Origin of the sequence: Glutamicibacter protophormiae, assembly GCF_014647495.1 — a bacterium.
GTDB classification, from domain to species: domain Bacteria; phylum Actinomycetota; class Actinomycetes; order Actinomycetales; family Micrococcaceae; genus Glutamicibacter; species Glutamicibacter protophormiae.
The window spans coordinates 55,377-113,047 of record NZ_BMPH01000007.1; the positions used below are offsets into that span (position 1 = coordinate 55,377).

Genomic DNA, 57,671 nt, shown 5'->3' on the forward strand with positions numbered 1-57,671 from the left:
CACCTTGCCCGGGGTGGCGACCCCGGCGCAGTTGACCAGCACGCGCAGCTGGCCCAGTTCGCGTACGCGTTCCATCACGTCGGCCACGTCGTCGGGGCTGGTGACGTCCGCCGGGGCGTAGCGCACGTTCGCCCCGATCGCGGCGGCTGTTTCATCCCCGTCCTCGCGCGGCAGGTCCAGCACCACCACGTGCTTGGCCTGCGCGGCCAGTTTCAAGGCCGTGGCCCGTCCCAATCCGGACAGTCCGCCGGTCACCAGTGCGACCGAATCCTGCAGCTGCATGCAAACCCCTTTTATAGTCGTGAATCTCCGGTCAGCCTATCGCCCGAGCGAACAAAGGTGAAGATCCGGATCCCGGTCCCCGGGAGCCTGCAGGCACGCAAAAGCCCGGCACCACAGGGGTGCCGGGCCGCGCGGCGAAGCCGGAAGAAATCCGGTCGGGCTAGCGGGTTGCCACCGGAGCCTGATCGGAAGGCTGCTGGGCCTGCTGCTTCTTGCCGCCCAGCAGGATCCCGATGACCAGGATGCCGATGCTGCACGCGGCGCCCACCAGGAAGCCGGGCTTGAAGCCCTCCACCGTCGCGGTGGCGACATCGCTTCCGGCGGCGATCTTGGAGGCGGTGGTCGCGGCCACCACACCGACGATCAGCGCGGTGCCCATGGCACCGGCCAGCTGCTGCAGGGTGGAGAGCAGCGCGGAACCGTGGGAGTGCAGGTGGTGCGGCAGCGGGTTCAGCGCGGTGGTGAACGCCGGGGTGAAGATGAACGCCAGGCCCAGGCTCATGACCAGGTGCATGAGCACCAGCAGCCAGATCGGGGTGGCGGCGTCCAGGATCAGCGCATAGCTGAACAGCGATACCAGCAGGATGATCGAGCCCGGAACGATCAGCGGGCGGGCGCCGACCTTGTCGTAGAGCTTGCCGACCAGCGGGGCCAGCAGGCCCATCAGCAGGCCTCCGGGCAGCATGATCAAGCCGGTGGTCAGCGTCTCGATGCCCAGCACCGTGGTGAAGAACAGCGGCAGCAGGATGATCACGCCGAACAGGGAAATCATGGCGCACATCATCAGCGCCAGCGACAGCGTGAAGTCGCGGTAGGTCAGCGAGCGCAGGTCCAGCAGGGCCTTGTCCCCCTGCTGCAGCTTGAGCTGCAGCAGCACGAAGGCGGTCAGGCACAGCACCGACACCACGAGGATTCCGATGCCCAGCGGCGTGATGCCGGCCGACAAGCCGCTCAGGCCGTAGACCAGGCCGCCGAAGCCCGGCACGGCCAGGATCAGCGATGGGATGGACAGCGGAGCGGAATTGTCGCCCGGTTCGTTGGACAGGCGCGGGGTGCCGATCAGCAGCGCCGCCACGGCGATCGGGATGATCACGATGAACATGAACCGCCAGGACAGGTACTGCAGGATGATGCCGGACAGGGTCGGGCCGATGGCCGGGGCCACCGAGATCACGATCGACACGTTGCCCATCAGCACGCCGCGTCGAGCCGGCGGCACCAGGTCGAGGATCGTGGTCATCAGCAGCGGCATCATGATCGCGGTGCCGCTGGCCTGGATGACGCGGGCGACCAGCAGCACGGAGAAGCCGGGCGACACCGCGGCCAGCACGGTGCCCAGGGTGAACAGGCCGATGGCCAGCACGAAGACCTTGCGGGTGCTCAGGCGCTGCAGCAGGAAGCCGGTGGTCGGGATGACCACGGCCATGGTCAGCATGAAGATCGTGGCGAGCCACTGGATGGCATCGGCGGTGACGTTGAATTCCTCCATCAGCACGGGCAGTGCCACGTTCATGATGGTTTCGTTCAGGATGACAACGAAGCTGGAGACGATCAGCACGGCGATCGTCGTGAAGTTCTGTTTGCTCAAACGGTCCGGAGCGTGTGACACAGCAGGTCTGCTTCCAAGAGAAGTGTGGGAAAGGGCGGCCGGTTCCCAGGCTCAGGATCATTCTGGTTGGGATAGCCCAATCAATTTTACAGAGCACCCCCGCCAGGCGCTAGGGTGCGCCCGCAACAGATTGGTGAGTTGCGCAACACGGATAGAGATTCATGGCATGAGAGGTGTTTGTGTACCAAGATGGAACCATGAACGTGCGTACGCCTGATCCCTACCCTGGATGGCTCTCTGACGAAGATCTCTACGAGGCCCGCCAGCGCCTCCCCATGCTGTACGTCGAGGCCATTCCGGTGCGCCTGGACCCGCTGGGATACGTCAACGAGGTCGGCCTGCTGCTGACCGCTGACAACGACGGGCGCATGCTACGCACCTTCGTCTCCGGGCGCGTCATGTACCGCGAGACGATCCGCGCCGCATTGATCCGGCACATCGAGAAGGACCTGGGCACCATGGTGCTGCCGCAGCTTCCGGCCTCCCCGGTGCCGTTCACGGTGGCCGAGTACTTCCCTGCACCCAGCGAAACCGGCCTGACCGACGACCGCCAGCATGCGGTGTCCATGTGCTATATCGTGCCGGTGCGCGGCGAGTCCTCGCCGCGCCAGGACGCGCTGGAGCTGACCTGGCTCACCCCTGCCGAAGCGCTGAGCAGCGACATCCAGGGCGAGTTCGCCGGCGGTCGCGAAAATATTCTCCGACAGGCATTAGCCCATGTCGGAGTGAATATCTAGCGCTCCTTCCCCCGGTTTGGCGGGTCGATCCCGGCCCGGCGCCGCATGATTCCGCCAAACCAGCTTCCAAGGAGCACCCCGAAGATGCCGACCAGGGAGCCGATCACGGTTTCCACCATGCGGTCGTAGAGCAGCGCGGTTGAGAGCCCCGACATCACGGACACTCCCACCAGCGCCAGCGGGGTGACGAAGATCTGCGCCATGAAGTAGTTGCGCATGACCAGCATCTCGGCCATGAACTGGAAGAAGCCGATCAGCGCCAGCAGCAGCCACAGCGGCGGGTTCAGCACGATCAGCAGCGCCATGAGGACCAACCCGACCAGGGTTCCCAGCACACGATGGACGCCGCGGTGGAGCCGGAGCTTGGTGGTGTGCCCGACCAGCGGCACTACCGCGGCCACCATGGCCCAGTAGTTGTGCCCGGCCTCCAGCCGGCTGCCCACGATGTTGGCCAGGGCCCCGGCGATGCCCGCGGTCAGGATGTAGAACAGCCCTTCCCACCAGATCGCGGAGCGGACATTGTCCGGCAGCGGCGGCAGCGGGGTGCGCTGCCACAGGCTCGACCACTGGCCCAATGCTCCGGCCGCACCGATCACCAGTGCCAGCGCCATGGTCAGCACCGCCACCAGCAGCCCTTGCCAAGCCGGGACCGGGTTGGAAATGGAGGCAATCGCGGCGAATGCGAAGATGTGGAACAGCGAGCCGGCCGGGCGCAGCCGCAAGAACCCGGCGAGCACCGAACAGATGCCCGCCACCAGCGTGGTGGCGCCGACAATCTGCCACTGCTTCAGCTCCGGCTGGTCGTGGGCGATCCACAGGTGGGAGGCGGCCAGCGCCGAAGCGATGACGCCGAACAGCAGCATGCTCGAACGGACCTGCATGCGCAGGCGGTTCCAGTATCCGTCCACCCGGCCGTAGACGCCGGCAAAGGCGCCGAAGACCGCGAACACCACGAGATCCAGGCGGTCGACGGCCAGCAGGAAGATCAAGGGAGCAAAAACGCCGACGGCGGTGCGCAAGCCGATCCAGTGATCCTTCCGGGCAGGGCCCAGGGTGATCAATGACTTCGCGGATTCTTTCAATTGCTCCAGGCCCACAGTTTCCTTCCGTCGCGTTGCACACAACAAGACAGCCTCTATTATTCGCTCTTTCCCATGTGAAAGCCCGGGTTTCGGTGCCTGATCACACTGTCGTTTTACTCACCGGCTGTTTAATACGGCAAACTTGGGTACGTGCCCGATATGAACTTTGATCCCAGTGCCCCCCATCCGCGCCAGCAAGAATTCGGTTTCGCAGTCGGGACCCGGCTCACCGCTGACGACGGAACCCCGATGCTCGGACGCACCGGCGTGATCCGCACGCCGCATGGCGAGGTGAAAACCCCCGCGTTCATCGCCGTGGGCACCAAGGCGACGGTCAAGGCGCTGACCCCCGAGCACGTCAAGCAGCTCGGAGCCCAAGCTGTGCTGTCCAACGCCTACCACCTGTACCTGCAGCCGGGCGCCGACATCCTGGACGCGGCCGGAGGCCTGGGCAAGTTCATGGGCTGGGAAGGCCCGACCTTCACCGACTCCGGCGGATTCCAGGTGATGAGCCTGGGATCGGGGTTCAAGAAGGTCATCGACATGAAGTCCGTGGACCAGTCCGGCCCCGACGACGCGGTGGCTCCGGGCAAGGAACGCTTGGCCAACGTGGACGAAGACGGCGTCTGGTTCAAGTCTCATCTGGACGGCAACCGCCACCGCTTCTCCCCCGAGATTTCCATGGGCGTGCAGCACCAGATCGGCGCCGACGTCATGTTCGCCTTCGACGAGCTGACCACGCTGCAGAACTCGCGCGGCTACCAGGTCGAGTCCCTGGAGCGCACCCGCCGATGGGCAGAGCGCTGCATCGCCGAGCACTTTTCGCTGACCGATTCCCGCGAAGGCAAGGACTACCAGGCGTTGTTCGGCGTCATCCAGGGCGCGCAGTACGAAGACCTGCGCCGCAAGGCCTGCCAGGATCTGGGTGCCATGGCCTTCGACGGCTTCGGCATCGGCGGCGCTCTGGAGAAGGAGAACCTGGGAACCATTGTCGGCTGGTGCGCAGAGGAGCTGCCCGAGGACAAGCCGCGGCACCTGCTGGGCATTTCCGAGCCGGACGACATCTTCACCGCGATCGAGAACGGCGCGGACACCTTCGACTGCGTTTCCCCGACCCGAGTCGCACGCAACTCCGCGTTCTACACCCCGTGGGGCCGCTTCAACCTGTCTGGGGCGCGCTACAAGCGCGACTTCACCCCGCTGGTGGACGGCTGCGAATGCTACGCCTGCCAGAACTTCTCCCGCGCCTACATCCACCACCTGTACAAGGCCAAGGAGCTGCTCAGCCACACGCTGATCTCGATCCACAACGAGCACTTCACCGTGGGCCTGGTCGACTCCGCCCGCCAGGCGATCGAGGACGGAACGTTCTTCCAGCTCAAGGAGCAGGTGCTGTCCAGCTACTACGCCGGCGCGCCTGACCCGCAGGGCCAGCCGGTCTCGCAGCCTGCCAAGTAGGGGGCACGCACTGCCCGCCGGATAGCGAACTTCGGACGGATCCGAGGTCCGCTATCCGGCGAGCTTTTTAAGCGCCGGAGCGGCGCCGAGCAGGCACACCGCCCAGATCCCCCACGGCACCGCGGCGACCGGGGCCAAAACCTGGAAATACAGCGCAGCGCCGGAAGCCGCCGCGCGCAGCAGCGTCCAGGCCTGCTGGATGAGCACCGCCGCAATGGACATCTCGTTCGAGGCCCCGGCGAAGATTTCTTCCCAATCGCGCTCCGCTCGCCGCGCGTGCGCCAAAGCCACCGAGGCCAGACCCAGCGCGGCGAGCAACACGGCCGCGACCCAGGACCACCAGGGCACTGGGGCCAGCGCCCCGATGCCCCACAACCCGAGAGTCCAGACGCCCAGTACCAGCAGCGACAGACCCGCGGCGACGGCGGTCATGGCCCGCTCCCTCTGGCTACGGGCCAGCCCGAGCATCAGCCCGAGCTCCGGCTGGGTGGCGGCGGGTCGAAGCACCTCGGCGAGACTGGCACCCAGGACGACCAACAAGATTGCCAGGACCCCGGCCAATGCCAGAGGGTTCGCAGCGGTGCGGACGCTGAGCAGCAGTACCAGGGCCGCCGCGCTGAACCCCAGCGCCGGCTTCCAATGGCCTCCGCGCACGCAACGCAGGGCAAGAATTCCCACGGACACCGGCAGGGCGCGGACAAGCCGGCCGCCGGTGCGGTTCCGTTTGCGTGCGGCACCAAGATGCACACCACGCGCATCGGCCTGCATGATGGCTCCGGCAAGCTGCTGCTGGTGCAGCCCGCCCTCGCGCAACGCGGCACCGGATACTCCCGCAAGCCGCCGCGACGCCAGGACAATGCATGGCACGGCGACGGCCAGCGCACCGCAGCACAGAACCATCCAGGGCCCGACCTCCAGCAGCGCCTGCTCCCAGGCCACCAACCGGGCATCGAGGGTTCCCATCCCCACCAGCTGCGCCGTCCACAGCAGCACATAACCGGCGGCGAGCACCCGCAGCCCCGCGGAGCAAAATCTCTGGGCGGCGTGCTGGCGCCCTGCCGCTTGAAGCGCTCCGGCCGCAGCCGCAGAACCGAGCCCGGCCAGGGCGAAAAAGCCCACAACCGACAGCAGCAGCGCCGGGGACCAGGTACCTGCCAGTGCGAAGAGGGCTAGCGCCCACAGCAGCCCGAGGAAAACACCGGCCGCGCTGCCCAGGCCCAGCGCCCTGCGCCAGGCCGGGCGCAGCAGCACCCGGCGGTCCACCGGCAGCGGCAGCCACCAGTCGGCCTGCTCGGGTCCCACGGCGTTGGGACCGAGATAGAGCATGAGCCGGAAGACCAACAGCAGCAGCATCGGCAGCAGGAACAATGCCACCGCATCCAGGCTCCAGCGCGCGCTGGCCAGCTCAAGGTGCGGCACCCCTTCGCCCAGCAGCACGAAGATCGCGCCGTAGAGGGCGCTGGCCAGATAGGCCAGCGCCACCACGGCGGCGAGCACCCAGACGTAAATCTCGGAGAACGAGTCGAAGCGTTCGGAAAAACTGCGCGCCGAGCGCACGCGGCGAAGGATGTCGCGCGGATCGTAACCGCTGGCCGCCGAGGTATCTGGACTAGCGCTCAAGCCACTGCGCTCCGTCTTCGGACTCCACGTATTCCCCGGCGTCGCCATCCAGCAGGAGCGCCCTATCCAGGCAAAGCCGCAGCATGGCCGGATCGTGCGTCACCGCCAGGATGCTGACCATGTCGCGGCGCAGCCCTGCCAGCCGTTCATAAAACTTCTGCCGGATCCTCAAGTCCAGCCGCTGCTCGGGCTCATCGAAGATCAGGAGCCCGGCCGGGCGGATCAGCGTCGCGGCCAGCAGCAGTTTGCGCCGCTGCCCCGAGGAGAGTTCCCCGGGCAGGTGGTCGGCGACCGCGGTGAGCTCGAAGAACTCCAGCTCGCTCTCGACTTTCGCTTCCCATTCGGGCACTCCGTGCCCCCGTGCCACCATTTCCAGGTGCTCGGCGACGCTCAGTTCTTCGAAGAATGCACCGTCGCTGACCTGCACGGCAACGGTCCGCCGGAAGTCCAGCGAATCCTCGTCCAGCGGCAGGCCCCGAAATGCCGTTTCACCGGACTGGGCCGGGATCCGGCCGAGCAGCGTTGCCAGCAGCGTGGATTTGCCGCTGCCGTTGGAACCGATGATTCCCAGCCCGTCGCCGGTGCCGATCCGCAGGTCGATGGGGCCGCAGATCGTCTGTTCCGGATAGCCGATGACCAGCCCGTGGGCTTCCAGGTGCGTCCGGTGCTCTGATTCTGTCGCCATCTGCCCAGCGTATCGAGGGCGGCGACGGCGGGGAGTCGCTCGAAATGATGACTTGGAGGATTAACCTCGCCCGGCCGCCAGCTGCCCGTAGCCCGGCTCGCGCTTCTTGAACCAGCGGATCACCAGCGAGGTGACCGGGACGAAAATAATCTCCACCGCGGTCTTGTAGAGGAAGCCGACCACCACGTAGTTGATGAACGTGGGAGCGTCGGCGATGCCGATGACCGGAGCTGCGATGGCGCAGAAGATGATGGTGTCCAGCAGTTCGCCGACGCCGCTGGACCCGATCAAGCGCGCGGCCAGCCCGCGTTCGCCGGTGCGCTCCTTGAGCTTGACCAGCACCCACGAGTTGGCCAGCTGGCCGACCAGGAAACCGGCGGCCGAGGCGACGACGATCTGCCAAATCGGTCCGAGCGTGCGTTCAAGGGCTTCCTGGCCGTCGTAGAAGTCGGCGGCGGGCAGCTGGATCATGATCCAGAAGCAGGCTACGGCGAAGAATGCGAGCACGAAGGTGGTGATGATCGATCGCCGCGCCGCTTTCAGCCCATATACCTCGGAGATGACGTCGCCGAGGATGTAGGCCAGCGGAAACAGGAAGAACCCGCCGTCGGTCACGAGCGGTCCCAGGGTGACTCCCTTGGAAGCGCCGATGTTCGAGAGGATGACCACCGCGCCCATCAGGGTCAGAACGGTGGAGAAGTACGGTGAGCCCGCAGCAGCGAAAACCGCTTTCGATGATGCGGGCAGAGTGGTTCTGGCGTTGGATTCGCCCATGATTTTTTCCTTGTCAAAGTGGTTCGCCAGGAGAGCCATTGCCCGACGCCGCCTCGCCACGGTGCGTGGTTCGCGAGGCGTTGGGCGTTTGGCATGCTGTCCCGCTGTATTAGCACTTACCCAGCAAGTATCCCACGCGCCCAAACGACCCGCTAAGTGACCTACTTCATAGTAACAATGATTCTTGGACTCAAGGTTCGAGAAAGAGACATCTCACTTGAACTTCTTTGGAACATGCAATCGAGGTACGAAGGAGCAGGGTGATGGGCCTCCCCTACTTCCGCATGAACTCGAGACATTTTTGAACGCGTTCAAAAAGCTCGGTAGAATCGCCCCATGACCATTCAGCCGCGCACGCTCAAGGGGCAGGAAACCCAAGCCAAGCTCCTGCAAACCGCGCTGGACTGCTTTGCCGCCGAGGGGTACAAGGCATCCAGCATGCGTGTCATAGCGGCACGAGCTGGGGTCTCACTGTCCCATGCCTATTACTATTTCTCCTCCAAGGAAGACATCGTCGCCCGGTTGCTGCTGAATCTGCGTACCGAGCAGTTCGAGCGGTGCCGTTCCGCGCTCGACGAAGGCAACACGCTTGAAAGCAATATCCGGGCAGTTTTCACCTCTGGTTTGAGCGTCATGCAGCCGTACCACGAGTTCGGTCCGGCATTCCTCAAAGTTCTGCTATCCCAAGACCAGGTGGACAATGAACTTTCGGCCGTCGAATTCTCCCTCTGGGAAAAAGCCGTTTCCGGTGCGCGCCCGCTGCCACCGCTGGGCATCCGCAGTGATCTGCCGAAGTTCCTCTCGCTTCTGTCGCGGCAACTGTTTTCCGTCTGGGCCTACGACCAGTCGGCCAACCAACGGCGTTCGCTGCTGCTCATGGACAACGCCGCGCCCGTGGCCGCGAAGTTCGCGGTCCTCTGCCGACTTCCCGTCGTGCGCTCACTGTTCGCAGATGTTCTGGCGCTCATGGACTCCGGAAGTTCGGTACAGGATCATCAGGACCGACAGACCACCAGATCAAAGGTCCCCAAGGCTTCCTGACACCGAGTTCACGCATCACACAGGCCGTTCACGGTTCGCGTTCTGGTGCCGCCATATTTTGAGCGTAAAGTCGGAAGTGACAACCGGCGACTCTGGCCACGAAGGAGTGCAATACAACATGAGCGGAACACGACGCGAATTGCCAGTCTGGGCCGAGGCCTACGCGCTCCTGCGGGATCGCATTGCCACGTTTCCAACTCTCGGCGAGATTCGATCGGTCAACCATGACGGCGAGGATGTCGAGATCCTCGGATACTGGCCGGACGCGCCCTGGACTGCGCCGGCCGATGCCCAGCGATTGGTCTTCCTCGGTCCCGTCAACGAGCGGACCGCGGAAAGCCTGCAGAGCGCCGGCTGGACGGAAACCGCGAAAATGTCGTTGCTGGCGGGCAAGCCCGAGGATGTGGAGCAGGTAGTGAAGCTGCCCGACACCTCCGCCTTGTTCGAAGCACCGATGAACGACTACGACGTTGTCGAGGTCACCGACTTCGACCGCCCTGTTGCCCGCGGACGAATGCACTACGGTCCTTCTTTCGGCCTGCTGACGGATCCCGACCTGTACGCGCCCACAGACCCCGACACCGCCCGCCGGGCGATTCTCGCAAACTTTGCCGGAGCAGCCTACGGCCACGGTATACCATGGCTGTTATTGGTCGCGTCCAGCGAAAACGCGGGAACGTTGGCCGAAGGCTGGTCCAAGGCCACCGACCTCAGCTTCTGGCAACAGGGCTAAAAGTAATCACCAGTACACACAATCATTCATGGGACTATGACTAATACAAACACTGCAAGCGGCCCTGCACTCACCCTGACCATCGCAGGTTCCGAAGCCACCGGCGGCGCCGGCGCCCAGGCCGACCTGAAGACCTTCCAGGAACTGGGAACCTACGGCATCGTTGCGCTGACTTGCATCGTATCCTTCGACCCCAAGGATTCCTGGAACCACCGCTTCGTGCCGGTGGATCAGCAGGTCATCGCCGACCAGCTCGAAGCGATCCAGACCTGCTACGAGGGCAAGCTCGGCACCGTGAAGCTGGGCATGATGGGATCACCTGCCACCATCGACACCGTTGCCACGGCGCTGAAGTCGCAGAAATGGGACAACGTCCTGCTCGATCCGGTACTGATCTGCAAGGGCCAGGAACCGGGCCATGCGCTGGACACCGACGAAGCACTGAAGTCCACCTTGTTGCCGCTGGCTACTTTCGTCACCCCGAACCATTTCGAAGCAGAGCAGCTCTCGGGCCTGACCATCACCTCCGAGGAGGACCTGGTGACCGCAGCCAAGAAGATCCACGAGATCTCCGGCGCTGCGGTGCTGGCCAAGGGCGGCGTACGCATTGCCGGCGAAGACGCAGTAGACGTGTTCTACGACGGCGAGACCCTCGAGGTCCTGCGCGAGAAGAAGATCGGCGAAGTTGCTGTTTCTGGTGCCGGATGCTCGTTAGCCGCCGCAGTGACTTCCGAACTGGCCAAGGGCGCGACCCCGCTGGAAGCCGCACGCACCGCAAAGGCTTTCGTTACCGAAGGCATCCGCAACCGCGTCGCTGGAAAGACCCCATTCGACGCGCTGTGGCAGGGCGGCCGCCGCTAGGTCGATCCGCAAGCAGAACCACCGACGCCGAGGAAAACCACCGTTCTCCTCGGCGTCTGCTTTTAAATCCCTGACCACACCTTCTTGGGGCAAGCGGGCCGGCTTGCTAAAGTGGTTGAAGAATCTCAATTTGTTGCGTGCCTGGGCACGGGAAAGGGCGGTCGGCGATGCACGCCACTTTGACGCTCTGCCCGTTCGTCCCTGCGGCGGACGGGGCAACTGGCAAGTAGCTAGGCTGCAACCCCTGCGTTGACAGTCATTGCCTTGCTGCGCCTACGTCATTTCCGCCATAGACGGGACCTGTTCCTCCCCACCATTCAGCGCTTTTGCGCGCCGTCCGGAAGTTCCCGCCGGGCATCGGACGGAATACCCAAGGAATTGCCATGCAGCCATTGAACGAAAAAACCATCCGCGCCAGCTTTATCAACGCCAGCCGCCAGGAAGCCAAAAAACTCACCCCGCCGGAAAACTTCAACAGCCTCGACTGGGAATCGCTGGAATACCTCGGTTGGCGCGATCCGAAGATGCCGCAGCGCGGGTACATGATCTACACGAACGCCAACGGCGAAACCCGCGGCTTGTTGCTGCGCGCCACCGAAGGCGCACGCAAAGCGGGCAGCGCGGCCATGTGCGAGATGTGCCGCGACGTCACCCTGCCGTGCGCGGTAGGAATGTTCACCACCCGCCGTTCGGGCCAAGCCGGCCGCGACGGAGACACGCTGGGCACCCTGCTCTGCACCCGCTTCGAGTGCTCCGCCAATGTACGCATCGCCCCGCCAAAGGATCCCATCAACCCGGATCCAATGGTTGTCGTTGCGCAGCGGATCATCCAGCTCGATGAGCGCGTGAACAGCTTCATCGAACGCGTCTAACGGGCACGTGGTGGAGCGGGGCACTTTGCCCCGCTCCACCGGCATCACCTTCCATGCAGGAGCGCATTCCGAATAGACCGCTTGAGCCGGAATGGAATAATCTAAAAATTTTTGCTCGCGCAGGTTGACCTATTGGCGCTTCTCCGTTGTAATTCCCGATGACTAAATCTGAAAGACCGGTCCGCACTATCCATCGGACCGCAATATTTGTTCAATATCCCCTTGATATATGACGTACGTCACCTATGATTCCACACTAGGGGCTCGATGCTTCAGCGGACGTCTGCCCTCGGACGATCATCATGGCACGCACCGCTTTGTCGTATCGGCCACCCGGCATCGGGAGCATTTCCGCTGTCCAGCTCGGCTAGGAGAATCATGGTCACACGGCGCACTGACAAACTGCCGCGCCTCCTGCTGGGATCGGCCACTGCTTTGGCATTGGCGGTCACCATCGGCGGTCCGGCAAGCGCAGTCAATATTCCACAACCTGCGGATGGTGATGAGGCAGCTTCGCTGTCGATCACCCGCAGCGATACCCTTTCAAACCTCAAGGTTTCCAAACCCTTGGCCAAGGCCAGCGGAGAAGTCTCGGTCTTCGTCCAGCTGGAAGGCGACGGAGCCTTCCAGGAGGTCAAGAAGTCCGGCAAGTCCAAGGACGCGGCAAAGGTCAAGAAGATCCGATCCGAAGTCAAGCAAAAGGGCAAGGAACTTGCCGCTCAGGCAGATTCAGAGGTCATCTATTCGACATCGAACGCCCTGCGCGGCGTGGCACTGACCGGCGACGCAGACGAGCTCCGGGCACTGGCCGAGCGCACGGATGTCGCCAAGATCAGCGGCATCGTTCCAAAGAAGCCTTCCAATCGCGGATCGGTCATCGACACCGGCGCCCTGGAATCATGGACGGCGCTGGGCAAGACCGGCGACGGGGTGAAGATCGCGGTGCTGGACACCGGCATCGACTACACCCACGCCAGCTTCGGCGGCCCCGGAACCCTAGAGGGCTACAAACAGGCACAGGCATCGGAAGGTCTTCCCGCTCCGGATTCAGGTCTCCTAGACCCGAAGAAGTTCATCGGCGGCTGGGACTTGGTCGGAGACAACTACAACGCCGACCCGGATGCCGACGACTACCAGCCGATCCCGAACCCGGATCCCAACCCGTTGGACTGCGAGCTCGCCGGGCACGGATCCCACGTGGCAGGCACCGCAGCGGGGTACGGCGTCAACGCGGACGGCACCACGTTCACCGGGGACTACTCCAAGCTCAAGGCTGACGATGTCATGGGCATGAAGGTCGGTCCTGGTTCCGCCCCGGAGGCGCAGCTGATCGGCATCCGCGTCTTCGGCTGCACCGGATCCTCCGAAGTGGTGGGCCAAGCACTGGACTATGTAATGGATCCCAATGGCGACGGAGACTTCTCCGACCGCGCCGATGTGGTGAACATGTCGCTCGGTTCGGACCATTCGCCGGTCGAAGATCCGGAAAATGACATCGTCGATGCTCTGTCTGAAGCCGGCATCCTCTCCGTGGTGGCCTCCGGCAACGCCGGAGATGTCACCGACGTGGGCGGCTCGCCGGGCAACTCCCGCAGCTCGTTGACCGTGGCGAATTCCGTCGGCTCGACGCTCACCATGGACAAGATCCGCGTCGAAGCGCCGGCAGATGTCGCCGGTGATGTGGCCGGGCAGTACTCGTCGAACTTCAATTACACCGCCGCAGACCCGGCCGAGCTGACTGGTGAAGTTGTCATGGCTCCGTCGTCCAATGCCTTCGGTTGCAGCGCGTTCGCCCCAGGTTCGCTGAACGGCAAGTGGGTCTGGCTGCAGTGGAGCGAAAACGGCGCATTCCCGTGCGGTTCCGCAGCCCGTTTCAACAATGCCGAAGCCGCCGGTGCCACCGGAGTCCTGCTGGATTCCGAAGCCAATGTCTTCGACGCCGGCATCGCCGGCAACACGACGATTCCCGGAGCCCAGCTCACCCTGGACAACGCCACCAAACTGCGCCCGGCCGCCGAGGCCGGAACGATGAAGGTCACCCTGTCTCCGGATTTCGCCGGTGCAGCTTCCAGCCCTTCCGGTGTGCTCGATACCTTGAATTCGTCTTCATCGCGCGGCGTGCACGGCTCCAATGGCATCGTGAAGCCTGATGTCGCTGCAATGGGTACCCAGATCGGTTCGGTGGGCGTGGGCACCGGCAACGGCGTCGCCGTCATGTCCGGGACTTCCATGGCAACCCCGCTGGTTGCCGGCATTGCAGCCCTGGTGCTTGAGGACACGGATCTGACTCCGGCCCAGGCCAAGAGCATCGTGATGAACACCGCCGCCACCGACATCAAGGATGCCGACGGCGATATCTACGGGCCAAACCGTGTGGGTGCCGGCCGTGTCATGGCCGACAAGGCCATCTCCACTCCGGCTTATGCCTACGCTTCCAAGGACTCGGATCTGACCAGCGTCGTCTTCGGCGTTATCGAGCTCGAGGGCAAGAAGAAGTACAAGAGCAGCCGTGACATCACGGTGAAGAACACCAGCAAGAAGACCCAGACCTACGCGGCGAAGTATGTTCCTGCGACCCAGATTCCGGGCGCTACGTACACCCTCGACCGCCGGTCGGTAACGGTCGCACCGGGCAAGAGCACCAAGGTGAAGGTCACGCTGCAGGTTGATCCGAAGCGTTGGGCCAAAACCATGGATCCGACCATGGACGCCCAGCAGTCGGGCCTCGACCGCGCTTGGCTGGCAGACGCCACCGGCCGCGTGGAGCTGACCAGCGAGTCCGCGCCAACCCTGCGCGTCCCTGTGCAGGCTGCTCCGAAGCTCGCCGCTGATATGTCGGCCAAGGTCAAGAAGGTCAAGAACGGCAAGCACGATTCGGGCCTGGAGCTCTCGCTCAAGGGTGATGACGTCATTGCAGGCCAAGGCCCGAGCCAGGTCTTCTCGTTAATGGGTGCCTTTGAACTGGGTGCCAGCAGCAAGCGCGGCCCGTCCTCGCTCGACGCCATTCCAGGCGCACGGTCGATGGACCTGCAGCATGTCGGCGCCTCGAGCACCGCTCCGCGCACCGGTGTTGCCGACGGCCTGCTGAACGTGGGCATTTCGACCTACGCCAACTGGGCCCACCTGGCTGGCGGCACAGAGCTCGATGTCGAGATCGACACCAACAATGATGGAAAGGCAGACTTCGTCACCTTCACCACCGCAATCGACGAGATCGACCTCGATCTGGCGGCGACCTACGATCTGAAGACCCTCAAGCAGGTCGACCTGCAGCCGGTCAACGGCGTGCTGGGGGACGTGGACACCAACAGCTTCGACACCAATACGGCGATCCTGCCGGTGTCGCTGGCCGCGCTCGGACTGTCCGAGAAGTCATCGGACATTTCCTACCGCGTGGCAAGCTACTCCTGGTACAACACCAACGAGGAAGGCTCGATGGTTCCCGTTGACCAGACCGGATGGGTCAAGTTCAACGTGACCGCTCCGAAGGTCGACTTCGGTGCCACCGGAACCTTGTTCACCGATCTGGACGGCACGCGCCTGCCAGTCTCGGTTGACCGCAAGGCCAAGGACGCCAAGGCGCTGCTGTTGCACCTGCACAACGAGTCGGGCGAACGCGCCCAGGTGCTCAAAGTCCGCTAGGACCGCAGGCACCCGGCCAGCGTCCCAGCAATTAGACCGGCCCGGACGGCTTCCTCGCGAGTAGGAAGTCGTCCGGGCCGCCGCCTGTTAAGAATCGATTCTCCGGCGCGCCGCCGGCCTATTCTCCGTCCAGCTTCTCTTCCAGCACCTTCACCACCGCCTCACGAACCTGGGCCGCGAACTGCTTGTCTTTCCCGGCTTCGCGGGCCAGCGCGGCGGCCATCGTCACGGCATCGGCGGTATTCACGCACAGCGGGACGGTGCCGCCGGCCGCAATGAATCGCACGGCTCGCTGCCCCACCGCCACGCTCGAAACCTGTTTCGCCTCGCACAGGTCATCGGAGATGACCAGTCCCTCATATCCCAGCTTTTCGCGCAACAGTCCGGTGATCACCTTGGAGGAAAACGGCGCGTCGTTCTTCTGGTCGATCTGCGTGTAGCGGGCGTTGGAAACCATCACCCAGGACAGGTCCTGCGCGATCGCCTCCTTGAAGGGCGCGAGCTCCTCGGATTCGGAGCCTGTCGAGGTGTCGGCGACGGAGCGGGACGTGTCGGTATTCGCCGTGACCCGCCCCAGCCCCGGGAAGTGCTTGACCACCGGCTGGACGCCTTCGGCCGCCAGCGCCTGGTTGACCGTCAGCACATCCTGCGCGGCATCTGCGGAGTTGTTCGCGTACTCGCGGCCGAAGTAGCCGATCGGATCGTTGGCCGTGCCGATGCTGGAAGGAACCACATCGGCCACGGGTGCCAGGTTCACGTTGATTCCCGCCTCGGCCAGCTCGGCGCCTACGGCAGACATCCTGGATTTCAGCGTGGCTTGGGACCAGGCTCCCTGTTTCACTGCGGTGGGAAGTTCGGTGAACCCGGGCCCCTGCAGGACGCGGACGAAGCCGCCTTCCTGGTCGGTGGCCACCCAGACCGGAAGCTTGCCCGGGACGTTCCGCTCCAGGGCGCCGGTGATCTTCCGGACCTGCGCCGCGGTTTGCGAAACCGAAAGCTGCGAGCGCCCTCGCAGGAAGACATTCGAGATGCCCTGCTCCTGCAGCGCGGCGATCTGCGCCGCGCTGGCGCCGGAGGCCGGAACACCCGCCATCACCAGGCTGGCGGCCTGCTCCTTCACGCTCATCCCATCAGCCAGGGCTTCGGCTTCGTCCCGCACGCTGGAACCATCGCCGGGCACCGAGGGCTGGGCGCCCTGCGTGGTGGGCACCGGAGTTTTCCGTGAAGGTTCACTCGGCGAGGACGGCTGCTGCGGGCTTGAGGACGCGGAGCTGCCAGGCGCCGGCGCAGGGGTTGCGGACGCACTGGAGGAAGGGGCCTGGCTGTCGGGTACCGTGGTGCTGCATCCGCTCAAGGCCAGGACGGAGAGCATCCCCAGCGAAGCCAGCTGGCGTGCACGAGGTGTCATGGGAACATTCTTCCACTCGATCCTGCGAGGAAACTTGGCTTGGGGGCCGGGAATGTCATGCCCTCACCAGCGGCAGTTCGTCCCACTCGGTGGTGTAGCGCTGGGAGATATGCTCGCGCTTCATCGACCAGGACGGGGCCTGCGCGATGCCGGCGCGGCCCAGCCCGATGGCCTTGGCCCCGAATCGCGCCGAAATGTCCTGCACCACACCCGAGACGTTCACCCGTTCGTCCTGGGGATCGTTCCCGCCCTGGCCGAAGAGGTCCAGCTGGGCTTCCCCCGGTGTGTCGCCCAGGCCGGAAAGGATGACGCCGCCGCGGACGTAGTCCACCCCCGTCTGCATCAGCCCGTTCATGGCCGCCACCGCGAGGCGCGTGAGCAGGATCGGATCGCGGGTGGGCTTGGGAAGCCGCACCTGGGTGCTGGGAAAGGATGCCTCGCCCTTGGCGAAGCGGCTGGTCCCGGCCATCACCGTGAGCAGCGAGGCGTAGCGGCCTTCCTTCGCAAGGCGCGCGGCGGCCTTCTGCGCGTAGATGGACATGACTTCTTCCATGGCTTCACGGGTGCGCACCGGGGTGGAGAAGGATCGGGTGAACATGACCTGCCCCTTGTCGCTGCGTTCCTCGACAGGGCCGATGCACCGCCGCCCGTTGAGCTCGTACACCGTGCGCTGCAGGACGACCGAGAACTTGCGCCGGATCAGCTGCGGATCGGCCGCTTCGAGATCCGCGATGGATTCGATGCCCATCCCTGCCAGCTTGGCCCCGGTCTTGCGCCCGACGCCCCAGACATCCGTGGCCGGCACCAGTGACTTGATCCGTCCGAGCACTTCCGGGTCCATGAGCTCCTGCACGCAGACCCCGCCGAGGTTCACATTGTGCTTGGCGACGTGGTTGGCGAACTTGGCCAGCGTTTTGGTCGAGGACACCCCGACGCACACCGGCACCCCGATCAGGCGGTCGATGGACGAGCGGATCTGCGCGGCGGTAGTGCGCACCTGCTCCAGGCTGCCTTCGAGTCCCACAAATGATTCGTCAATGGAATACACCTCATGCCAGGTGCCGAAACGGCCCAGCAGTTCCATGACCCGAGCTGAAATGTCGCCGTAGAGTTCGTAGTTGCTCGAACGCACTGCGAGGTTGTGGCTTTGCATGTGGCGCTGCACCTTGAAGAACGGCTCGCCGGTGCCAATGCCCAAGTCCTTGGCTTCCTGGGAGCGGGCGACCACGCACCCGTCGTTGTTCGAGAGCACCACCACTGGCCGGTTCATCAGCGAACGGTCGAAAACGCGCTCGCAGGAGACGTAGAAGTTGTTGACGTCGACGAGCGCAACGTGGTCACCGGACATGGTGCAGGCACCTCGTGACCACTCCGAAGACGCTCACGTCGTCCCCTTCGGCGAGCAGCACCGGCAGCGTGGATTCGTCACACAGCAGGCCGACCCGCTGTCCGTCGATCTGCCAGCGGCGTACCAGCAACTGGCCGTTGAGCGTCAGGACCACTACGGAGTTGTGGCGCACCGGCATCGAGCGGTCCACGATGATCTCATCGCCGTCGTAGATTCCGGCGGACTGCATGGACCCGCCGCCCACGCGCATGATGAAAGTGGACACCCGGTCCTTGACCAGCAGTCGGTTCAAATCGAATCCGCCGTCGAAATAGTCGCGGGCAGGCGAAGGGAAACCCATGGCGGACACCGCTTGAACGGGTCCCTGGCTGGCGCCTTCCGGCACGAACGGTTCTGCATCTGCCACCGCTATCTCACCCGCTTCGGTCCATCCCACGGAAAGTTTATTCGCATAAACTTTCGAACAATTGGAATTGTACCTTGTTTGGCCGGAGCCCTGCCGACGACCCTGTGTGAAGCCCGGAGTGGCTCGGCCACTGCGCTGCGCCTACGCTGGAAGTGCGCGGCCTTCCGGAGCCCGCACCCTTCCAGCCAAGGAGTACCGTGAAAATTCTGCTGATCAGCTGCGGAGACGTGGCCACCGAGGCCGGACTGCGCTTCGCCGCCCTGGGCCACGAGGTGACAGGATGGCGCCGGAACAGCTCCAAACTGCCCGAGACGCTGCACCGCCAGGACGTCGACCTGCAAGCAGAGGGCCCGTGGCCGCGGATCGACCCGGAAACCCGGATTGCGGTGCTCACCCCGGTGCCGTCCAGCCGCGACGTGCCGGGCTACGAGCGCGCCTACCTGCAGGTGGCTCGCAAGCTGGTCGCAGCGCTCAAGGAGCAGGCCCCGGAACTCCAGCGCATCATCTACGTCTCCTCCACGGCGGTTTCCGGCGGAGAGAACGGCGACTGGGTGGACGAGTCCACGCCCGCCGAGCCCAACCGCGAAACCTCGGTGGTGCTGGCCCGCACCGAGCAGGTGCTGGTTGAATCCGGGCTGCCGGTGACGGTGCTGCGCGCCTCGGGGATCTACGGCCCGGGGCGCAACCACCTGATCACGCAGGTGCGCAACGGCACCGCGCAGCTGCCCTTCGGGTCCCACTGGACCAACCGCATCCACCGCGACGACCTGGCCGGGGCCATCGTCCACGTGGCGGGCCTGGGCGACCTCGCCGAACAGCTGTATCTGGTGACCGACAACGAGCCGGCGCAGCTGGAGGAGGTTTTCACGTTCCTGGCCGGGGAATTGGATCTGCCGACTCCCCCAGCCGCCACCGAACCCTCCGTCCGGCGCGCCGCGGACCGCAGGATCGCGAACTCCAAGCTGCTATCCACCGGCTTCACGCTGGCGTTCCCCGGATACCGCGAAGGCTACCGATCGGTGCTGGCCGGGGAATCCACGCGCCACCCCTGAGCAGCGGTTAAACGTGAACGGACCGGCCTGGACGCCCCCAAGGGGTGCGTTCAGGCCGGTCCGCCTTTTCACGTTCCGGGTGTGGACCGAAACGGGCTAGAAACCCTTGCGCAGCGGGTTGAAGTGGCGGGCAATGGCCGGTGCGGCCTGTCCGGTGATCTGGGCAGCCAGGATCTTGCCGGTCAGCGGGCCCAGGGCGACGCCCCACATGCCGTGGCCGCCGCCTACCGAGACGCGAGAGGAGGAGGTCTGGCCAACCAGCGGCAGGCCGTCGGCGGTGCACGGACGGCCGCCAACCCACTCTTCCTTGCGGTTCTCCCAGTTGATGCCCTTGTAGACCGGGGCGGCCGCGGCAACGATGGCCTCGATGCGCTTCGGCTCCAGCTTGTGGTTGACGTCGCGGAATTCCATGGTGCCGGCCACGCGGAAGCGGTCGCCGAGCGGGGTGCAGGCCACGCGCTGGGACGGGAAGTAGATCGGGTGGGTCGGCATGTGCTCCGGCTCGACGGTGAACGAGTAGCCGCGGCCTGCCTGGACAACCACCTTGACGCCGAACTTGGCGGCCAGATCGGTCATCCACGCGCCGGTTGCCAGCACCACGTGGTCTGCGGTGATGGCGCGGCCCTCGGAACCGATCACGGTAACGGAGCCGCCGTTGTCGCGCACGTCGGTCACGTTGAAGGCGCCGATGATGTCGCCGCCGCGGGCGATGACGGACTCTGCCAGCGAATCCATGAACTTCGGCGGGTTCAGGTAGCGCTGGCCCTTGATGGCGATGCCTGCGGCAACGTTGTCCGACAGGGTCGGTTCGATGCCGCGCAGCTGGTCGCCGGACAGCAGGTCGAAGTCGACGTGCCCTCCGGTCTTGTGGATCATCTCGAACTCATGCAGCAGCGCGTCGCGGTCCTTCATCGAGACGAAGCCGGTCAGGAACGGGTCGGCCGGCTTGGTCAGCTCGCGGGTGCCCGGCCCGGCGGAGGTGTCTTCGGCGATCTCGTCGAAGGCGTCCAGGCCAGTGTGGCCCACCTCGGAGAAGATGCGCATGGCTTCTTCCCACTTCTTCGGGGTCGAGTGCCAGGCGAAGCCGAGCAGGAAGCGCAGCAGCTTCCCATCGGCCTTCAACGGAATGTAGAGCGGCGAGGCCGGGTCCAGCATCATCTTCAGGCCGTTGGAGAACACCGACGGTTCGGCAATCGGCAGGGTCAGCGCCGGAGTCAGCCAGCCGGCATTGCCCCACGATGAGCCGGAGGCCACGCCGCCGCGGTCCACGACGGTGACCTTGACGCCAGCTTCCTGCAGGTACCAAGCGGTCGACAGACCAACGAAACCTGCACCGGCAACTACTACATGATCAGGAACTGCTGCAGCCATGATCCACACTCCTATGGTTTTCAGAGCCCCTCCACACGGGGCCGTCGCAACTCACTTTCGCGTGAAACCAGGCGAAAATCAACGAGGTCTGGGGAATCCACGGTGAGCACGGACACACCACCTTGTGATCTGCGTTTTATGCGGAGGAGTTGGTTGAACACCGTATTTATTTCGGTCAATTACGCCCCAATGGGCAGATTCGCCCCGGCGCACCACTGATTGGAGCGGTTGGGAGTCGAGGATTTCTTTGCCTGCGTAGACTGGAGTGGAATCATCTTTCCTGCCAAGCTAAGGAAATTCAGCAAACCTATGGCATCACGCAAACCAGCCAAGAAAAAGCAGTCGCAGGGTCACCCAGCCCGCCGCGAAGGAGCAAGCTCGGTTCCCTTCGAATCCGAGGTTCGACAGGATCTGCAGCCTCTCAAGTCCCAGCTCTTCCGCCATTTCCAGGAAGAGGGCCGCCCTGCCAGCGAAACGCGCGCAGCACTGGAAGGGCTGACCACGTTGTTGACCGTGCACGCCCAGTTGCGCAAGTCCGTGGACGTGAAGACGCTTGACCCGGAAGTTCTCGGCGAGCAGTTGGGCCATCTGTCGTCGCTGGGCAAGGAAGTTGCCGAGGCCAGCGCCGCGATCCTCAAGCACTATCTGACGTTCCTGGGCACCACCGCCAACTTCGGCGGCAGCGTGGATGACTTCAAGCAGACCTTCGAGTTCCTCTCACGCATGGCTGGCGATTCCCCGATCATTGCGCCGTTCCTCGAAGACGACGAGGCAAATGCCGCACTGGAATCCATGCCGTTCGTCTATGCTGCTCGCGAGCTGGTCAGCTGGGTCGGCGAAGGCAAACCCACCTCTCCATCCGGTGTGCTGACCGGCCAGACTCTGCAGGATGCGGCGTCCGTGCTGGGTCTGATGCTCACCGTCGACGAGGCCGCAGAACCGGCGACGGCCGGATCAGTTCTCTGGGAGCCGGAAGACGGCACTACCGTCTCCAGCCTCGCCGAGGTCCCGCGCCTTTCGGCCTATTGGGACGCGCTGATCGGCACCGCCATGCTGCGCTACCAGGCGCCGAACGCCATGCCTACCGAGTCCTTGGCCCAGGCGCTGCTCGGCTCGACCGGTCCCGGCTCACGTCTGGTCAAGGAACTCGTCGCGGAAGTCCTGTTCTCCCACGTGCTGATCAATACGTTGGAGACCCCGGGGCAGTCGACCATTGCGGAAATGACTGCCGGCGTGCTGAGCAACGCAGCATCCAGCACGCCTCCACGGACGGAATTCGCGCTGCAGGTCCCAACCACCGACGACCTGCCGGAAGAACAGCACCACCTGATCCCGAGCCTTGAGGTTGTCATCCCGCAGGTCGAGAGCCTGCTGCGCAACTTCCAGCGTGAAGGCCTAGTGGTTATCGAAGACGAGATCACCGTGCCAGTTGTCCTGCGTTCCGCCCTGGAACGTGCGCTCTCCAAGGTTTCCGACCATGTGCTTGACGGCGGTCAGGATTCCGAAAGTTCCGAGGGCGGCAAGGCCCAATAGGGCCCTTCGGCAGGAAAATTAAAGGCATGGGGAGCGCGACGCATGCGTCGCGCTCCCCATGCCTTTACTTCTTTAGCCAGGCCATCCGTTAGATGCTGCGGGTCGCCAGCTCACTTGCGTGGCGCGGCAGGCGGTCGAACCAGGGGTTCTCGCCCGGCTTGCCGACATTCACGACAAGGAAGGACTTGTGGTTGTTGTCCGCGTTGATGATCTGGTCCACGGCAGCCTTGTCGAAACCGCCCATAGGGCCCGCAGCCAAGCCGACCGCACGCACGGCCATGATGAAGTATCCGGCCTGGAGCCAAGCATTGTTGTTTCCCACTGCGGTGCGCACGTCGGAATTTTCGAACATGGCCTTGCGCTCGGGAGCATGCGGGAAGAAGTTCGGGAATTCCTCGTGCCACTCGGTGTCGAAGGACAACACAGCCAGCGCAGGAGCGGACAGGGCCTTCTGCGCATTTGGTCCCGACATGGTGCCGGCGATGGACTTTCGCGCCTCGTCCGACTTAACCCAGGTAATGCGAAGCGGCTGGTTGTTCATCAGCGTCGGGCCCATCTTCATCGCATCGTAGATGGCATCGAGAGCTTCGTCTGATACCGGCTCTTCGCTGAATGAATTTGCGCTGCGCGCCTCAAAGAAAAGCTGATCGGCAGCAGCCGGATCAATGGAAAGTGCTTCGTAGATGCTGGAATCAGCTTGAATGGTCATGGGGCTCGCTTTCACGGTGTACATGGATCCTTGGAAAATAGAATACAAAGATTCCGCGTAGCCCTTGCCGCTTTGTGAACACTGTCACTAGAATGCGCATAAGCCTTAGATTATAAAAGGTACGTTGCGTCACTTGCGAACAACGGCGTGCGATGGGGGCACAACGCCGATGAAAGATCGTCCGCTCAGTAACGCAACGTACCTTCTAATCACCCTTGGTCCTTCGTGGTGCCACTCGCAAAACACCACCAAGTACCTAACCGGTGATCGGTCTTCACCGATACATCTATAATTTATCGCGTCTGCAAGAATTGCGAAATCATACTTTAGTAGGAGGGTAGCCCTAGAACGGGATACTGGCGGTCAAAATCCAGTGACCATTATGCTCCGAAGCTTTGAACTTGCCACCAAATGCCTTCATGCGATCCTCCATACCAATGAGTCCGCTGCCCCCTAGTGGCAAGGAGTGCTTGCCAATGGTCGAATCCGCAACCTGATTAGTGATTTTGAGTCTTGCTTCCTTGCCGTGAGCTGTCAGTGAGATCGAGCATTCGCCACCCGGCAAGGCGTGCTTAATGACGTTGGTCGTCGCCTCCTGCATGACTCGATACAGCGCAGTCTGCGCCGAGCGAGGGAGGTCAGAAATTTTTTCTTCGGTGTGCGAGGACACAACAAAATTTGCCTCACGAAGTCGCTGGGAAAATAGTTCAACACCCTGGACCGCATAAACTGTGGTTGCGGCGGGCTTGTCGGTAGCACCCACGGCCGGATCTGCCATGGTTCCATCGGTGCGCAGGACGTTGAGCATCAGGCGCAAGTCATGAAGCGTTTCCGTACTGAGTTTCGCGATCACATCAATGGCATCCAGAGCCATTTGGCCATCGTTGGCGAATTTAGCGGCCTTGGATTGCATGGCGACCACAGTGATGTCATGGGCCACGATGTCGTGGAGATCGCGAGCGATATTCTTACGTTCCGCCTCAATCGCCTGACGTGAACGCGCGTCTGCTTCTTCCATTTCCTTGACGGCCTTCGCGTTTCGTTCACGCAACAGAAAAATACTGCGAGTTAGCGCGTAGGACAATGCCGACAACGGGGCAAGAAACAGGATTAGTATCGAATCGTCGCCAGCTCTGAAGATGAACTGGATCATCCAACCAGTAAGAAAAGTCAGATACCAGACCCGGACGTGTCTCGACAAGGCAGTCGCAGCGAGGGCCGAAAAAATAACAACCGAAAACACCATCCAAAAAAGCAGCTGGCCGTTCCCAAAAAAGAAGAAGGCAGACGCAATATAAATACCAAGCGACGCACCCACCCAGCGGCGCCCGACGATAAGTGCAACACATAGAACGATGCCTGCTAACGCACCCCGAATCGATTTCTCGGAGGACTCAATGAAACCGTCCTGCAGGATCGTAACAATTTCGCTGGCTGATATGGCCAATAATATGGCCATACCACCCCAAATAATGACACCCCGACCAGCAAACTGCTTGGTCAGGGTGCCTTTAAGCCGTGCAATCATACGCCGAATACTTCACCGGGCAAGCCGTGAAGTCAAGCGGACGAACTTGCTAGCAGGAGATGCCGTAGTTCTTGCAGAACCAGTTCGACAGGTCGGTGCCCCAACCAGCCGGGGTAGCAACAGCGCCACCCTTCGAGATCACCTGGCTACCAGCGGTAGCAGCGGATGCCGGAGCCGCAACTGCAGTAACCGGCGCGAGTACTAGTGCCGCAACTGCGAGCATCTTCAGTGCCTTCATAACACACCCCATGTTTGAGTATTCTTATATAGTTCGAGTGAGCAGTCCGGAGCTGGCCTGTAGTGACTTTCTAAGGAAACTGATGGAACAGATCAAAGTGCTCATCGTCGATGACGAGCCCCTTATTCGGAATGCTTTGGGCACAATCCTAGCAACGGATCAGAGAATTGTAACGCTTCAATCTGTAGATAACGGATTAAAAGCTGTCGAATTCTGCAGGGACAATGAAGTCGACGTTGTTTTGATGGATTTGCAGATGCCCATCATGGACGGAGTCGAAGCTACACGGGAAATCAAGGCCGCAAGGAACAGCCCTGCGATCCTTGCCATCACGGCGTTCTCATCCGACGACTACCTCGTGCCTGTGCTTGCCGCCGGCGCAGGCGGCTACTTGGTTAAAGACACTGAACCGGCAGAGATCATCAGCGCAATACATGCTGTCCACAATGGCACCGCAGCTATTTCCCCGTCAGTTTCTTCGGACCTCGTCTCCGCGATTCAATCGGCGTACCGGGACACCAGCCAGGAAGTCCGCGATCTGATCGAAGATCTCGGCCTCACTGCGCGTGAGGTGGAAATTCTGAACCTCTTGGCGAAGGGTCTTAATAACACCGAGATCAGCCGAAAATTGAAAATTTCAGAAGCCACCGTAAAAACGCATATGGCCAAAATCTTTTCCAAGCTCGAAGTGCGCGACCGTGTCCAGGCGCTGGTAACGGCCACGCGCATGGGCCTCATCGAGATTCCACGCGACCAGTAGTCGGCTTCGCCCAAGGTGAGCTGGGCCTCCTCGCGAACGTTTCCGGAGGGTATCGGGAATAGATCTGCTTAAATTACGTTGAACATGAGCATAGACCGCTCAAGTTTCTACTAGGAGGCTCACTTGCCAGCATTCTTCGGCTCTCCCGACAACGGCTCGTTCGAGGAATTCCTCTCCCGGTTCCTTTCCTCGCGCGCCCAGGCTGCCCGGCCGATCGATATCACCCGCCTGCTTTCTGCACGCACCCATGAGGCAGTCACCACCGCCGCGTCGATTTCGCATGAGCACGGCCACGACGAAATCGATTCGCTCCACCTTCTCATAGCGCTGCTGCGCACCGAACCAATCCGGTCGCACCTCGAAACCATGGGCACGGACATCGAGTCCCTGGCCAAGGACGCCATCGCCCACCTGCCGCAGCGCCAGGAGCAGCAGGAGAAGCCGACGCGACTTTCCTCGGCCGCCCAGCGCAGCCTCTTCGACGCCTACCAGGTAGCCCGCAACTACGGTTCGACCTACATCGACCCAGACCACCTGTTCCTTGCGTTCGTCTTCAACCCGGAATCGCCGGTCAGCAACTTGCTGGCCCAGCACGGGATCACCGGCCAGTCGTTGCAGCAGGCAGCCCTGGAACAGGTCCAGCGCGCCCAGTCCGGGCAAAACCAGGATTCCGAGGAGTCCGAGGTCTCCATGCTGGAGCGCTACGGCACCGACCTGACCGCGTTGGCCGCCGACGGCCAGATCGACCCGGTCATCGGCCGCGAGGAGGAGCTGGCCCAGGTCATCGAGATCCTGGCCCGCCGCACCAAGAACAATCCGGTGCTCATCGGCGAAGCCGGCGTGGGCAAGACCGCCATCGCCGAGGGGCTGGCCCGTGCCATCGTGGCCGACGAGGTCCCCGAGCAGATCCGCGGCGCCCAGCTGATCTCCATCGACCTGCCCGGCATGCTCGCCGGCACCCGCTACCGCGGCGACTTCGAGCAGCGCCTGACCGGCCTGCTGGAAGAGGTCGCCGATGCCGAGGGCCAGGCCATCGTGTTCATCGACGAGATGCACCTGCTGGTCGGCGCCGGCTCGGGCGAGTCCGGCAACATGGACGCAGCCAACATCCTCAAGCCGCGTCTGGCGCGCGGCGAACTGCACCTGATCGGTGCCACCACGCTGGACGAGTTCCGCAAGGTGGAGAAGGACTCCGCGCTGGCCCGCCGCTTCGGCAAGGTCACCGTGGAGGAGCCCTCGCAGGAGGTCGCGCTGGCAATTCTCGAGGGCCTGCGCGAATCCTACGAGGACCACCATCAGGTGCAGTACACCCCCGAGGCGCTGAAGGCCGCGGTGAGCCTGTCGGCCCGCTACCTGACCGACCGTCGCCTGCCGGACAAGGCGATCGACCTGATCGACATCGCCGGTGCCCGCCGTTCCATCGCGGCCGGCGACACCGAGGACGTCCAGGGGCTGCGCTCCGAGCTGGTCGACGCCGAGCGCGACAAGGCCCGGGCCGTCGGCGAGGAGCGCTTCGAGGACGCCAGCGCCTGGCGCGACCACATCACCGCGCTGACCGAACGCATCGCCGCCGCGGAGGAGGCCGGCGACGCCGGCATCACCCGCGTGGTGGACGAAGCCCAGATCTCCGAGGTCATCGCCCGCTCCACCGGCATCCCGACCTCGCGGATCTCCGGGGACGACAAGGCCCGCCTGTCCGTGCTGGAAGAGTCGCTGCACGCCTCGGTGATCGGCCAGTCCGAAGCCGTGGCCGCGGTGGCCCGCGCCGTGCGCCGCAACCGCACCGGCTTGTCCCCCGCCCAGCGCCCCATCGGCTCGTTCCTGTTCCTCGGCCCGACCGGGGTGGGCAAGACCGAGCTGGCCAAGGCACTGGCCACCAACCTGTTCGGCTCGGCCGACGCGATGATCCGCGTGGACATGAGCGAATACGGCGAGAAGCACACCGTCGCGCGCCTGATCGGCGCCCCTCCGGGCTACATCGGCCACGACCAGCCGGGCCAGCTGACCGAGAAGGTGCGCCGCAACCCGTACTCGGTGATCCTGCTCGACGAAATCGAGAAGGCCCACCCGGACGTGTTCAACGTGCTGTTGCAGGTGCTCGATGACGGCCGGCTGACCGACTCGGCCGGACGCACCGTGGACTTCTCCAACACGCTGATCCTGATGACCAGCAACCTGGGCGGCGAGTACCTGGCCAACAAGGCCGGCAACTTCGGTTTCACCTCCGCCAACGCGGCCAGCGAGGCCGGAGAGATCCGCGCCAAGGTGATGGGCAAGGTGCGCGAATTCATGCGCCCCGAGTTCCTGAACCGGCTGGACGAGGTGCTGCTGTTCAGCAAGCTGAGCCAGTCGGAGATCGGCCAGATCGTCAAGCTGGTGTTGGCCGAAACCGGCGAGCGCCTGGCCGACCAGGAGCTCTCGCTGGATGTCAGCGACGCCGCGGTGGCTTGGCTTGCCGACGAGGGCTACGATCCGGAGTTCGGCGCCCGCCCGCTGCGCCGCTTGGTGCAGCGCAAGGTGCAGGACGCGATTGCCGACCTGCTGATCAACGACGCGGTCGCCGCCGGCGACACCATCGCCGTGGACTACGCCGACGGCAAGCTGAAGGTCGCCAAGCAGGTTGCGCCTCAGGCTCCGCCGGCGGCCGAGGAAAAGGTCATGGACTTCTTCGGCAGCTAGCCTCCGCGCCAGCAGCCGCCCGGGGCGGCCTGCGGGAACCAGCAAGGGTCCCGCAGGCCGCCTTTTGTCCACCCGGAGAATTGCCGGTGCGCTGCCCTACCCAAGAACCGCACCTCCCGGTAGGTTGGTACTCATGGCGAACATCGGCATGATCACTCTCGATACCCTGGACGAGCAGGCCGCGTCCGCATGGTGGCGGCTGGTGCTGCACGGCGAATACGCGGGGCAGTATCCGGGCTTCACCATGATCTCGGTTCCGGGCTTCCCGGCCAGGATTGGATTCCAGCAGGTCGACGAGGTGACCCCCGGCAAGAACCGGGTTCACCTGGATCTTGAAGCCAAAACCGACCGGGCCAAGGAAGTCGCTGAGCTGCTGGCGGCCGGAGCCACCCTGGTCGAGGAGCACACGGACGACCCTGACTTCGGGTGGAGCGTACTGCGCGACCCGTTCGGCATTGTCTTCTGCTTGTCGGATCCCCACGGGGACTAGTTCCATGGGTCTTTTCTCCAAGAAGTCCGCGGAGCCGGCAAGCCACCGCATCGATGTGCATTTCGCGCAGCCGATGACCGTCCGCCTGCGCCAGCAGCAGGAACAGGCCCTGCTGGAGGTGGCCACCGCCAGGCCGCAGTGCACCGCGCGCGTGGTCGCTTCGGGCACCGCGATCTCGGACCATGAGGAACCGCTCTCCAGCGATGTGCAGTTCGAGGTCTCCTGCCCGGATGTGAAAAAGCTGGTCGCCGCCTTCAGCAGCTGGCTGATGGCCAACGGGCTGGCCCGCGGTTCATGGATGGAAGTGGACGGCGAGCGCACCGCCCTGGGCACCAGCGAATACGTATTGCTGCGCACCCGGCTGGCCGAGGAATCCGATGCGGACCTGGAGGCCACCGTGCTGGCGTTGCACCGCGCGCTGGGCGACGGCACCATCGGCTGGCACGAGGATGTCTATTTCCGCTTCGACGGACCGGTGTTCGTCTTCAACGGCGATTCCGCGCGGGCGATCATGGACGCGCTGGCCGAGGAACTTGCCAAGCACCCCTTGCTCCGCAAGGCGGAACTGGTGGCGGCTAACGCGGCGGGCTGAGCCGTCTACGCTGGTTCCATGAGCTTAGAGCTTTCAATTCCCGTCGAATCCGTCGCGCTCAGCGCCCTGCTGGACGCTGCCGACCACCCTGCCGCACTGGTGCTCCTGGCCCATGGCTCGGGCGCAGGCAAGGACCATCCGTTCATGTCAGGGTACGCGCAGGCGGTCGCAGCATTGGGCTGCAGTGTCTTGCGGTTCAACTTCCCGTACATGGATGCCGGCAAGAAGTTCCCGGACAAGGCGCCGACGGCTGTCTCTGCTTGGAATCACGTGCGCAATTGGGCCGCGGAGAACCTCGCCGGCGATCTTCCCATTTTCGCCGCCGGCAAATCCTTCGGCGGACGCATGGCATCCGTGGCCGTATCCGAGGGAATGGACGCTGCGGGCCTGGTCTTCCTCGGCTACCCGCTGCATGCGCCGAAGAAAGACGAGAAACTGCGCGACGAGCACCTGTACGCGTTGCAGGTTCCGATGCTTTTCCTCGAAGGCACCCGCGATCCCTTCGCCAATCCGCAGATCATGGCGGATGTGGCATCCAGGCTGAACGAGAAGACCGAACTGGTCTGGTTCGAAGGCGGAGACCACTCGTTCAAGGTGCCCCGCTCGGGGCGCACCCCGGAGCAGGATGGCGCGGGCCTTGCCGAGGCAACGGCTCGCTTCATCCGCTCCGTCCTGGGCCATCGGAGCTAGGTTCCGTCCGGCAGTGCCACGGGCTCCTGCCTGCCCAATAGGCGCTTAGCCGGCGGCGAATGCGCTGGCGTTCTCGGGACAGATGGTGTCGATGCTCTCGGCGGCGATGCCGAAGGACATGGTCATGCCGATGCCCGAGGTAACCGTCACCACGCGGGTCTGCTCGTCCGGCTCCTCAACCAGCAGGCTCGTCAGCGCGCTGCTCGCATACACTCCCTGCCAACGCTGGGTGATCTGCAGCGGAGCCCCCAGCACCTTGCTGATCTCGCCAACGAGGCGATCTGTCCACCACTCGTCGAGGAACGGGTCCACCGTATTCCCATACACATGGCTGTCGCCCAGCAGCAGCGTACCGTCCGGACGCCGGGTAAACATCACGTTCGCGACCATGTCGACCAGCTCAGGGCTGTTGCGGTAGATCTCTTCGCGGACATCCGCGGCCCCCGGCATCGCGGTTAAAACTTCGGGTCGTTGATCAGAACCTCTTCACCGGTGGACGGGTCCAGGATGTAGTTGCCGCAGATGCCATGCACTGCCGGCGGATGACCTGTGGCAATGAACATGTTGTTCGGGCTGGTGAGCGTCGGAATGGCGCAGTGTGCGCCCCAGGAGGTGCCGCGGCCTTCAATCTGCTCTTTGAGCCAAGGCATGCGACCGGCCTTGATCGCTTCCTCGTGGTAGGCAGGCTCGCTGCCGTCGATGCCGATGACGACGGCAGGGTCGCCCTGGTGGATGTATTCGCGACCGTTGACCAAGAACGTGGTGCGACTCATGGAGATGCCTTCGGCAACCCGGAGCCCCTCACGTCGCATGATGAGACGGAACTGCGGAAGATTCCCTGAAATCACCCGCAGGCAGATCCGCGGAGATGCGCAAGCCGCGGAACCGCCGAGCTGAACCGCACATGAAACCCACAGGAAAAATGCGGAGCGCTACGCGACCGCCGGTCGTTGGAAGCAGTAACGCACACCCCAAGGAGAACCATGGTTCCAGTTCCACCGCAGGATGCTTCCCGGGAAATCCTCGCCGGCAGCATTCGACGTACCCTGGTCATCGTGGGGACCGATGGCGCCGGAAAAACCACATCCGCCCAGGCGCTGGCCAGCAGTCTGGAACGCGACGGATTCACCGCGCGATTCGCGGCAAACGTTTCGGGACGGCGCTGGCTGACACGGCGTTCAAGAGCCTGGGGACTCGACTTTCCCACCTTCACCCAGGACTTCATCGAGGCGGTCATCCGCACGGCCAATGTGGCAGTCAACTCGTTGCGGGCACGCAGCTTGAATGGCCTGACCGTCATGGACCGGCACCTGTACTGCCAACTGGTCCTTCGCAGGGTGCGCGGCCAGCCGCTGGGCCTGCTCATGCCGTGGCTGGCCCACAAGTCGGTAGAGCGGTCGCTGGTAGTGGTGCTGGATGTCGAGGAGAAGGTCGCCTACAACCGCATCGCCTCGCGCGAGGACGACTTCGAGACCTTGGAATACCTGCAGTCCAGCAGGCTCGAATATCTGCGGCTGGCCAAGGACAACGGCTGGAGCATCGTTGACGGGTCGCAATCGATTCGGCAGATTACTGCTGAGTTGCGTTTCCTAGCCGGATACCCGGCGGCGCTCACGCGTCACCCGGCCCCGAGTCCCAGCTAGCCGAGACTCAGGCAAATCGTTCGGGGTCCGACTCGATGCGCCAGCAGTGCGGCGGTGGACCGGCAGCGGAAATCCAGCCACCGGGCATCATCCCTTGTTCGATCGAACGGATCGCGGGCATGCGGCAGCCCAGCCGTTCCGGCGGCATTTGCCGGACAGAAATCGCACGACCCGGTTCAGGCCTGCTCTTCCAAGAACCTGTAGACTTCGGTTTCGTCCACCCCGGGGAACGCGCCGGTTGGCATGGCCGCGAGCAGGTGCGTATTCGCGCGCGTCGCAGGCCAGGCATTGCCGAACCACATGGAAGACAGCTCCGCCGGCGGACGGCGGCAGCAGTTTTCATCCGGACACTTGGACTGGCAGCGTTCCTTGGTGTCGCGTCCGCGGAACCATTTCACATGCTCGAAAGGCACGCCGATGGACAAGGAATACATCCCCGAGGAATGGCGCTCCGTACGAGCCGTGCACCAGTAGGTGCCGTTGATCGTGTCAGTGAACTGTTCAAAGGAGCGGAACTTGTCCGCCACGTCGAACACCACACGGCTGGTCCAATAGCGGCAGATAGTCTGCCCCTCAATGGCGCCGGTATGGTCGGCCGGGAAGTTCACCCCGTCGTTTTCATATGCCTTATGCAGGATCCCGGACTCGTGGACCTTCTGGAAGTGGCAGGTAAGCCCCAGGTGCTCCGTCGCCAAATTGGTAAAGCGGTGGGCGGCCGACTCATAGGAAACCGCGAATGCGTCGCGGATGTCCTCCACGGCAATCTCCCTGTTTTTCTTGGCCCGCTGAAGAAAATCGGTGGTCTCCTTTTCCGGCATCATCAGCGCCGCGGCAAAGTAGTTGGTCGCCACGCGCTGCGAGAGGAAATCCGCATAGTCCACCGGCGTCTGGTGCCCCAGCACGTAGTGGCCCAAGGCCTGCAGCAGCACCGACCGCGGATCGTGGTCCACGCGGGAGGCTTGGGTGAGGTAGATCCGGCGGTTCTTCAGGTCGGTGACCGAACGGGTCGAATGGGGAAGGTTGCTGACATACCGCAGGCTGAATCCCAGGTATTCGGCAATGTCCGCGGCACGGTGGTGCGACAGCGGGCCGCCGCTGTGCCCGGCGGCTTTCAGGATCCGCCCTGCTTCCTGCTCGATCTCCTTGTAGTAGTTGTTGCGCTGGCGCATTTCTTCGCGCAATTGCGTATTGGCCCGGCGGGCTTCCTCCGGAGTGGCCGCCTGTTCGTCGAGGCGGTGCTCCAATTCGCGCTGCAGTCCGACCAACGATTCAAGCACATCCATGGACAAGCGGCTGGAAATCCTGACCTTCGGCAGACCCAGGGATGCGTAAAGCGGTCCGCGCTGCGCACGTTCCAATGCGATTTCCAACGCAGCCCGTCGCGACGGCGGCTCAGCCCCGAGCAGGTCGTCCACGCTCACGCCCAGTGCGGAAGCCAGGGATTTCAGCAGCGACAACTTCGGTTCGCGCTTGCCGTTCTCCACGAGAGACAGATGGCTTGGCGCAGTTTCGACCAACGCACTGACATCGTCAAGCGTCAGGCCTTTCTCCTTGCGGAGGTAGCGGATGCGTCGTCCCAGCGCGATGACGTCTAGCTCGTCGTTCGCCTCAGCGCCGCCCGTTCCGTCAGCACGGGCATCCCGGTTCCATGTGGTAGCAGTCACACACTCAGAATAGGGGAAGAAGTTGTATTTTTTCCAGCAAATTCGGCATATGACCCTAAATCACCGCCTTGTCGCCACCAAGTTAACGAATTATCGGAAAATTTATCGCCGCACAGCCGTTGCGCCTGCGCACCCCCACGGCCGCGCGGCGCCGACGCCGCCTCAATCAGCAGGCCCGATGGCAGCAGGGGAAGCGGCTGCCTCGGGGCACTCCGGGCGACCCCGGACTGAGGACGTTCAAGCGCGGCTCCAGCATTCCCCCGCAGGCGGAGCCGGTGTTCCGACGCACGCGCCGGCACCCCGGTGCATCGCCGTGAGGCGCCCTGTATCCAACCCACCGCCGTGCCAACGGCCGAAAAGCCTAGTTTTGAAAGAAATCGACTTTTTCACCTACGTCGAACTCGCCTCGAACTTGCCCGATACCCCGCAGGGCACCTCGTGGCCTTCCCCGGCAATCTCGCGCCTTTTGCGCGCCGCGACGAGTAGCGCAGAACGCCAGCCGCGGTGAATTTCCATGAGATTCGCCCGGCAACCCCCAATTCACCTGCATGCCAAGAATCGGATCGCAACGCCGGGGAGCTAACCTGTGACCTCCGCTACACCAGAATTTCGAGGAATTTCAGAACTTCTTCAGTGTGATTCTGTGGGAAAATAACCATTTTTCGAGCTTTGGATCACAATCGATGAAAGAAGTGAACAAATTTCACAGAAGAGAAAAACGTTGAATCTTATTCCGGAAAACCTCTGTTGGAGGGGTTGCAGGCAGGGAATAGTTGGTGTCACGAAGAAGTTCACCGGATCGAAACCGCAGGGTTCACCGGTCCGAACGAACACCGAGCTTGTGCGAAGGAGCCAGCAACATGACTACCAACGAGAATTCCATCGAAAACCGCGTCGCAGCCCTGGAGAATGACTGGGCAACCAACCCTCGATGGGAAGGCGTCACCCGCGATTACTCCGCTGCAGACGTCGTGAAGCTGCAGGGCCGGGTCCAGGAAGAGCACACCCTGGCCAAGCGCGGTTCCGAGAAGCTCTGGAAGCAGCTCACCGAGGAAACCCCGACCGGCGGCTACACCAACGCACTCGGCGCACTGACGGGCAACCAGGCAGTCCAGCAGGTCAAGGCCGGCCTGCGAGCCATCTACCTTTCCGGCTGGCAGGTTGCCGCCGATGCAAACCTCTCGGGCCAGACCTACCCGGACCAGTCGCTGTACCCGGCGAACTCGGTTCCGCAGGTTGTCCGCCGCATCAACAACGCGCTGCAGCGTGCAGACCAGATCGAGTTCTCCGAAGGCATCCAGACCGTCGAGGACTGGATGGTCCCGATCGTCGCAGACGCCGAGGCCGGCTTCGGCGGCCCGCTGAACGCCTACGAGCTGATGAAGTCCATGATCACCGCCGGCGCTTCGGGCGTCCACTGGGAAGACCAGCTGGCCTCGGAGAAGAAGTGCGGCCACCTGGGCGGCAAGGTCCTGATCCCGACCCAGCAGCACATCCGCACCTTGAACGCAGCACGTCTGGCAGCTGACGTCGCCGGCACCCCGTCCGTCGTCATCGCCCGCACCGACGCCGAGGCGGCAACCCTGATCACCTCCGACGTCGACGAGCGCGACCAGGAATTCATCACCGGCGAGCGCACCCCGGAAGGCTTCTACAAGGTCCGCAACGGCATCGAGCCATGCATCGCCCGTGCCAAGGCCTACGCTCCTTATTCGGATCTGATCTGGATGGAGACCGGCACCCCGGACCTGGAGCTGGCTCGCAAGTTCGCCGAGGCAGTCAAGAAGGACTTCCCGGACCAGATGCTCTCGTACAACTGCTCCCCTTCCTTCAACTGGAAGAAGCACCTGGACGACGCAACCATCGCAAAGTTCCAGCGCGAGCTCGGTGCCATGGGCTTCAGCTTCCAGTTCATCACCCTGGCCGGCTTCCACGCACTGAACCACTCGATGTTCGATCTGGCCAAGGGCTACGCGAAGGACGGCATGAGCGCCTACGTCGAGCTGCAGGAGCGCGAATTCGCTGCCGAGGTTGACGGCTACACCGCCACCAAGCACCAGCGCGAAGTCGGCACCGGCTACTTCGATGCCATCTCCACCACGCTGAACCCCAACGCCTCCACCCTGGCGCTGGTCGGTTCCACCGAAGAAGGCCAATTCCATTAGACCCTAACGGGTCGATGGTGCCGGCTGACAATGACGTCAGCCGGCACCACCACCATTTTTAAGCTTTAAGGACGCTGTCATGAACACCCCGATCACCCTGAACAACATCACCATCACCGCCACCGAAGTGCGCTACCAGGAACAGATCCTCACCAGCGAGGCACTGGACTTCCTCTCCGCACTGCACCAGGGTTTCGAGAACCGCCGCACCGAGCTGATGCAGAGCCGCCAGCTCAACCGGGCCCGCATCGCCAACGGCCGCGACCCGAAGTTCCTGGAAGAAACCCGGAACATCCGCGAGGACGCTTCATGGCAGGTCGCCCCGATCGCTCCGGGTCTGGAAGACCGCCGCGTGGAGATCACCGGGCCGATCGAGCGCAAGGCGGCAATCAACGCACTGAACTCCGGCGCCAACGTGTGGCTGGCCGACATGGAGGACGCCTGCTCCCCGACCTGGCAGAACGTGATCAAGAACCAGGTGAACCTGATCCGCGTGCTCGACAACGAGCTGGACTTCACCGCACCGGACGGCCGCGAGTACAAGCTGGACACCCACGACCTGAAGCAGCTGCCGACCATCGTGGTCCGCCCCCGCGCACTGCACCAGCCGGAGAAGCACCTGCGGGTGAACGGCGCGCCGATGTCCGCTTCGCTGGTCGACTTCGGACTGCACTTCTTCCACAACGCCAAGCGCCTGATGGCAGCCGGCCGCGGCCCGTACTACTACCTGCCGAAGCTGGAGAACCACCTGGAGGCACGCCTGTGGAACGACGTGTTCAACATGGCCCAGGACATGATGGGCATCGACCGCGGCACCATCCGCGCCACCGTGCACATCGAATGCATCACCGCGGCCTTCGAGATGGAGGAAATCCTCTACGAACTGCGTGAGCACTCCTCGGGCCTGAACGCCGGCCGCTGGGACTACATCTTCTCGATCATCAAGAACTTCCGTTCCCGCGGACCGCGCTTCGTGTTCCCGGACCGCGATTCGGTGACCATGACCGCACCGTTCATGCGGGCCTACACCGAGCAGCTGGTGCGTGCCTGCCACCGCCGCGGCGCCACCGCCATCGGCGGCATGAGCACCTTCGTGCCAAGCCGCAAGGATGCCTCGATCAACGAGATCAACCTGGCCAAGGTGCGCGAGGACAAGGCCCGCGAGGCAGCCGACGGCTTCGACGGCTCGTGGGTAGCCCACCCGGACCTGGTGGCAGTGGCCCGCGAGGTGTACACCGAGGTGCTGGGCGACAACCCCAACCAGATCGGCCGCACCCGCGAAGACGTTCAGGTTTCCGCCACCGCGCTGCTGGACGTGGCCGGGCTGGAAGGCAAGATCACCGAGCAGGGCATCCGCGACAACATCGAGATCGGCATCCGCTACATCGAGTCGTGGCTGCGCGGCAACGGCGCCGTGGTGCTGCGCAACCTGATGGAGGATTCGGCCACCGCCGAGATCTCCCGCTCGCAGCTGTGGCAGTGGATCCACCAGTCGGCCATCACCGACCAGGGCGAGATCATCACCCGCCGCTGGGTGCAGGAGCTGGCCGAGGAGACCATGGACCGCATGGAGCGCTTCGAGGGAGACCGTTTCGAGTCCGCCATGGAGATCTTCGAAGCCTGCGCACTGCGCGACGACTTCCCGACCTTCATGACCCGCAACGCCTACCTGCGCTACCTGGACATGCCGGTTCCAGTACTGGAAATGGCAGGCTAGCCGCGCAGGCGCCACCCCATAGACCCGGCCGATTCGTTTCCAAGTCGTCCTCGTAAAATCGGCCACGAATTGCGGCATTCATCCGTTGGTAACCATTCCCGCGGGTGGATGCCGTTTTTCGCGCCCTGAAAGCGCGGGCTACTGGGTAGGCTGAAGCCATGGCGTTCCAGTTTAAAAACCCGGCCGAGGACCTGTGGGAGCCCGATGTCCTGGGCGAGGGCTTCACCCGGCGCACGCTGCCGCTGCTCGACGGATCCACCGCCACGCTGGTCCGCCACCGCCGGCCTTCCCGACTCCCGCGGCTGGCCCCGCCGCTGCGCGGGCTGTCGATCCTCTACGTGCACGGCTGGTCCGACTACTTCTTCCAGCACGAGCTGGCGCGGTTCCTCAGCGACGCCGGCGCCGACTTCTACGCCCTGGATCTGCGTCACTACGGGCGCAACCTCCCGCTGGATGCCCAGCGCGAGTCGGCCGCCGACACCTCCCCGGGGTTCACCAACAACCTGGAGCAGTACTTCGAGGAGTTCGACGCGGCGCTGCGCATCATCACCAGCGCCCACCCCGGCACCCGGGTGGTGCTGCTGGGGCATTCGACCGGCGGGCTGAGCGCGTCGCTGTACGCGGCCGCGAACCCGCACAAGATCGAGGCGCTGGCGCTGAACAGCCCGTGGCTGGAATTCCAGGCCAGCGAGCTGGGGCGCACTGCCCTGTCCAAGCTGTTCCAGGCCTCCAGCGCGCGCAACCCGCACCGCTTCCTGCCCAGCATCGACCCGGGCTTCTACACCCGCACGGTCTCCAGCCAGTTCGAGGGCGAATGGGACTACGACCTGGCCTGGCGCCCGGTCAACGGCTTCAAGATCACCACCGGGTTCATCTCAGCGGTCTTCGACGCGCAGGCGAAGGTCAAGAAGGGCCTGGACCTGGCGATGCCGGTGCTGGTGATGCTCTCGGCCAAGGACTACCTGCTGCCGCGCTGGCAGGACGCCGCGTCGAAGTCCGACGTCGCGCTGAACGTCCAGCAGATCGCCGAGCGCAGCCTCGATTTGGGCCGCGAGCTGCACCTGGTGCGGCTGGCCGACGCGCTGCACGACGTCTTCCTCTCCGCGCCGCCGGTGCGCACCCGGGCCTATCTGGACCTGGGCTCGTGGCTGGTGGCGATCAAGAACCGCCAGCACGACTCGCAGCTGACCGCCAGCGTGCAGCGCGTGGTGCCGGGCGCCTAGCGGGACGACGTCCTAGCGGGCGGCGGGCACCTGGTCGTTGACCAGTTCAAGGCGCAGCCGGCCGGCTTCGTCCTGCCCGAGCACCGCCACCGAGCCGTTGCGGATGGTGTCCAGCGTGTAGCCGGCGAAATCCGAGAGGGTGTAGCGGATGATCGTGCCGTGGCAGACGACCGCGACGTTCTTCCCGGGGAAATCCTCCATGATCTGCTCGATGGCGCGCCGCCCGCGGGCCACCACCGATTCCAGCGGCTCGATGCCGCCGCCGATCTTCCCGGGCCAGCGCTCCAGCGCCTCGGCCTCGATCATGCCCTCGCCCTGCGCATAGTCGCGCTCGACCAGCAGCTCGTAGCTCGGGCCCAGCTCAAGGCCCAGCCCGTCGGCGATGATCTGCGCGGTCTGCCGCGCGCGGTCCAGCGGGGAGGAGACGACCACGTCCCAGTTCCCGCCGGCCAGCACCTGCACCGCGTCGGCGGCCTGCGCGCGGCCAGTGCCGTTCAGCGGGATGTTGCTGCTTCCCTGCAGGCGGCCTTCGAGGTTCCATTGCGTCTGTCCGTGGCGGACGAATCCCAGCTTCATGCGCACCATTCTTCCACCGGCGCGTGCCCCGCGCCCGGCGGGTGTGGGCAATCCCACGGGTTTGCCCAGACACAATTTCACCCCATCTCCTTGCCGGAACCCGTACGATTTGGTACGTTGCACCGGCCCTCCGCGGCACCGGAGCACGTGCACCCCAACCCCCGAATGAGGATCCAAGCAGTTCATCGTGACCGAAATCAAGGCATCCCTCGCCCGCGGGCTCACCGCCCGCCACATCCGCTTCATGGCCCTGGGCTCGGCCATCGGAACTGGCCTGTTCTATGGCTCGTCCGCCGCCATCCAGGCCGCCGGCCCGGCCGTGCTGTTCGCCTACATGATCGGCGGCGCCGCCGTCTTCATCGTCATGCGCGCCCTGGGCGAGATGGCGGTGAAGCATCCGGTCTCCGGGTCGTTCGCGCACTACGCCTCGCGCTACCTGGGCCGCTTCGCCGGGTTCATCACCGGCTGGACCTTCACCTTCGAGATGGCCATCGTGGCCATCGCCGACGTGACCGCCTTCGGCGTCTACATGGGCTTCTGGTTCCCCGACGTCGCCGCCTGGATCTGGGTGCTGGCGGTGGTGCTGCTGATTGCCTCGATCAACCTGATGAAGGTCAAGGTGTTCGGCGAGACCGAGTTCTGGCTGGCGATCATCAAGGTCAGCGCCATCATCGCGATGATCGGCGGCGGCATCGCGCTGATCATCTTCGGCTTCAACGCCCCCGACTCGCAGACCGCGACCGGCATCGACACCCTGATGGCCGCCGGAACGCTGTTCCCCAACGGCTTCACCGGGCTGTTGCTGTCCTTCGCCGTGGTGATGTTCGCCTTCGGCGGCATCGAGACCATCGGCATCACCGCCGGCGAGGCGGACGACCCCGCGCGCTCGGTGCCGGCCGCGATCAACACCGTGCCGTGGCGCATCCTGCTGTTCTACGTGGCCTCGCTGGCAGTGGTCATGATGCTCTTCGACTGGCGCCAGATCGACGGCAGCGCGAGCCCGTTCGTGCAGATCTTCGACGCGCTGGGCATCCCTGCCGCAGCCCACGTGCTCAACGCCGTGGTGATCACCGCCGCCGTGTCAGCGATCAACGCGGACACCTTCGGCGCCGGGCGCATGCTCTTCGCGATGTCGGCCGAGGGCCATGCCCCGAAGTCCTTCGCGAAGGTCTCCTCCAACGGCGTGCCGTGGATGACGGTGGTCGTCATGACCATCGTGCTGCTGGTCGGCGTGGTGCTCAACGTGCTGCTGCCGGAGCAGCTGTTCACCATCATCGCCTCGATCGCCACCTTCGCGACCGTGTGGGTCTGGATCATGATCCTCGCCTCCTACCTGGCGATGCGCCGGGCCGAGAAGAAGGACGCCGCGGCCGCGCCACAGGGCCCGCGCGAGTTCGCGGTTCCCGGCGGGACGACCACCGCCTGGATCGCGCTGGCGTTCATGGTCTTCGTGGTCGTGCTGCTGGCGCTGAGCGCGGAAACCCGCGTGGCCCTGTACACCGGCGCCGCCTGGCTGGCCATCCTGGCCGTGGTCTACCGCTTCGCGGTGCGCGGCACCTCCGGCGGCCCTTCGGCGGACGGGCGCGAACGCGATTCGGAAGCGGTCTCCACCGGCCGCTAGGCGGCCGCCGGCAGGCTAGCGGATCTCGCGGCGCACCCCGACGGGGTTTTCCGGCTGCTGCGCGGTGCGCCGTTCCGAGGCCAGGGCCAGCGTGGCCCACAGCAGCATGCCTCCGGCCGCGATCCACAGGCTGGACAGGCCCAGGTGCAGGTAGGCGAACACCCCGGCCAGCGAGCCGAGCGTGATCATCGCCCACAGCACCGCGTAGCGGACCCAGAGCAGCCGCCCGGCTCCGCGGTCCGAGCCGGTCAGCAGCCCCAGGATCGCGCCGCCCAGGTGCTGTCCGAGCTTGACCAGCGTGCCGGTCATGTAGGTCAGCCCCAGCGACACCTCCCCCGAGCGCGTGTAGGAGACGTTGACCGCGCCCATCGAGGCCGCCAGCAGGCAGGCCCCGCCGAAACCCAGCGTGCCCAGCGAACCGAGCAGCGCGGCGGTGACCAGCAGCGCGCCGCTGAGGTACATCACGATTGGCCTGCGGTAGCGCGCGGCCCGCGCGGTGAGCACCGTCGCCAGCACCACACCGCCCACGAAGCTGCCCACGAACCCCATGGCCATGGCCCAGCCGCCGGCATCGCCGGTGAGCAGGGCGGCCGAGGAACGCGTCGAGTTGCCGGACATGAAGGACAGGAAGTAGCCGCCGAGGTGGATGAAGCCCACGCCGTCGACGAACCCCGCCATCGCGGTGATCGCCCCCGCGAAGAAAATTCCGCGCCATCCCAGATTTCTGGCCACCGAACGCCGCCCCGCCCTTTCCGTTCCCGACTGCGGTTTCCCGCCTGCTGCCATTATCCCGTGCCGCAGGCAACGCCCTGCCGAAGGAATGCCCGCGCGCCGCGGCGCGTTATACGGGCATGAGTGAAACCGCTGCTTCCCAGAATCCCGCCGATGCCAAGCGCCTGCGCGTGGACATCTTCTCCGACATCGCCTGCCCATGGTGCTTCATCGGCAAGCGCCGCTTCGAATCCGGCCTGGAATCCTCAGGCCTGGCCCAGGACGTCGACGTCTACTGGCACGCCTACCAGCTGGACCCGACCCTGCCCGAGCACTACGACGGCAGCGAGCTGGACTACCTGGCCAAGGCCAAGGGCATGGACCCGGCCCAGGTCGAGGGCATGCTGCAGCACGTCACCGCCCAGGCCGCCGAGGAGGGCTTGAACTACGACTTCGGGAAGCTGGTGGTCGCCAACTCCTTCACCGCGCTGCGCGTGCTGGAGCATGCCAAGCAGCAGGGGCTGGGCGGCGAAATGAAGGAAGCGCTGCTCTCCGCGCACTTCGAGAAGGGCCTGGACACCGGCAGCGTGGACACCCTGCTGCAGCTGGCCGCCGACGTCGGGCTGGATGCCGCCGCGCTGCGCACCGCGCTGGAGGCCGGCAGCTACGCCGACGAGATCAACGCGGACATCGCCCAGGCGCGCCAGATCGGCGTCACCGGGGTGCCGTTCTTCATCCTCGACGGCAAGTACGGAATTTCCGGCGCCCAGCCGGCCGAGGTCTTCGCCAACGCGCTGACCCAGGTCCACGCCGAAACCGTCGGAGCCAGCTAGCACCCGCCGGGCCGGCGGCCCGCTACTGCTGCGCGATGCACTCCAGCGTGCCCGGGGCGGTGTCCAGCTTGCGCTCCTTGACCAGGTGCTCGAATCCGGTGCCCAGCGCCAGGTCCACCTCGGTGCCGTACATCATCTCGTCGTAGACGAATTCGGAGCCGGGCACCTGGCGCTGGATGGTCAGCGCCTGCGCATAGCCCTGGGGCCCGGCCAGCACCACGGCGACCTTGTCCTCGTACCTGTCCAGCCCCGAGGTGGTCGCCGAGATCTGGAAGCCGCGATTCTTCAGCGCCTCGGCGGTTCTGCCCGCCAGCCCCGAAATGGTGGTCGTGTTCAGCACGCGCACCTTGAAGCTCGCAGGGTCCTGGTAGTTGAAAATGGAGGTGGGGCAGGCCGGGTTGGCGATCGGCTCGGCCGGCTGCTCGTCGGCCTGCACCGGCGTGGGCCTGCCGCCGATCTTCAGCACTCCGGTGAAGGACAGGGTGGCGGCGATGAACGCCACGAGCACCGCAATGGCCATGATCGAGAAGATGACGTTCTGGCGCCTGCGGGCAGTGCGCTTGGCCTGGGCGCTGGACACGAAGCTCAGCTCGCGCTCGCCAACGATGTGGGCCCCGCGCAACGTCGCAGGATCCTCGCGTTCGTGCATCATCGCACCCACTTTCAGGCAGCTACCCTTTGTGGCGACAGCTTACCTAATCCGCGTCGAGATCCAAGACCCTGGCATGGATCACCGACCGGTGGTGCAGCGCCGAACGCAGCGCCCGGTGCAGCCCGTCCTCCAGATACAGCACGTTCCGGTAGCGCACGACGTGCGGGAACAGGTCGCCGAAAAACGTTGAATCCTCGGAGAGCAACGTTTCCAGATCAAGAGTTGACTTGGTGGTTACCAGCTGGTCGAGCTTGACCTGCGAAGGCGGGATGGCGCTCCAGTCGCGGGGGCTGGACAGCTCGTGCTCGGGGTACGGACGCGAATCGCCTACGGCTCGGAAAATCACTCTTTCAAGCATAGGGAACCGCGTAACAAATTACCTGATTCAGCGACGCGTTCGCCGGCCCAGGCGCCGAATCGGGCATTATCCACGTCGAACGGGGCGACGCCGAATCGCGAACCGCAAGCATCCGCTTCACAGCCAGATCCATCCACCGGGCCCCGCAAGCGCAAATTATGCGCCCGGAAACAGGCCTTGGCAAGGATTGTTACGACGGCGGAAACGTGGCGGAACGGTGCGTAATTTTAGATAGTAACAATCCACCGAACGGGTGCACCCTAGGGTTATGAACAACGTAGTAACCGAGATCCCAGTCCTTGATATCTCCACTTCCCGGAATGCCGATGGCACGTTCAATCCCGAGTTCGTTGCCGCACTGCTCGACGCTGCCCACCGCGTCGGCTTCTTCCAGATCGTCGGGTACGCCTCGCGCGCCAACCAGGATCAGGAACTGCTGGACACGGTTGCCGAGTTCTTCGCGAAGCCGGTCGACGAGAAGATCGCGCTCGACAACCGCAACAGCGCCCAGTTCCGCGGCTACACCCGCTTGGGCACCGAGATCACCCGCGGCCGCGCCGATTCCCGTGAACAGATCGACTACGGTCCGGACCGCGAGCCGCTGGCCGTAGTGCCGGCCGACAAGCCGTACTTGAATCTGCAGGGCCGCAACCAGTTCCCCGAAGACTTCCCCCAACTGCGCGAACGCGCCATGGAATGGGCCGAGCTGATGAACCGCACCGGGCACGAACTGCTCTCCGCGATTTCCGTGGGCCTGGGCCTCGGCGAGGACTACTTCGACGAGCCGTTCTCAGGGGCTCCAGCCTGGATGGGCAAGCTGGTGCACTACGTGGGCGGCGGGATCGTGCCGGAGGCAGGAAACCAGGGCGTCGGCCTGCACGCGGACTACGGCTTCGTCACCCTGCTGCTGCAGGACCAGGTTGGCGGGCTGCAGGTACAGCCCTACGGCCAGGATTCATGGATCGAGGTTCCTCCGACCCCCGGGGCACTCGTCGTGAACCTGGGTGAAATGCTCGAAGTCGCCACCGACGGCTACCTGATGGCGACTATCCACCGAGTGATTGCCCCGCCAGCCAACGTTGACCGCTACTCGGTGCCATTCTTCTACTCCCCGCGCTTGGACGCGGTCATCGACAAGGTCGAGCTGCCAGCTGAGCTGGCCGCAGACGCCCGCGGCGTCTCCGACGATCCGCACAACCCGATGCTCGCCTCATACGGGGCCAATGTCCTCAAGGGTTGGCTGCGCGCCCATCCGCAGACTGCCGCGATCCATTACCCGCAGCTGGTCCAGAACAGGGCCACAGCCTAGCCTTAGCGGCTCAAGAAGAGCTCGGATAAACAAAAATAAACGTGAAGACTTCGACGGGGTATTGCGCCACCGCATCGAAGTCTTCACGTTTTTCCGCGAGCTTTCTGTCTTACCCGACGCCTCCCCCAAGGCGATTTGGCTATTCCCCCAAAACCCAGCCATCGTTCAGTTTCATAGTTCCCGCTAGGCCCTTCGGCCATGGGACTCATTGTGCAAGATCACACTTAAGCTGTGTTATCAATTAGCTCAAGATTGCATCAAGCATATGAAAGTCTAAAGAGTGGTTTTAAAAGGCTACAGCTACCACTAGTATGAACCGGGGTCATTTACAAATCTGTATCCAACCCCTCTGACTGTCTCAATCCACAGTGAAGAACGCGCAGAGTCACCTAGCTTGCGTCGGAGGTTAGCTATGTGTACCTCAATACTTCGAACGTCCGAGTCCGAAACATAGCCATGCTCAAGATCGTCGTTGTCGAGACTGACCCTTCGGGCAAGCTCTTTCTTGCTCCGCACCCTTCCCGGAACCTGCATCAGCACATGGAGGAGAGCGAATTCGGTAGCCGTCAAGACAATGGGAACACCGTCCAGATGAACTTCCCACGTTGAAGAATCCAGTCGCAGTGCGCCGTGGCTGAGCACTTTCACGACAGAACCCTTCCTGTCGCTGATCATCTGATTGATGCGGGCCTGTCGGCGCGAGAACGAATCTATTCTGGCCCGGAATTCGCGTTCACGCAGGGGCTTCGGAGAATACCCATCCGCTCCCGCATCGAACGCCAAGACCACCTCAATCTCTTCGCTGATGTCCATCACGGCCAACACGTACGCATCTAGATTGGCGCTGACACGGCGTATCGTTTCGATGCCGTCGATATCGGGCAGGCCAAAGCCGACGACAACGAGATCCGGCTTTGCCCTCTGGGCCAGCGCAACACCCCTTTGCCCGCTGGACTCCTCCTGTATGGCGAACCCGATCTGCCGAAGCAGTGTTGTCATCTTTCCACGCACGGCCTCGTCATACTCAATGACGACCGCCTTTGCTATTTCCCCAACCACGTTTTTCCCCAATCCCCTGTTAAGGCGATCGCGGCGGCCTAACGTTACAGACCGCTGCGTGGACTAAATGCTACCGGAGAGCACGCAGAACTCGTTACCTTCCGGGTCATAAAGAACGACCCAGTCCTCGTTATCGTCCTGACCGACGTCTGCGTATTGCGCCCCCAGCGCCAGCACTCGGTCAATCTCGTCCTGTTGCGAAGTACCTTGCGGCCTGAGGTCAAGATGCAACCGGTTCTTGATGCTCTTTTTCTCCGGCACCTGCGCAAAACAGATAACCACCTCGTTTGGCCCGCCTCCGCGCCGCCCAATGGTCACCAGACCAACGGCTTCCTCTCGAACTTCAAAACCCAGAACTTCACACCAGAACTTGGCAACGAGCATTGGATTTTGGCAATCAACGGCAATCTCACTGCTGACTACGGACATGGCCCACGACTTCCCACTCCACCGGCAGACCTTGGATGTCCACCTTCGCCTCGGATGATACGCCGATCTCCCGCCAATGCGGCCAAAACTGGAAGTTGTCGGCAAATCGGGCAAAATGCTCATTCTGGATGCTGTCCAGACCCGGAATTCCAGGGCAGAATCATGGATCGCATGGAAACCAGCAGATGACTCACTTGGCTCGGGTCAGCATGCCGGTGAGGGGTTGTTCCAGTAAACCAGCTGACAGTCCAAGACCATGCTGGTTCGCTTCGGGGAACCCCGCATTCCTGAGATCACATGCAAGTGGAATTAAACGAAAAAACCCCCGATTTCTCGGGGGCTTTCCAATGGCGGAGGATAGGGGATTTGAACCCCTGAGGGCGTTAACCCAACACGCGTTCCAGGCGTGCGCCATAGGCCGCTAGGCGAATCCTCCTCATTTTGCTCCGTGGAGCAGAATCAAGCATATCTAAATTTCCGCTCAATCACGAATCGAAGGCAGCGCGCCGGCAAAACTCACTCCACTCAACATCGTAATCCTCTAGATTTGGCGTTTTTCGCGCTTTCCCCACATTGAAACCGGCTCCTCCAAACTGTCCGTGGCAGGGAGGATACTCAATAACATGAGCAAAAGAGAGGTATTTCACAGCGACGATGATGCTCATCGTCTACCGATGTATCCTCCTGGCCTTCGAATGAATTTTGGCTCAGGAGGAGTGTGGGATGGGGAGCTCGACCAGCATAAGTTCTTCAATAAATTCGCTTCGACAGCCTTGGATTTATACAACCTTCCGCCAGCGGATTCGCCAGCAGACGGAATGAAACGCCTTGAAATCATCGGCCGGCTTCGAAGCATGCTGGATGCAGCCGAAGCATCCCTCATGGCAGACACCTTGGAAATGTGCGCCCGCGAAGCTACCAGCCGGGGTGTCCAAGAGTCCCTGCTCGATCAAGGTGACGATCAAGCCCAGCAGCTTTCCGCCAAGTACTACGGCGTCAATTTGGCTGACGAGATCACTGTCAGGTCCTCTTTCATCGCCGAAGCAGCGATTGCCATGCGTGATTCGGAAACACACATTCAAGGCAAGCTGTTTACGGCGGAAGGTCTTCGCAATCTATGCGTCGATACCCTTTCGGCCCTGGCCAACGGTGAGATCACTACCAAAGCAGCCAGAGAAATAGTCAAGCAATCTCAAGACTTGGTCCCTGAAGACATCAAGCAGATGGAACATGTGTTGCTCCCTCTGGCTAAGACGGCAACTGATTCAGCGATCTCTCAACGAGCTCGCCGCATGCGAGAGCGGCTCCATCCGAAACCCCTTGACGAACGGCACAAGGAGGCCCGTGAGCTCCGCTCCGTGACGTGGTGGGCGGACGAAAATGGCATGGCCACTTTGCAGGTGTATCTTCCTGCGGAAGATATTTTCAGCATGGTCAACACCGTCAACTGGTTCGCCGTAACGAATGTGGATGAGGATGATGAACGGACCGAACGTCAACGCCGAGCCGATATTTTCCGGGATGCAATGATCGATGGATGGCCGGACAGCAATGGCACTCCGTTGAAAGCCCGCGTTGCCGTAACGATTCCTGCCTTGGAAATGTTGGCGGATCCCAAGAAAGCCCTTGCCGAGCTGGAAGGTTACGGCCCCATACCCATTGGCACTGCATTGAAGATCGCGCAGGAAGCGCCCTCGTTCATCAAGGTACTAACCGATCCCTGGACCGGCGCCGCGATTGATGTCGCCAGGGAAAAGTACCGTCCAAGCAAGGCTCTCAAGGATCTTCTACGTTTCCGCGACGTTCAATGTCGTTTCCCAGGCTGCAATCGGCTGGCCGAACAGTCCGAGGCTGACCATATCGACGGTTGGGCTCAGGGAGGCCACACATCGCGTACGAACACCGAGCTACTTTGCAAAAGGCATCAGCTGTTCAAGCACGCTTTGGGTTGGGAAGTAACCTATCGTCCAGATGGCTCTGTCAGCTGGCGCACCCCGAATGGAATCGTCTGCCTAGAAGTTCCGGGAAGCGTGAAAACGGTTCAGAACTTCGACTTCGAGAAGAGCCAAACACCAGTCCTTCCCGAAGTTGAGATGACTGATCGCGTTCGCAGAGTACTTGGCTGGTACGACCCTCCGGAAGCTGCAGCTGGCTAGACTCCGCAGTGGTACTGCCCAGTGAAGTGAATCTGATCAATTTTTTTGATCAGGAATCCAGACTTCCAGTTCTTTCGACAGCCAGTAGGACGACAAAAACGCTCCTCCGGAAAAACGAGCACCCACGTTGAAGGGCTTAGTTCGCCATGTGTTCCTGGCTAACCAACAAAATCCCCAATCACAACACGCAACGGCTCTGACTATCTGCGGCTCAAGCAGAAACAGCGGTCAGCGTTGCCGCGCCATGACGAATTCTGATCAAATTTCTTGCTCAGTTCGCCTCAGCCTTCGTCCCAAGCCAGCAGATCCACTGCCCGACTGAGTTGTGTTTCTGATCATTTTTTTGTTCAGAATCCTTCCTCACTGTTTCGGCCAGCTCGCCCGTCCTGCGCGAACACGGTGGCTCAGGCAGTGCCCATCTAAAAATTTTGACCAGATTTTTTCCTTCAGCGCCTCGCGAGTGCTAGAGCATTTCACCCTCCCAGTCGCTCTTGACCAACCTTCATCTGGCCAATTTTCTGATCAAAAATTTGCCTCAGATTTCTCTCCCGTCATCAAAATGCCACCCGTTGGCCGCTGGGGTTACGAACCGCGTGAGGAATCTGATCAAAATTTTCGTTCACTTCTACTCCGGGCAACCGGTGAGAGCAAGCGCACGCCTTACGATTTTTATACACACCCCTTCCTCGGGTAGTATTTTTGGTGACCCCTCGTGTGGTGTCATCCTGTTGAACTCCCCCAGGACCGGAAGGTAGCAAGGGTAGATGGGCTCTGGCAGGTGCATGAGGGGTCTTTACTTTTTTACGCAAGCCGAATGGAGTCCAAGTGGGCGCTGGCCGTTTCGCCCCTAGCCCGTCAGGGCGCCTCCACATCGGTAATCTGCGCACCGCAGTCCTGGCTTGGCTTTTCGCCCGTTCCACTGGACGCGATTTTCTCCTGCGCGTCGAAGACTTGGATCGTGTTCGCGCAGGATCCGAAGCCGAACAGCTTGCCGAGCTCGACGCTCTAGGTTTGAGCTTCGATGGCACACTGGTGCGCCAGTCCGACCGGTTGCCTGTGTACCGAACCATTGTGGACGAACTGAAAGCACAGGGGCTTGTCTACGAATGCTTCTGTTCCCGCAAGGATATTGCCGAAGCGGGCAGCGCTCCGCATGCTGCGCCAGGATCCTACCCGGGCACCTGCCGGAATCTCACCGCCGGAGAACGTGCCGAAAAGGCGCTGCACCGTCCGGCGGCGTTGCGCCTGCGCGCCGAAGTGAACGAATTTTCTGTTCAGGACGAGCTCGCCGGCCGCTACACCGGCGCGGTTGATGATTTCGTGCTGGTGCGCAATGACGGAGCACCCGCATACAACTTGGCGGTCGTCGTCGACGATGCCGCCAGCGGAATCGATCAAGTAGTCCGCGGCGACGACTTGCTCTCGTCAGCCCCGCGTCAGGCGCATCTCGCCCAGTTGCTCGGCTACACCATTCCGACCTACGCGCACGTTCCGCTGGCGCTGAATGAAAAGGGCCAACGGCTGGCCAAGCGCGACGGCGCTGTAACGCTCGAAGAGATCACCGAACAAGGTGTGCGTCCGGCCGAAGTACGCGCATTTTTGCTAGAGTCATTGGGCTTGCCGGGTCAGGATTTGCAGGCAGCCCTGGAGGCATTCGACCCGGCCGCGCTTCCGCGCGAACCGTGGATCGTGAAGCCTGAAAACATTGTCCAACAGCTGATGCCCCCGGCATCGCGCAACCGATAGGGAACCGGCGTGACTACAGCGCTTTACCGCAGATATCGTCCCGATACCTTCGCCGATGTCATCGGACAGGAGCACGTGACCGCTCCGCTGATGACCGCTCTGGAGAAAAACCGGGTCAATCACGCATACCTGTTCTCCGGCCCGCGCGGTTGCGGCAAGACCACCTCGGCCCGCATCCTCGCACGCTGCCTGAACTGCGAGCAGGGCCCCACCCCGATCCCGTGCGGCACCTGCCCGAGCTGCGTAGAGCTGGCCAACGGCGGCCCCGGATCCCTGGATGTCATCGAAATCGACGCGGCCAGCCACGGCGGCGTGGAAGACGCCCGCGACCTGCGCGAACGCGCGACCTTCGCCCCAGCCCGCGACCGTTACAAGATCTTCATCATCGATGAGGCCCACATGGTCACCTCGGCAGGCTTCAACGCGCTGCTGAAGATCGTCGAAGAGCCGCCGGCGCACATCAAGTTCATCTTCGCGACGACCGAACCAGACAAGGTCATCGGCACCATTCGTTCGCGCACCCACCACTACCCGTTCCGCCTGGTACCGCCCGAAGCGCTGCTGGAATACCTCAAGGTGCTCTGCGACCGCGAAAACGTCGCGGTCGCCGACGGCGTGCTGCCACTGGTCATCCGCGCGGGCGCCGGCTCGGTCCGAGATACCCTGTCGGTGCTCGACCAGCTCATGGCCGGTGCGCGCGAGGGGATCCTGGACTACGAAACCGCCATCGCGCTGCTGGGCTACACCCACTCCACGCTGCTGGACGAGGTCGTGCTCTCGCTGCACGAATCCGACGGTGCTGGACTGTTCAGCGCGATCGACCGCATCATCCAGACCGGTTTGGATCCGCGCCGTTTCGTCGAGGATCTGCTGGAGCGTTTCCGCGATCTGGTCATCGCCAAGGCAATGCCGGAGGGCTTGGAGAAGATCTTGCGCGCCGTTCCCGCCGACCAGCTCGAAGCACTGCATCTGCAGGCAGGACTGGCCGGGGCCGGCGAACTGTCCCGCTGGGCCGATGTCACCAATCAGGCGCTGACCGACATGACCGGCGCAACCTCGCCGCGCCTGCATCTGGAGCTGCTGGCGGCGCGCCTGCTGCTTCCCGGTTCGCAGAATTCCGACAGCTCCTTCGCCGCACGACTGGACCGCTTGGAACGCCATGCGATGACCGGTGGGGCGCTGCCCGCGCTGGACGGCGACGATTCCGAGGCCGCCGCCCTCGCGATGGGCTCGGCACCGAACCCGGGGGCCGCGCGTCAGGGCGCCGCCGCCGTGCGCCAGGCGCTGGCCGCGGCCAAGGCCCGTCGCGACGGGGAGCCCGTTCCCGATGCTCCTGCCGAGGTCCAGGCCGAAGCCCAGCCAGCACCGGTTCAACAAACCGACATGCAGCAGGCTCCGGTACAGCCTGCGCCGGCCCCGCAGGTCCAGCATGCCCAGCCGGCCCAGCCGCAGCAGGAAGCCCCGGCGTCTCATGCACCGGCCCAGCCGCAGCCCGTCGCGCAGCAGGCGACCCAGGCTCCTGCGCCGGCAGCGGATGACATCAACGCTCCACTGGACCCGGGAGCGGCAGCCTCGCTGAACTCGGGAGCGGATGCCGATTGGGGTGCCACGTGGGGGCCGAAGGAAGACCGCCACCCGGTCACCACCGAAATCCAGCCTGGCCCGAGCGTTCCCGCCGAGCGCCCCGACGGCGTTGCACCATTCAGTCTGGTGCCGGATCCGGCCAGCGGCGAGGACCTGTCCTTCGGGACCGGTGTCTCCATCGACGACGTCAAGCAGAACCCTGCGATGGCTGAGTTCGCGCGCCGTGCGGCCGAAAACCGCGCCCAGCAGAGCCACGCGCCGCAGCAGCAGGCAGCCCAGGTCCCGCCAATCCAGCCGGACTCCGAGGCCCAGCAGCGCGCCGCCTACGAACAGGCCCAGCAGCAGGTGCAGAACCCGGTTCAGCCAAGCCATGCACCGCAGCAACCCCAGCAGCAGCAGGCAGCCCAGGTCCCGCCAATCCAGCCGGACTCCGAGGCCCAGCAGCGCGCCGCCTACGAACAGGCGCAGCACGAAGCAGCACAGCGCGCAGCTCAGGAACAGGCCGCCCGCGAACAGGCCCAGCGTGAAGCAGCCCAGCGCGCGGCTCAGGAACAAGCCGCCCGCGAACAAGCCCAGCGGGAGCAAGCCCAGCGGGAAGCTGCAGAGCGCGAAGCGGCGCAACGCCAGCAGGCACAGGCGGCCCAGCAGCAGAACCAGTACCAGCAGCAACAGCAGGCTCCTCAGCAGCCTCAGCCGCAGGGAAACCAGCCAGCTGCCGCTGCCGGCGGAGGTTCTCCGGTCGCCAAGTTCCAGCAGGCATGGCCCCAGATTCTGGAACAGCTGCAGTCCAGCTCGCGCGTGCTGCACTCCATGGTCTCGAACTACGGATCGGTGGCTGGATTCGACGGCCGCACGCTGACGCTGGCCTTCAGCAATTCCGGCCCGATCGTCAACCTGAGAAACCGGCCGGATATGATGCAGAAGCTCACCGGCGTGCTTTCGCAGGTGGCCGGAGGGCCGATCGAGGTTGTCATCACCGAAGGCGGCTCGAACCCCGCAGGCGGTGGTTCCCCAAAAGGTGAGCGCCGGCCGATCCCGGCGCCAACCCCAGCACCAACCAAGTTCACCAAGGCTGACACCGCTGGGGTAGGTCCGCGCCCCGCGAAGCCTGCGCCGGCTCGGCCTGAGCCTGCTGCCGCCCCGGCGCCGCGCCAGGCCCCGGCCCCGACGGCGCCGACGGCTCCGACGGCCCCGGCCGCCGCGCCCGCGCGCGACAACGGCTACATGTCCAGCTACGACGATGTGCCCCCGCCCTACGACGAACCGTACATGGACGAGCCGCCGTTCCCGGACGACGGCGCCTTCGGCGACCCCTACGCGGCACCGGCTCCGGCGCAAGCGCCGGCCCAGCCAGCGGCTCCGACCGCGCAGCCGAACCGTGCTCCGCAGGTGCAACCGGTCCAGTCAGTCCCGCAGGAAGCGCCTGCCGCCCAGGCCCCGGTGGCCCCGGACGCGCAGCGCAGCAGCGCTCCGCGTCCTTTCGACGGCCCTCCGGTGGCTCCGCGTCCGCGCATGACCGCCGGGATGAGCGCCCGCCAGGCCGAGCCCCCGGGCTTCACGATCGACCGCCCGGTATCATCGACGCCGCTGCGCCCGGGCAGCACGACGGAGTCCTTCGAGCCGGCGGCCATCGCCCGCGACCCCGAACCGCAGGCCCCGGCTCCGTTGCCGGAACAGCCCCATGCTCCTGCGCAGCAGGCTCCGGTCCAGCAGGCTCCGGTCCGTCAAGCCGCACCAGCGCCGGTCGCCCCGGCACCGCACAGCGCGCCGCAACCGTCCCGGCCGGTCCAGCAGCCGCAGGCCCCGGCCCGGGAAACCGCGCCGTCCTGGGGCGCCCCGGATCCCGTCGCGCCGTCCGCGAGCGTTCCGACGGCCCCGACCCCGAACGCCGGCACCGGGCGCATGAGCCGCTACCAGCAGCTGATGAACCAGGCCAAGGACGCAGCTCCGGCCGCCGGGCCGGTGCAGTCCGCCAGCAGTTGGGGAGGCATCCCGCTGCCTCCGGAGCCGCCGATGGATGATCCGGCGGAGTTCATCCCGAGCGACGACGACATCGAGGTGGAGGACTCCGCCTTGATCGGTGTCCCGGCGGTCGAGCGGCTGCTCGGCGGCATGGTCATCGAGCAGCGCGACGTGAATGGCAACATCGTGGAAATCAAGCGCAGCCTGTGACCGATCCGGCAGCCATACAGAGTGTCGGAGTGAGACACTAGTGTGTATGTTGGCGGGGTGCGCAGAGCTCCCCGCAGCTGGCCTTCGGGCCGCGCAAGACATAATCCTGCAAGCGACGAAAGAAGGCGCACGTGTACGAAGGTGCTGTACAGGAACTGATCGATGAGCTCGGTCGGCTGCCTGGCATCGGCCCGAAATCGGCGCAGCGCATCGCTTTCCACATCCTCGATGCCGATGCCGAAGACATGACCCGCCTGGCCGCTTCGATCCAGTTGGTCAAGGAGAAGGTGAAGTTCTGCGAGATCTGCTTCAACATCTCGGAGCAGGACACCTGCGCGATCTGCCGCGATGAGCGGCGTGAAGGCTCGATGATCTGCATCGTCGAGGAGTCCAAGGACGTCCTGGCGATCGAACGCACCCGGGCCTTCGGCGGTCGCTACCATGTGCTGGGCGGATCCATCAATCCACTGGCCGGGGTTGGCCCCGAGCAGTTGCACATCCGCGAGCTGGTCACCCGCCTGGCCGACGACTCGATCACCGAGCTGATCCTGGCCACGGATCCGAATCTCGAGGGCGAGGCCACCGCGGTGTATCTGGTGCGCGCGTTGGCTCCGCTGGGCATCAAGATCACCCGCCTGGCCTCCGGGCTTCCGGTGGGCGGCGATTTGGAGTACGCCGACGAGGTCACCTTGGCGCGCGCCTTCGAGGGACGCCGGGTTGCAGGACGGGCGGCGGCCCCGCAGGTTGCACCGCAGTTGCCGGCTCCCGAGCCCCGGACCGAAGTCCCCGCACGCGGCAAGCCCGAGGCCGGGGAGTCGACGTCCGACCATCCGGTTGATGCGCAAACCCAGCAGCGATTCGTCGTTCCGGAAATGGACGACCACCGCAGCGCGACCCGCTGATCACGGAATATCCGCAGAATCCCACCTCGCCGACCACGCCCAACGCGCTGCCGGCGGGGTGTTTTTTATTCCCGACGCAGCCCTTTTGTGGAGCACCGCACATATGGTTGATGATCGTCAACTAATCATTTATAGTTGACTGGAATCAACCTTCTTCTTTCTTCTTTGGAGCGCTAATGACCGCAACCGCACCGGTCGCACAGCCCAAGATGAGCCACCGTGAAATCATGCAGGCCCTGACGGGCCTGCTGATGGGCATGTTTGTCTCCATCCTGGCTGGCACCGTCGTTTCCAGTTCCCTACCTGTGATCGTTTCCGATCTGGACGGCGGCCAGACCGCCTTCACGTGGGTCGTCACCGCCACGCTGCTGGCGACCACCATCTCCACCCCGATCTGGGGAAAGCTCGCAGACCTCGGCAACCGCAAGCTGCTGCTGCAGCTGGCACTGGCCATGTTCGTGCTGGCCTCGGCCGCCGCGGGCTTCGCGCAGAACACCGAATTCCTGATCGCCATGCGCGTCGTCCAGGGCTTGGCCGGCGGCGGCATGGGCGCGCTGAGCCAGATCGTCATGGCCGACATCCTCTCCCCGCGTGAACGCGGCAAGTACATGGGCCTGTTCGGCGCCGTCATGGCCGTGGGCACCGTAGGCGGACCGCTGATCGGCGGTTTCATCACCGACACCATCAACTGGCGCTGGAACTTTTTCGTGGCGCTGCCGTTCGCCGTGGTCGCGATCCTGCTGATCCAGCGCACCCTGCACCTTCCGGCCTTAGCCAAGCGCAAGGTCACGATCGACTATCTGGGCATCATGCTGCTGTCCTCGGGTGTAGCCCTGCTGCTGATCTGGCTGTCCATGGGCGGTTCGCAGTTCGACTGGAATTCCTCCACCAGCTACCTGATGGTCGGCGGTTCCGTGGCCCTGCTGTCACTGTTCGTGCTCACCGAGTTCAAGGCGCCCGAACCGCTGCTGAACCTGCAGCTGTTCAAGAACCGCACCTTCACCTTCGCGGTCATCGCTTCGCTGGCCGTCGGCGTCTCGATGTTCGGCACCTCGGTGTTCCTCAGCCAGTACATGATCATGGCCCGCGGCGCGACCGCCACCCAGGCCGGCTTGATGACCTTCCCGATGATGGCAGGCCTGCTGGTGATCTCCACCATTGCCGGCGCGCTGATCACACGCTTCGGCAAGTGGAAGGCCTTCGTGGTCACCGGCTCGATCCTGCAGGTCATCGGCCTGTTCCTGCTGGGAACCATCCACTACGACACCGACTTCGTCCTGGTGGGCGTGTACATGTTCATCCTGGGCGCCGGCGTCGGCCTGGTCATGCAGAACATGGTCCTGGTGGTGCAGAACGCCGTTCCCGTCAAGGAACTCGGAGTGGCTTCCTCAGCCGTGAACTTCTTCCGCACCCTGGGCGGCACCGCCGGCACCGCCGGACTCGGCGCCCTGCTGGCGATCAACATTCCGAACATGATCGCCGACCGGCAGTCGGACCTGGCCAAGGCGATGGCCGCACTGGGCGACAAGGCCGCAGAGGTCTCCGCGCAGCTGGCCTCCGGCAGCCTGCCGACCATCTCCACGCTGCCCGAGCCGGTGCGCGTGATCTTCGAATCCGTCTACGGCGACGGCGTCGCGGCGCTGTTCGCGGTGGCTGCCCCGATCTCGCTGATCACCGTCGTGGCAGTGTGCCTGCTGCCGAACCAGAAGCTGCGCACGCAGACCGCCGTTGAACGCCACCAGGAAGGCGAGGGCCAGGCCCCGGCTCCGGCTCCCGTCGTGGAAAACTCCGAAGGCCTTGAGGTGCGGCGCGCCGAAGGCACCGTGCTCACCGAGGCTCCGGCCATCCATGAAGGCGACAACGAGAAGAAGCCCGGCTCCCCCGCCGGGGCGTAGGGAGCGCCATGGAAACCGCGAGCAACGAGGCCGCAACCAGGGGCACCGAGCGTGCCGAGCTCTACGAAGCCGCCGAGCAGCAGCTGCTGGACTTCGTTGCGGTGATTTCCCGCACCAAGCGGGAGGTCGCCGCGCGCATGGAGCACCGGCTGACCCCGGCCGCGCTGCCAGTGCTCGGGCTGATCATGCGCTCCAAGCGCATCTCGCAGTCCGAGATCTGCGACCGGCTTCTGATCGACAAGGCGGCGCTCTCGCGCATGGTCGCCAAGCTCGAGGAACTCGGCCTAGTCACCCGCGAAGTGGACCCGGAGGATCGCCGGGTCTCGCAGCTGCTGCCCACCGATCTGGCGGTAACCCGGTGGCGCGAGTGGCTGCACAGCTGGCGAATGGATCTCAGGGCGCGGATGGAGCAGTGGAGCGATGGCGATCTTGGCGCGCTGACTTCATTGATCGGCCGCCTGAACTTGGACATCGCCTGCCCCTAGCTTGCGGGCGCCGCCAAGGCTGCCGCGGGCTTCGCCAAACTGTCGGAGTCCGCGGCTATCGTCGTTTTATGGATTCGCAAACGAAAATCGAAGCCGCCACGGGAACTTCCTGGGGCGAATGGGCCGGCATGCTGGACGCGATCGATGCAGACTGCCTTCCCTACGGGGAACAGGTGGAGCTGCTCGCCCGAACACTGGATGTCCCGGAAAACGAACGCCTGGCACTGGCACGCTCCATCGTGCGCGCCTACCGCAAGAAATAGCACTTCCCCAACTGGATGGCACGGTGCATTCAGGCTAGATTTCAAGCATGTCAACACGAAGCAGCAACACCGAGGCAATCGCCAATGCGACCGGACGGCCGTGGAGCCAATGGACGAAGGCCCTGCACGAGGCTTCGGCCGCCGAACTGGCCCACCAGCAGATTGCCCGGCTGGCCGCCGCACTCATGCCCCGGGACCTGGCGAACCCCCAGTGGTGGGCGCAGGGTGTCGCGGTAGCCTTCGAACAGGAAATCGGCCGCCGCCTTCCCGGTCAGGCCCAGGATGGAACATTCCAGGGATCGACCACC

General features: G+C 63.8%; 50 protein-coding genes, 1 tRNA gene, 1 other RNA gene and 1 pseudogene (2 of these 53 cut by a window edge). 30 read left to right on the forward strand and 23 right to left on the reverse strand.

The genetic code is table 11. The annotated features are described in order from the left end of the window. Positions 1 to 282, reverse strand: partial view of an SDR family NAD(P)-dependent oxidoreductase gene (locus IEY43_RS09785; RefSeq protein WP_188948417.1) — the start only. The gene continues 495 nt to the left of window position 1, outside the view; 282 of the gene's 777 nt are visible here — the first part of the coding sequence; its start codon is at positions 280 to 282; the stop codon falls past the left edge of the window. Positions 283 to 442: 160 nt separating this feature from the next. Then, the gene (locus IEY43_RS09790) at positions 443 to 1,870 is read right to left on the reverse strand and encodes an MDR family MFS transporter (protein ID WP_229777346.1); all 1,428 of its coding nucleotides are present in this window, start codon (positions 1,868 to 1,870) and stop codon (positions 443 to 445) included. Positions 1,871 to 2,088: 218 nt separating this feature from the next. Here IEY43_RS09790 and IEY43_RS09795 point away from each other — a divergent pair, with 218 nt between their 5' ends. Next, on the forward strand, positions 2,089 to 2,628 hold the full coding sequence (locus tag IEY43_RS09795; RefSeq protein WP_188948419.1) for an NUDIX hydrolase family protein: 540 nt from the start codon (positions 2,089 to 2,091) through the stop codon (positions 2,626 to 2,628). Here IEY43_RS09795 and IEY43_RS09800 read toward each other — a convergent pair. Then, entirely contained in the window at positions 2,625 to 3,725 is a 1,101-nt protein-coding gene (locus IEY43_RS09800; RefSeq protein WP_229777347.1) for an FUSC family protein, read from the reverse strand. The two genes, IEY43_RS09795 and IEY43_RS09800, sit on opposite strands and share 4 nt — an antisense overlap. 144 nt (positions 3,726 to 3,869) lie before the next feature. On the opposite strand from IEY43_RS09800, the gene tgt reads away from it, so the two are divergent. Continuing rightward, positions 3,870 to 5,168 carry a tRNA guanosine(34) transglycosylase Tgt gene (gene tgt, locus IEY43_RS09805; RefSeq protein WP_188948519.1) on the forward strand — a complete coding sequence of 433 codons (1,299 nt, stop codon included), beginning with the start codon at positions 3,870 to 3,872 and terminating at the stop codon, positions 5,166 to 5,168. Between the two features lie 51 nt (positions 5,169 to 5,219). On the opposite strand, the gene IEY43_RS09810 is transcribed toward tgt, so the two are convergent. From IEY43_RS09810 to IEY43_RS09820, 3 genes are read right to left on the reverse strand one after another with little or no spacing between them, the layout of a single operon-like run. Then, positions 5,220 to 6,788 carry a DUF6297 family protein gene (locus IEY43_RS09810; RefSeq protein ID WP_188948420.1) on the reverse strand — a complete coding sequence of 523 codons (1,569 nt, stop codon included), beginning with the start codon at positions 6,786 to 6,788 and terminating at the stop codon, positions 5,220 to 5,222. Continuing rightward, entirely contained in the window at positions 6,778 to 7,473 is a 696-nt protein-coding gene (locus IEY43_RS09815; RefSeq protein ID WP_188948421.1) for an ABC transporter ATP-binding protein, read from the reverse strand. Before IEY43_RS09815 ends, IEY43_RS09810 begins: the two co-directional genes overlap by 11 nt. Positions 7,474 to 7,533: 60 nt before the next feature. Beyond that, positions 7,534 to 8,247 (reverse strand): queuosine precursor transporter, encoded by a 714-nt coding sequence (locus IEY43_RS09820; RefSeq protein WP_188948422.1) that lies wholly within the window; start codon positions 8,245 to 8,247, stop codon positions 7,534 to 7,536. Between the two features lie 336 nt (positions 8,248 to 8,583). On the opposite strand from IEY43_RS09820, the gene IEY43_RS09825 reads away from it, so the two are divergent. The 5 genes from IEY43_RS09825 (at position 8,584) to IEY43_RS09845 (ending at position 15,396) form a co-directional block, all read left to right on the forward strand. Continuing rightward, a complete protein-coding gene (locus tag IEY43_RS09825; protein ID WP_188948423.1) occupies positions 8,584 to 9,288 on the forward strand; it encodes a TetR/AcrR family transcriptional regulator in 705 nt (234 codons plus the stop codon). A 118-nt stretch (positions 9,289 to 9,406) separates the two neighbouring features. Further along, on the forward strand, positions 9,407 to 10,021 hold the full coding sequence (locus tag IEY43_RS09830; RefSeq protein WP_188948424.1) for a hypothetical protein: 615 nt from the start codon (positions 9,407 to 9,409) through the stop codon (positions 10,019 to 10,021). A gap of 36 nt (positions 10,022 to 10,057) precedes the next feature. After that, positions 10,058 to 10,882 carry a hydroxymethylpyrimidine/phosphomethylpyrimidine kinase gene (locus IEY43_RS09835; protein ID WP_188948425.1) on the forward strand — a complete coding sequence of 275 codons (825 nt, stop codon included), beginning with the start codon at positions 10,058 to 10,060 and terminating at the stop codon, positions 10,880 to 10,882. A 383-nt stretch (positions 10,883 to 11,265) separates the two neighbouring features. Further along, the gene (locus IEY43_RS09840; protein ID WP_188948426.1) at positions 11,266 to 11,754 is read left to right on the forward strand and encodes an FBP domain-containing protein; all 489 of its coding nucleotides are present in this window, start codon (positions 11,266 to 11,268) and stop codon (positions 11,752 to 11,754) included. Positions 11,755 to 12,132: 378 nt separating this feature from the next. Further along, positions 12,133 to 15,396, forward strand: coding sequence for a S8 family serine peptidase (locus IEY43_RS09845; RefSeq protein WP_188948427.1), 3,264 nt, complete (start codon positions 12,133 to 12,135; stop codon positions 15,394 to 15,396). A gap of 118 nt (positions 15,397 to 15,514) precedes the next feature. Here IEY43_RS09845 and IEY43_RS09850 read toward each other — a convergent pair whose 3' ends face one another. The 3 genes from IEY43_RS09850 to IEY43_RS09860 are packed head-to-tail and all read right to left on the reverse strand — an operon-like array spanning position 15,515 to position 18,558. Continuing rightward, positions 15,515 to 16,804: a glycoside hydrolase family 3 N-terminal domain-containing protein gene (locus tag IEY43_RS09850; RefSeq protein ID WP_188948428.1), complete on the reverse strand. Its 1,290-nt coding sequence runs from the start codon at positions 16,802 to 16,804 to the stop codon at positions 15,515 to 15,517. Positions 16,805 to 16,859: 55 nt separating this feature from the next. After that, on the reverse strand, positions 16,860 to 18,152 hold the full coding sequence (locus IEY43_RS09855; RefSeq protein WP_188948429.1) for a Y-family DNA polymerase: 1,293 nt from the start codon (positions 18,150 to 18,152) through the stop codon (positions 16,860 to 16,862). Next, complete coding sequence (locus tag IEY43_RS09860; protein ID WP_188948430.1) at positions 18,142 to 18,558, reverse strand: LexA family protein; 417 nt, start codon at positions 18,556 to 18,558, stop codon at positions 18,142 to 18,144. The genes IEY43_RS09855 and IEY43_RS09860 overlap by 11 nt, the downstream gene beginning before the upstream one ends. A gap of 197 nt (positions 18,559 to 18,755) precedes the next feature. Between IEY43_RS09860 and IEY43_RS09865 the strand changes: the two genes are divergently transcribed. Beyond that, positions 18,756 to 19,610, forward strand: a complete 855-nt coding sequence (locus tag IEY43_RS09865) for an SDR family oxidoreductase (RefSeq protein ID WP_188948431.1) — start codon at positions 18,756 to 18,758, stop codon at positions 19,608 to 19,610. A 96-nt stretch (positions 19,611 to 19,706) separates the two neighbouring features. On the opposite strand, the gene IEY43_RS09870 is transcribed toward IEY43_RS09865, so the two are convergent. Further along, positions 19,707 to 20,981: an NAD(P)/FAD-dependent oxidoreductase gene (locus IEY43_RS09870; RefSeq protein WP_188948432.1), complete on the reverse strand. Its 1,275-nt coding sequence runs from the start codon at positions 20,979 to 20,981 to the stop codon at positions 19,707 to 19,709. A gap of 309 nt (positions 20,982 to 21,290) precedes the next feature. Between IEY43_RS09870 and IEY43_RS09875 the strand changes: the two genes are divergently transcribed. Next, positions 21,291 to 22,514 carry a hypothetical protein gene (locus IEY43_RS09875; RefSeq protein WP_188948433.1) on the forward strand — a complete coding sequence of 408 codons (1,224 nt, stop codon included), beginning with the start codon at positions 21,291 to 21,293 and terminating at the stop codon, positions 22,512 to 22,514. A gap of 88 nt (positions 22,515 to 22,602) precedes the next feature. Here the strand turns inward: IEY43_RS09875 and IEY43_RS09880 are convergent, their stop codons facing one another. The 3 genes from IEY43_RS09880 to IEY43_RS09890 form a co-directional block, all read right to left on the reverse strand. Then, a complete protein-coding gene (locus tag IEY43_RS09880; RefSeq protein WP_229777348.1) occupies positions 22,603 to 23,247 on the reverse strand; it encodes a malonic semialdehyde reductase in 645 nt (214 codons plus the stop codon). Positions 23,248 to 23,566: 319 nt separating this feature from the next. Then, positions 23,567 to 24,751: a sensor histidine kinase gene (locus IEY43_RS09885; protein WP_188948434.1), complete on the reverse strand. Its 1,185-nt coding sequence runs from the start codon at positions 24,749 to 24,751 to the stop codon at positions 23,567 to 23,569. Between the two features lie 49 nt (positions 24,752 to 24,800). After that, positions 24,801 to 24,989: a hypothetical protein gene (locus IEY43_RS09890; RefSeq protein ID WP_188948435.1), complete on the reverse strand. Its 189-nt coding sequence runs from the start codon at positions 24,987 to 24,989 to the stop codon at positions 24,801 to 24,803. Positions 24,990 to 25,071: 82 nt separating this feature from the next. Between IEY43_RS09890 and IEY43_RS09895 the strand changes: the two genes are divergently transcribed. From IEY43_RS09895 to IEY43_RS09915, 5 genes are all read left to right on the forward strand, one after another. After that, a complete protein-coding gene (locus tag IEY43_RS09895) occupies positions 25,072 to 25,749 on the forward strand; it encodes a response regulator (protein WP_188948436.1) in 678 nt (225 codons plus the stop codon). A gap of 123 nt (positions 25,750 to 25,872) precedes the next feature. Next, positions 25,873 to 28,428, forward strand: coding sequence for an ATP-dependent Clp protease ATP-binding subunit (locus tag IEY43_RS09900; protein ID WP_188948437.1), 2,556 nt, complete (start codon positions 25,873 to 25,875; stop codon positions 28,426 to 28,428). Between the two features lie 133 nt (positions 28,429 to 28,561). Then, positions 28,562 to 28,918: a VOC family protein gene (locus IEY43_RS09905; protein WP_188948438.1), complete on the forward strand. Its 357-nt coding sequence runs from the start codon at positions 28,562 to 28,564 to the stop codon at positions 28,916 to 28,918. A gap of 4 nt (positions 28,919 to 28,922) precedes the next feature. Beyond that, a complete protein-coding gene (locus tag IEY43_RS09910; RefSeq protein ID WP_188948439.1) occupies positions 28,923 to 29,510 on the forward strand; it encodes a hypothetical protein in 588 nt (195 codons plus the stop codon). Between the two features lie 18 nt (positions 29,511 to 29,528). After that, on the forward strand, positions 29,529 to 30,200 hold the full coding sequence (locus tag IEY43_RS09915) for an alpha/beta hydrolase family protein (RefSeq protein ID WP_188948440.1): 672 nt from the start codon (positions 29,529 to 29,531) through the stop codon (positions 30,198 to 30,200). Positions 30,201 to 30,245: 45 nt separating this feature from the next. Here IEY43_RS09915 and IEY43_RS09920 read toward each other — a convergent pair whose 3' ends face one another. Together IEY43_RS09920 and IEY43_RS09925 are read right to left on the reverse strand one after the other, a co-directional pair. Continuing rightward, on the reverse strand, positions 30,246 to 30,578 hold the full coding sequence (locus IEY43_RS09920) for a TIGR03364 family FAD-dependent oxidoreductase (protein ID WP_188948441.1): 333 nt from the start codon (positions 30,576 to 30,578) through the stop codon (positions 30,246 to 30,248). Positions 30,579 to 30,655: 77 nt separating this feature from the next. Then, on the reverse strand, positions 30,656 to 30,973 hold the full coding sequence (locus IEY43_RS09925) for an alkaline phosphatase family protein (protein WP_188948442.1): 318 nt from the start codon (positions 30,971 to 30,973) through the stop codon (positions 30,656 to 30,658). Positions 30,974 to 31,183: 210 nt separating this feature from the next. On the opposite strand from IEY43_RS09925, the gene IEY43_RS09930 reads away from it, so the two are divergent. After that, entirely contained in the window at positions 31,184 to 31,843 is a 660-nt protein-coding gene (locus IEY43_RS09930) for an AAA family ATPase (RefSeq protein ID WP_188948443.1), read from the forward strand. Between the two features lie 176 nt (positions 31,844 to 32,019). Here the strand turns inward: IEY43_RS09930 and IEY43_RS09935 are convergent, their stop codons facing one another. Then, positions 32,020 to 33,507: a helix-turn-helix transcriptional regulator gene (locus IEY43_RS09935; protein WP_188948444.1), complete on the reverse strand. Its 1,488-nt coding sequence runs from the start codon at positions 33,505 to 33,507 to the stop codon at positions 32,020 to 32,022. An 860-nt stretch (positions 33,508 to 34,367) separates the two neighbouring features. Between IEY43_RS09935 and aceA the strand changes: the two genes are divergently transcribed. From aceA to IEY43_RS09950, 3 genes are all read left to right on the forward strand, one after another. Next, positions 34,368 to 35,672 carry an isocitrate lyase gene (gene aceA, locus IEY43_RS09940; protein WP_188948445.1) on the forward strand — a complete coding sequence of 435 codons (1,305 nt, stop codon included), beginning with the start codon at positions 34,368 to 34,370 and terminating at the stop codon, positions 35,670 to 35,672. A gap of 79 nt (positions 35,673 to 35,751) precedes the next feature. Next, entirely contained in the window at positions 35,752 to 37,389 is a 1,638-nt protein-coding gene (aceB, locus tag IEY43_RS09945; protein WP_188948446.1) for a malate synthase A, read from the forward strand. Positions 37,390 to 37,547: 158 nt separating this feature from the next. Then, complete coding sequence (locus IEY43_RS09950) at positions 37,548 to 38,612, forward strand: alpha/beta hydrolase (RefSeq protein WP_188948447.1); 1,065 nt, start codon at positions 37,548 to 37,550, stop codon at positions 38,610 to 38,612. 12 nt (positions 38,613 to 38,624) lie between these two features. Here the strand turns inward: IEY43_RS09950 and IEY43_RS09955 are convergent, their stop codons facing one another. Then, positions 38,625 to 39,188 carry a histidine phosphatase family protein gene (locus IEY43_RS09955; RefSeq protein WP_188948448.1) on the reverse strand — a complete coding sequence of 188 codons (564 nt, stop codon included), beginning with the start codon at positions 39,186 to 39,188 and terminating at the stop codon, positions 38,625 to 38,627. Positions 39,189 to 39,432: 244 nt separating this feature from the next. Between IEY43_RS09955 and IEY43_RS09960 the strand changes: the two genes are divergently transcribed. After that, positions 39,433 to 40,809: an amino acid permease gene (locus IEY43_RS09960; RefSeq protein ID WP_188948521.1), complete on the forward strand. Its 1,377-nt coding sequence runs from the start codon at positions 39,433 to 39,435 to the stop codon at positions 40,807 to 40,809. Positions 40,810 to 40,824: 15 nt separating this feature from the next. On the opposite strand, the gene IEY43_RS09965 is transcribed toward IEY43_RS09960, so the two are convergent. Next, positions 40,825 to 41,541, reverse strand: coding sequence for a YoaK family protein (locus tag IEY43_RS09965; RefSeq protein WP_188948449.1), 717 nt, complete (start codon positions 41,539 to 41,541; stop codon positions 40,825 to 40,827). A 119-nt stretch (positions 41,542 to 41,660) separates the two neighbouring features. Here IEY43_RS09965 and IEY43_RS09970 point away from each other — a divergent pair, with 119 nt between their 5' ends. Further along, positions 41,661 to 42,353 (forward strand): DsbA family oxidoreductase, encoded by a 693-nt coding sequence (locus IEY43_RS09970; protein ID WP_188948450.1) that lies wholly within the window; start codon positions 41,661 to 41,663, stop codon positions 42,351 to 42,353. A 22-nt stretch (positions 42,354 to 42,375) separates the two neighbouring features. On the opposite strand, the gene IEY43_RS09975 is transcribed toward IEY43_RS09970, so the two are convergent. Both IEY43_RS09975 and IEY43_RS09980 read right to left on the reverse strand, forming a co-directional pair. Next, positions 42,376 to 43,005, reverse strand: coding sequence for a LytR C-terminal domain-containing protein (locus IEY43_RS09975; protein ID WP_188948451.1), 630 nt, complete (start codon positions 43,003 to 43,005; stop codon positions 42,376 to 42,378). Between the two features lie 43 nt (positions 43,006 to 43,048). Next, a complete protein-coding gene (locus tag IEY43_RS09980) occupies positions 43,049 to 43,351 on the reverse strand; it encodes a type II toxin-antitoxin system VapB family antitoxin (RefSeq protein WP_188948452.1) in 303 nt (100 codons plus the stop codon). Between the two features lie 280 nt (positions 43,352 to 43,631). Between IEY43_RS09980 and IEY43_RS09985 the strand changes: the two genes are divergently transcribed. Beyond that, a complete protein-coding gene (locus tag IEY43_RS09985) occupies positions 43,632 to 44,672 on the forward strand; it encodes an isopenicillin N synthase family dioxygenase (RefSeq protein ID WP_188948453.1) in 1,041 nt (346 codons plus the stop codon). 306 nt (positions 44,673 to 44,978) lie between these two features. Here the strand turns inward: IEY43_RS09985 and IEY43_RS09990 are convergent, their stop codons facing one another. The 3 genes from IEY43_RS09990 to IEY43_RS10000 all read right to left on the reverse strand — a co-directional run bounded on the left by IEY43_RS09990 (position 44,979) and on the right by IEY43_RS10000 (position 46,596). Further along, entirely contained in the window at positions 44,979 to 45,743 is a 765-nt protein-coding gene (locus IEY43_RS09990; protein ID WP_188948454.1) for a response regulator transcription factor, read from the reverse strand. Between the two features lie 51 nt (positions 45,744 to 45,794). Beyond that, positions 45,795 to 46,160: a VOC family protein gene (locus IEY43_RS09995; protein WP_188948455.1), complete on the reverse strand. Its 366-nt coding sequence runs from the start codon at positions 46,158 to 46,160 to the stop codon at positions 45,795 to 45,797. Between the two features lie 348 nt (positions 46,161 to 46,508). Further along, a tRNA-Ser gene (locus IEY43_RS10000) sits at positions 46,509 to 46,596 on the reverse strand. 187 nt (positions 46,597 to 46,783) lie between these two features. On the opposite strand from IEY43_RS10000, the gene IEY43_RS10005 reads away from it, so the two are divergent. From IEY43_RS10005 to IEY43_RS10045, 9 genes and pseudogenes are all read left to right on the forward strand, one after another. Continuing rightward, positions 46,784 to 48,316: an HNH endonuclease signature motif containing protein gene (locus IEY43_RS10005; protein ID WP_188948456.1), complete on the forward strand. Its 1,533-nt coding sequence runs from the start codon at positions 46,784 to 46,786 to the stop codon at positions 48,314 to 48,316. A gap of 701 nt (positions 48,317 to 49,017) precedes the next feature. Beyond that, positions 49,018 to 49,114, forward strand: an RNA gene (gene ffs, locus IEY43_RS10010) — signal recognition particle sRNA small type. A 27-nt stretch (positions 49,115 to 49,141) separates the two neighbouring features. After that, positions 49,142 to 50,062, forward strand: a complete 921-nt coding sequence (gluQRS, locus tag IEY43_RS10015; RefSeq protein ID WP_188948457.1) for a tRNA glutamyl-Q(34) synthetase GluQRS — start codon at positions 49,142 to 49,144, stop codon at positions 50,060 to 50,062. Positions 50,063 to 50,071: 9 nt separating this feature from the next. Continuing rightward, on the forward strand, positions 50,072 to 53,818 hold the full coding sequence (locus tag IEY43_RS18175; RefSeq protein ID WP_229777349.1) for a DNA polymerase III subunit gamma and tau: 3,747 nt from the start codon (positions 50,072 to 50,074) through the stop codon (positions 53,816 to 53,818). Between the two features lie 131 nt (positions 53,819 to 53,949). After that, a pseudogene (gene recR, locus IEY43_RS10025) lies at positions 53,950 to 54,540 on the forward strand (recombination mediator RecR); the annotation flags it as partial. A gap of 356 nt (positions 54,541 to 54,896) precedes the next feature. Beyond that, positions 54,897 to 56,615, forward strand: coding sequence for a DHA2 family efflux MFS transporter permease subunit (locus IEY43_RS10030; protein ID WP_229777350.1), 1,719 nt, complete (start codon positions 54,897 to 54,899; stop codon positions 56,613 to 56,615). An 8-nt stretch (positions 56,616 to 56,623) separates the two neighbouring features. Then, a complete protein-coding gene (locus tag IEY43_RS10035; protein ID WP_188948458.1) occupies positions 56,624 to 57,100 on the forward strand; it encodes a MarR family winged helix-turn-helix transcriptional regulator in 477 nt (158 codons plus the stop codon). Between the two features lie 68 nt (positions 57,101 to 57,168). After that, positions 57,169 to 57,363, forward strand: coding sequence for a hypothetical protein (locus IEY43_RS10040; protein WP_188948459.1), 195 nt, complete (start codon positions 57,169 to 57,171; stop codon positions 57,361 to 57,363). Between the two features lie 47 nt (positions 57,364 to 57,410). Beyond that, positions 57,411 to 57,671: the 5' end (the start) of a hypothetical protein gene (locus IEY43_RS10045; RefSeq protein ID WP_188948460.1), read on the forward strand. The gene runs 291 nt beyond the window's last position; the window shows 261 of its 552 coding nt (coding positions 1-261); its start codon is at positions 57,411 to 57,413; its stop codon lies off the right edge, out of view.

Coding starts and splice junctions, on each gene's coding strand:
- IEY43_RS09925 (WP_188948442.1), bottom strand. CDS start 30,973: ATGAGTCGCACCACGTTCTTGGTCAACGGTCGCGAATACATCCACCAG.
- IEY43_RS09795 (WP_188948419.1), top strand. CDS start 2,089: ATGAACGTGCGTACGCCTGATCCCTACCCTGGATGGCTCTCTGACGAA.
- IEY43_RS09955 (WP_188948448.1), bottom strand. CDS start 39,188: ATGAAGCTGGGATTCGTCCGCCACGGACAGACGCAATGGAACCTCGAA.
- IEY43_RS09905 (WP_188948438.1), top strand. CDS start 28,562: ATGGCGAACATCGGCATGATCACTCTCGATACCCTGGACGAGCAGGCC.
- IEY43_RS09895 (WP_188948436.1), top strand. CDS start 25,072: ATGGAACAGATCAAAGTGCTCATCGTCGATGACGAGCCCCTTATTCGG.
- IEY43_RS09950 (WP_188948447.1), top strand. CDS start 37,548: ATGGCGTTCCAGTTTAAAAACCCGGCCGAGGACCTGTGGGAGCCCGAT.
- IEY43_RS09855 (WP_188948429.1), bottom strand. CDS start 18,152: ATGTCCGGTGACCACGTTGCGCTCGTCGACGTCAACAACTTCTACGTC.
- IEY43_RS10030 (WP_229777350.1), top strand. CDS start 54,897: ATGACCGCAACCGCACCGGTCGCACAGCCCAAGATGAGCCACCGTGAA.
- IEY43_RS10005 (WP_188948456.1), top strand. CDS start 46,784: ATGAGCAAAAGAGAGGTATTTCACAGCGACGATGATGCTCATCGTCTA.
- IEY43_RS10040 (WP_188948459.1), top strand. CDS start 57,169: ATGGATTCGCAAACGAAAATCGAAGCCGCCACGGGAACTTCCTGGGGC.
- IEY43_RS09960 (WP_188948521.1), top strand. CDS start 39,433: ATGGCCCTGGGCTCGGCCATCGGAACTGGCCTGTTCTATGGCTCGTCC.
- IEY43_RS09910 (WP_188948439.1), top strand. CDS start 28,923: ATGGGTCTTTTCTCCAAGAAGTCCGCGGAGCCGGCAAGCCACCGCATC.
- IEY43_RS09835 (WP_188948425.1), top strand. CDS start 10,058: ATGACTAATACAAACACTGCAAGCGGCCCTGCACTCACCCTGACCATC.
- IEY43_RS10035 (WP_188948458.1), top strand. CDS start 56,624: ATGGAAACCGCGAGCAACGAGGCCGCAACCAGGGGCACCGAGCGTGCC.
- IEY43_RS09880 (WP_229777348.1), bottom strand. CDS start 23,247: ATGTACACCGTGAAAGCGAGCCCCATGACCATTCAAGCTGATTCCAGC.
- IEY43_RS09830 (WP_188948424.1), top strand. CDS start 9,407: ATGAGCGGAACACGACGCGAATTGCCAGTCTGGGCCGAGGCCTACGCG.
- IEY43_RS09915 (WP_188948440.1), top strand. CDS start 29,529: ATGAGCTTAGAGCTTTCAATTCCCGTCGAATCCGTCGCGCTCAGCGCC.
- IEY43_RS09820 (WP_188948422.1), bottom strand. CDS start 8,247: ATGGGCGAATCCAACGCCAGAACCACTCTGCCCGCATCATCGAAAGCG.
- IEY43_RS09875 (WP_188948433.1), top strand. CDS start 21,291: ATGGCATCACGCAAACCAGCCAAGAAAAAGCAGTCGCAGGGTCACCCA.
- IEY43_RS09970 (WP_188948450.1), top strand. CDS start 41,661: ATGAGTGAAACCGCTGCTTCCCAGAATCCCGCCGATGCCAAGCGCCTG.
- IEY43_RS09845 (WP_188948427.1), top strand. CDS start 12,133: ATGGTCACACGGCGCACTGACAAACTGCCGCGCCTCCTGCTGGGATCG.
- IEY43_RS09985 (WP_188948453.1), top strand. CDS start 43,632: ATGAACAACGTAGTAACCGAGATCCCAGTCCTTGATATCTCCACTTCC.
- IEY43_RS09840 (WP_188948426.1), top strand. CDS start 11,266: ATGCAGCCATTGAACGAAAAAACCATCCGCGCCAGCTTTATCAACGCC.
- IEY43_RS09930 (WP_188948443.1), top strand. CDS start 31,184: ATGGTTCCAGTTCCACCGCAGGATGCTTCCCGGGAAATCCTCGCCGGC.
- IEY43_RS09890 (WP_188948435.1), bottom strand. CDS start 24,989: ATGAAGGCACTGAAGATGCTCGCAGTTGCGGCACTAGTACTCGCGCCG.
- IEY43_RS09870 (WP_188948432.1), bottom strand. CDS start 20,981: ATGGCTGCAGCAGTTCCTGATCATGTAGTAGTTGCCGGTGCAGGTTTC.
- IEY43_RS09850 (WP_188948428.1), bottom strand. CDS start 16,804: ATGACACCTCGTGCACGCCAGCTGGCTTCGCTGGGGATGCTCTCCGTC.
- aceA (WP_188948445.1), top strand. CDS start 34,368: ATGACTACCAACGAGAATTCCATCGAAAACCGCGTCGCAGCCCTGGAG.
- IEY43_RS09825 (WP_188948423.1), top strand. CDS start 8,584: ATGACCATTCAGCCGCGCACGCTCAAGGGGCAGGAAACCCAAGCCAAG.
- IEY43_RS09885 (WP_188948434.1), bottom strand. CDS start 24,751: ATGATTGCACGGCTTAAAGGCACCCTGACCAAGCAGTTTGCTGGTCGG.
- IEY43_RS09995 (WP_188948455.1), bottom strand. CDS start 46,160: ATGTCCGTAGTCAGCAGTGAGATTGCCGTTGATTGCCAAAATCCAATG.
- tgt (WP_188948519.1), top strand. CDS start 3,870: ATGAACTTTGATCCCAGTGCCCCCCATCCGCGCCAGCAAGAATTCGGT.
- aceB (WP_188948446.1), top strand. CDS start 35,752: ATGAACACCCCGATCACCCTGAACAACATCACCATCACCGCCACCGAA.
- IEY43_RS09815 (WP_188948421.1), bottom strand. CDS start 7,473: ATGGCGACAGAATCAGAGCACCGGACGCACCTGGAAGCCCACGGGCTG.
- IEY43_RS09975 (WP_188948451.1), bottom strand. CDS start 43,005: ATGATGCACGAACGCGAGGATCCTGCGACGTTGCGCGGGGCCCACATC.